This window comes from Microcoleus sp. S28C3, from assembly GCF_036700785.1.
Taxonomy (GTDB): domain Bacteria; phylum Cyanobacteriota; class Cyanobacteriia; order Cyanobacteriales; family Microcoleaceae; genus Microcoleus; species Microcoleus asticus.
In genome coordinates this window covers 20,441-67,842 of sequence record NZ_JAUBPO010000029.1, presented here as the reverse complement: position 1 = coordinate 67,842, position 47,402 = coordinate 20,441, and the positions used below count along the sequence as shown (strand labels likewise).

Below are 47,402 nucleotides of genomic sequence, written 5' to 3'. Positions count from 1 at the left end.
TCTACTGTCATATCACACTATGATAAACACTTCTCTCTAATAGTAACTTACTCGATCCTTTCCTTCAGGGCACTACCCCTCTTTCCTTCTTCCTTTTCTTCAGAATCGTAGCTAATTTGGTCGGAATGGTAAGCCGGCGGTTCAACGTGAATTAAGATGCGTACAGGGCTGAAACGTTGTTCCAAACGGGCTTCTACTTCTTCTGTAATCCCGTGAGCTGTTTCTACATCGACAGCATCTACAATCATGTGCATATCAATAAATACTTGACGCCCTACAACGCCACGGGAGGCGATCGAGTGACAATTAACAACGCCGGGCACATCCATTGCGATCGCGTGAATAACTTCCGGTGCGATCGCCATTTCATCCACCAACCAAGGCAGATTTTCCCTTAAAACCTTCCAACCGCTGCTAAATACCAAAACAGCCACAGGAAAAGACAAAAACACATCCAGGAATTTCAGTTGAGGTATATTCCAAACCTGCCCTTGCCAAACACCAATCAACCCGCCGATGACCATAATTGTCACCCAAACATCGCTCATCGTGTGCTGAGCGTCAGCCACTAAAATCGCGCTACCGAGACGTTTGCCAACTCTGCGCTCGTAAAAAGTGACAAAAATATTAATCCCCAGTACAATCAGCAAAATCCACAGTTCATTTGGCGATATTTTGACCACTGTGCCACCTTTGAGCAGCCTTTCGACAGCACCGCTGAGAATTTCAAAACAGGCAATTCCCAGAAAAGCAGCAATTCCCAGAGCTCCGAGAGCATCAAATTTTTGGTGTCCGTAGGGATGATCGCGATCGGGCTGCGGGTTGGCATAATGATTAGTTACCAATCCTAAAATATTATTAGCGCTGTCCGTGACACTGTGCAAAGCATCTGCCAGCAAACTGAGGGAACCAGTCAGCCATCCCACGGCTGCTTTAATTGCCATCACCAGCAAATTTAGCAATAAGGTAATTATTAAAACCTTGCGGACTTCGGAACGGTTATCGGCAACCATAAAATCTCCTCTATCTGCCGTCAAGTTTTCTGGTTTCTAGTTTAAAGCTTATCAAGTCATAACAGGTTAAAACTCTTGCGGAATCTAGCTTGCGACTAGATTTATATTCATTAATTTAGCCTAGCTTCTTGAGACAAATTTTAATTAATGCCAGTTTCGCAGTCCAATTGAGCTGGAATGTACTTCTTTTGGGTTACTATATTTTTTATCATTAACAATAGTATGTTAAATTTCATTGCCCATGTCTCTTTCTCCGCTGACACTGAATTTAGTCGAAGGTTCTGTCTCCTTTAGCTTTTCTCCGCAAGCCGCGCGGGATTTGCAAAGCGAAATTGCAGCTTTGATGGAAAGCTTGAAAGCTGTAGCAGCCAAAACCGCTGGCGCTAAAGCTTCTCCCCAAAAACAGATGGAATATCGGTATGCAGGAGATGTATTTTTGGAAGTTTTCTGCAACCCGAATATCTGGCCCACTCCTTTTGCGGCGAAAGTGCTGATTACGGTTAGGGACGATCGCGTGCGCGTGACCACCGAAGCCGAACTCAGCCGCCTGCGCGACGATCTCGCTCAGTATATCGAACAAGTCGGTTGAGATTCTCAACCTCGATCGTTTGTAGTTAATAGGTTGAATCTGAGTTCAGATACCATTCTCAAGAACAGGCTTTTCTGCCTGTTCGACAAACATTAAATTTTCTGTGGGGTGGGCTTCTAGCCCGCCCGTGAAAGGATTACTGACAAAGGATAGCTACCTGCCGGCGACGCCGACCATTCCCACATTGAACCTGCATAATTCTTAGCACAAAATCCCACATTTGTCAACACTGAAGTCAACCAGGCAGAGCGAATTCCCCCACTACAATAACTCACAATTTGAGTTGACTGCGAAACTCCTTTTTGCTGCAAAATAACGACAATTTCCCCACGACTCAGCAGTTTTCCTTGTTTGTCCATCAACTGTTTGTAGTAAAGGTGAACCGCACCGGGAATGTGGCCGCCCCGCTGTTCTCCGTAAGGCGTTTTACCTGCATATTCTCGCCGCTCTCTGGCGTCGATAACTACTAAATTATCATTGCCTAAAATAGCTTTCAATTCATCCCGCTGAATTTCCCAATTCGAGCGGCGAGATATTACAAAATCTCCTGTTTTTCGTGGATTGTTTGCAGCTTTTACTCGATTAATTCCCGCTTTGATTAAAGCCCTATATCCTCCATCGACAAAAACTGCTTTTTCGTGCCCCAAAGTCCGCAACATCCAAACAATTCGCCCGTCTTCGCCCCACCCTTTCACCGAATCGGCCACGACTATGACAGGTTTGTCTTGACAAATACCAATTGCTTGCAGTTTTTGAGTTAAAACTGTGTTATTTTCGATAATTTTTCCCTTGTGGGGAAAGTGCGATCGCGAAAATTCCTGCCAAGTTACGGGAATAGCTGGTGGGAGACGGCAAAACCACTTTAAAATAGGTGCGCGAGCATCTAGTAGAGTAGCTCCTCCTGACAGTAATTGCTTAGCTAAATCTGCGCTTATTATCCAATTATCTGCTAAATTATACAGTAAATTAGACATAATTTATTGAGTAACTTTTGCTGTATTAGTACCGCAGGCTAAAACCCCTTTGGTATTAGTTGGATTAGCTGGTTTAATTTTGCCATTAGCTGTATTTAGACACAAGATCGTTTGGGTCTTGTTTCCTACTAAAAATACTCCACCCACAAAACTTTTGAGATTAGCTTGCTTCGATACTCCGTAGTTAAATACAGCACCTTTTTTCACCATGCCGATCGAGTAGCTGTAATTGGCTGAGTTAGGTTTAACTTGGAGACCCATATAAACCAATAGATTGGACACAGAACTTGTAAAGCCTGCTTTTTCAGCATAGTAAACTTGCTGAGCTTTATTCATCGAACCCACAAATTTTTTCGCTTGTGATTCCTTAGCTTTAAGCGTTTGTGACACTTGAGCTTCCGAGACAGGACTGAAAACAACTGGCAGAGTTAGAGCTGCGATCGCAACTTTGATCTGCCAGTTGCTGCTGCTATAAATCCTGCTTAATTTCACAGATACCAGGTGGAATGAGCAGTTGAGAAACATATAATTAAACTAATTGTTTTGCCTGAAACTGTTTCAACGCCCCAGGAGCAACCGTGCCGTGTTCTGTGATTATTCCCGATATTAATTCCGCCGGAGTTACGTCAAAAGCGGGATTGTAAAATTCTACTCCCACAGGACAAATTCGCGTAGTTCCAACTTGATACATTTCAACTGGATCGCGTTGTTCAATAGGGATTTTGCTGCCGTCGGAAAGTTCAAAATCAATTGTAGATAGAGGCGCAGCGACAAAAAACGGGACGTTGTGAGCTTTGGCAACAATTGCTAAACTGTAAGTGCCAATTTTATTGGCAGCGTCGCCATTAGCAGCGATTCTATCTGCACCGACAACTACTGCATGAATCATGCCGAGTTTCATGCAGTGAGCGGCCATATTGTCGGCGATTAATGTCACGGGAATTCCTTCTTGCACGCATTCCCAAGTGGTCAGTTTGGCACCTTGGAGACGCGGCCGAGTTTCGTCTGCAAAAACTCTTCCGAGTCTTCCTTCTCGCCAAGCAGAACGAAATACACCTAAAGCAGTTCCGTAGCCGGCTGTTGCTAATGCACCTGCATTGCAGTGAGTTAATAAGTTCAATTTTTCGGGTGTAGCTGGCAGAACTTCTAAACCTTTGTCGCCGATATCTTTACAAGTTTGCAAGTCTTCTGCTTGAATGGTTTTAGCCATTTCTAACAAAGTTTTTTGCACTTGTTCGACAGAACCGCTAGTTTTCTCGGCTGTTTTGAGCATTCGCGATATTGCCCAAAACAAATTAACCGCAGTGGGACGAGTCGATCGCAATAAGTCCCCAACTTCTTCTAGTTTAGCGAGAAATTCGGTGCGATCGCCCGTTTCGATTTCCCTCGCACCCAAATACATCCCGTAAGCTGCGGCTACCCCGATCGCCGGAGCACCTCGGACTATCATAGTTTTAATCGCCTCAGCCATATCTTCGCAGCGGCTAATTTCAACTACACCGTATTCTTGGGGGAGTCGGTTTTGGTCAATTAGCACAACTCGGTCTTCTTTCCAAGTGATGGGGGAAACTGAAGGGTTTTGAGCGGTCATCAATTTCAATTATGTGAGGGACAAGTTTCTATGATGCCATGTTAGCGGCTATTCCTCTATGTTATGAGGGACACGCTGGATTTGCCAAAATCCCATTCCTGCGGTTTGAGATTTGAGATAGAAGAATTGCAGGATACTTACCACTCTTTCGGTTTGGAATTTGCGTAGAGTGGGATTCTTCTTCACAAAAGTGTACTTAGTAAAAAACATAACATTAAGTTGTGTAAATTATGTTGATGTTTTTTGAAAGATTTCCGGAATCGGGAACAAGCTAGTTGTACCAGCGGTCTGGTTTTTTTAAGTTGAGAATGAAAAAGTGCGAGAAAGCAAATTTCCAGCTCCAACAAATTTACAATAATCACAAAAATAGATGATTGTAAAGCTTTGTCTGTGCAACTTTTCCTGAGTTGAAGGCGGGTTTTGTGGTAGCCGTATTTGTGGTGGATTGAAGTAGGGCATATCATTGCACGGAAACAACATTTTGAAAACCTAATTAGGTGCCTGGGGGAACAGTAATTATGAAAAACCAACAAATAGTCTTCGTAGATTCAGCAGTTGAAGATTGGCAAAGTCTGGCAGCAGGAGTTAAAACGGGTACAGAAGTAATTTTAGTCGATCGGGCGCGCGACGGCATCGAACAAATTGCCGAAGCATTGCAGAGTCGCAAAGCTATAGAAAGCATTCACATTATTTCTCACGGGGAATCGGGAAGTTTGCAGCTAGGGCAAACTAGCCTGAATTCCGACAATTTAGAAACATATCGCGGCTGTTTGAAACGGTGGTTTTCGTCATCTGTCAACTCAATTCAAAATCGATTTGAAATTCTGCTATACGGATGTAACGTAGCAGCAGGTGAAAAAGGAGCAGCTTTTGTACAAAAGTTGAGCAAGTTAACAAAAGCTAAGATTGCTGCTTCTGCAGATATTACGGGGAGCGCCCAAAAAGGCGGAAACTGGGTACTTGAATACGCTACAGGAGCAATTAAAACAGGATTGGCGATTGAGCCAGAGGTAATGGCAAATTACCCGCATACTTTGGCTACTTTTACTGTTACTAATACTGCTGACGCTGGGGCTGGTTCGCTGCGAGATGCAATTACTCAAGCCAATGCCCTTGCTGGGGCGGATATTATTAACTTCAACATTCCCGCTGCAGGCGTTCAGACGATCGCGCTCCTCACTTCTTTGCCAATAATTACCGAGGCCGTAAGCATCGACGGCACCTCTCAGCCAGGATTCGCCGGCACCCCGCTGATCCAACTTGATGGAACCAATGCGGGGGCTACAACCAACGGCATACTAATCACCGGCAGTGGCAGCACTATTCGGGGACTGGCAATCAATCGCTTTCAGGGTTCTGGAATCTTCATTTTAGGTAATACCGCCACAGGCAACTCTGTACTCGGCAACTCTATCGGCACCGATTCCAACGGTACCGCAGACTTGGGCAACGGTGGCAGTGGCGTAGTAGTTGACAATGCACCGGGCAACACGATCGGCGGGACTGCTGCGGGCGATCGGAATATCATTTCCGGCAACGATGCTTTCGGCGTGTTAATCAATGCCGCAGGTGCCACAGGCAACCGAGTGCTGGGCAACATCATCGGCACAAACGCTGCTGGTACTGCTGCGTTACCCAATACCTTGACAGGCGTGCAAATATCGGGCGGCTCTAACAATATCGTTGGCGGAACCACAGTAGCCGAGCGCAACTTGATTTCTGGCAATGGCAGCGCTGGCGTGTTTATCGATGGTGCCACAGCCACAGGCAACACTGTGCTGGGCAACTTCATCGGCACCGACATCAACGGTACCGCAGACTTGGGCAACGTCGGTTTTGGCGTGGCTATTCAGAATGCGCCCAACAACACGATCGGCGGAAATACCGCAGGTGCGCGCAACATCATTTCCGGCAATAATGCTTTCGGTGTAGTCATTCAAAACGCCCCTGCTACCAGCAACGCTGCCACAGGCAACAGAGTCGTGGGCAACTTCATCGGCACCGATGTCAACGGCACTGCAGACTTGGGCAACACCTTGACTGGCGTGCTCGTACAGGATGCTTCCAGCAACACGATCGGCGGGACTGCTGCGGGCGATCGAAACATCATTTCCGGGAATGACGGTTTCGGCGTGCAAATTCTCAACGCCAATGCCACTCTCAACTCTGTACTCGGCAACTACATCGGCACCAACGCCGCAGGCACTGCTGCCTTGCCAAACACTATTGGTGTAGTTGTAGACAACGCAGGCAGCAACGTGATCGGCGGCACTACCGCAGGCGCTGGCAATATCATTTCCGGCAACAGCGGTCTCACCGCCGGTTTAGGCGTCCAGATTACAGGCGCCTCTGCCACAGGCAACTTTTTGCGCGGCAACTTCATCGGCGTCGCAGCTAACGGTACTAGCCCCTTAGGCAATAGCTCCCTAGGAGTACAGATTACCGCTGCGGCAAGCAACAATGTGATCGGCGGTACATTTGACGGTACAGTAGCAGGTGAAGGAAATATCATCGCCAACAATGGCAATATCGGCGTATCTGTTGCCTCCGGTACCGGCAACCGCATTCAAAACAACTCGATCTTTGCCAACCTCGGCATCGGCATCGACCTCGGTGAAAACGGCCCCACTGCCAACGATGCGGGCGACGCCGACACCGGTGCAAACAACCTCCTAAACACTCCCGTACTCACTACCGCTACCGCCAGTGCTGGCAGCGTCACCGTCGCGGGAACTTACAACAGCACTCCCAATAACTCTTTCATCCTGCAATTTTTCGCCAACAACTTCCCTGGCACCCAAGGTCAAACCTTAATCGCTTTGATCGCGGTAATAACTGATGCCGCCGGGAACGCTGCTTTCAATCAAACTTTCCCAGCAGCCGTCACCGCAGGGCAATTAATCACCGCGACAGCAACAGACATAGCCGGCAACACCTCGGAATTTTCCGCACAGCCTGTTCCCGTTGTCGTACCGCTGAGTACCATCACCGGGATTAAATTTAACGACATTGACGGCAACGGTACTCAAACTGCCGGAGAACTTGGCGTCCCCGGAGTTACAGTTTTTCTCGACACAAATGGTGACGGCATCCTCGGTGCCGGCGAAACTTCCACAACTACCGGCGCCAACGGTGACTTTACTTTCCCCAACTTGGCCGCAGGTACTTACAGCGTCCGGGAAGTTGTACCGGCCAGCAGCCAGCCAACAACTCCCAACCCGGTTTCGGTAACTCTGGCAGGAGGTCAAACTACTCCTGCTACAGTTAATTTTGGCAACCAAGCAATACCCACCGTACTGGGCAGCATCACCGGGATTAAATTTAACGACACCGACGGCAACGGCACTCAAGCAGCCGGAGAACTTGGCGTCCCCGGAGTTACAGTTTTCCTTGACACTGACGGTAACGGCATCCTCGGTGCGGGCGAAACTTCCGCAACTACCGCCGCTGACGGCAGCTTTACTTTCCCCAACTTGCCCGCAGCCACTTACAGCGTCCGGGAAGTTGTACCGGCTGGAAGCCAAACAACTACGGTTAACCCGGTTGCAGTGACGCTGGCTGCTGGTCAAACTACTCCTGCTACAGTTAATTTTGGCAACCAAGCAATACCCGCCGTACTCGGCAGCATCACCGGGATTAAATTTAACGACACCGACGGCAACGGTACTCAAGCTGCCGGAGAACTTGGTGTCCCCGGAGTTACGATTTTCCTCGACACCAACAACGACGGTCTTCTAGATACAGGTGAAACTTCGACAACCAGCGATACTAATGGCAGCTTTACTTTCCCCAACTTGCCCGCAGGTACTTACAGCGTCCGGGAAGTTTTGCCGGCAAACAGTCAGCCAACAACTCCCAACCCGGTTTCGGTGACGCTAGCAGCAGGTCAAACTACTCCTACTACAGTTAATTTTGGCAACCAAGCAATACCCGTACCGCTGGGCAGCATCACCGGGATTAAATTTAACGACACCGACGGCAACGGCACTCAAGCTGCCGGAGAACTTGGCGTCCCCGGAGTTACGATTTTCCTCGACACCAACAACGACAGCATTCTAGATACAGGTGAAACTTCCGTTACCACGGGTACTAATCCTAGTGGCAGTTTCACTTTCCCCAACTTGCCCGCAGGCACTTACAACGTCCGGGAAGTTGTACCGGCTGGAAGCCAAACAACTACGGCTAACCCGGTTGCCGTCACACTGACAGCCGGTCAAACTACTCCTGCTACTGTGAATTTCGGCAACCAAGCAATACCTATTCCGACTCCGACTCCGACTCCGCCTCCGACTCCGACACCGCCTCCGACTCCGACTCCGACACCGCCTCCAACTCCGACTCCCACTCCCGTGCAACAAGGCAGCATCAGCGGTCTTAAATTCAATGACGGCAACGGCAACGGCACTCAGGAGTCGGAGGAAACCGGTCTTTCGGGATGGCAAATTTTCCTCGACGCTAACGGGAACAACTCTTTAGATTCGGGCGAAACTGCTCTTAACAGTGACAGTTCTGGCAATTACAGCTTCAACAACCTCAACCCTGGCACTTACAACGTGCGGGAAGTGCAGCAGACTGGTTGGACGCAAACGACTACTAATCCCGCGCCGATTAATCTCGGTAGTGGCGAAAGTCAATCGAACGTTAATTTCGGCAATTTCCAAAATATTAGCATCTCTGGCAGCAAGTTTAATGACCTCAATAATAATGGGGTTTTGGACACTCAAGAACCGCTGTTGCCGAACTGGCAAATCTTCCTTGACGCTAACAGCAATGACTCTTTAGATGCTGGAGAAGTTAACACTTCAACTGATAGTTTGGGTCGCTACAGTTTCGCTAATTTAGGTCCGGGAACTTATCAAGTTCGGGAAGTAAATCAACCGGGTTGGACGCAAACTACTGCCAATCCTGCTGATATTATTGCTGTCAGCGGCACTAATGTTAGCAATATTAACTTTGGCAATTCCTTCGCCCAAGTGCAACCGCCACCGCAAGAAGGACAAGATGCTGAGTGCATTTGTGAACAAATTGTTTTGCCCAGCATTGGCAGTGTTCGCGGCCCGAGTTCTGTCACTAATACCCGCAACGGTACTAACGGCAGCGACACTATTCTCGCCACTAATAACGGTGACGAAATAAATGGTTTTGACGGCGATGATTTGTTGGCCGGGTTGCGGGGCAATGATAATGTTTACGGCGGACTTAACAGTGCTTTCCCGGTTGGCCCAGATATAGACCGCGACTTGGTGTTTGGCAATGAGGGTAATGATTACCTCAACGGGGTTGCTGGAGATGATTTAATCTTTGCGGGCAAGAACGACGATGTTGTTTACGGCGGCAAAGATGACGACATTATTTTTGGCGACCAAGAGAGCGATACTTTAATTGGCGACCAGGGTAACGATATTATCTACGGGGGAACTATTAACCCGTTCGACCCGGATTTGACTGGCAATGATTTGGTCTTCGGTTTGGCGGGCGATGACTTCCTCAGCGGGGAGAAAAATCAAGATACGATCGCAGGCGGTGACGGTGATGATACAGTGCGTGCGGGCAAGGGCGATGACTTAGTTTTCGGCCAATTGGGCAGCAATCTTCTATTTGGCGATGAAGGCAGCGATACTATCTGCGGTGGCGAGGGGGAAGATACAGTGTACGGGGATATTGGTAGTCCTCTTCCCATTGGTTCTGCTGGCGGACAAGACCAAATATGCGGCGGTTTGGGCAACGATTTGCTGTTTGGCAATGAAGGTCAGGATACCGTTAACGGGGAAACGGGGAACGATACTCTTTACGGCGGTAAGGATGAGGATAGTTTGCTTGGCAGTGCTGGGGACGATTTCTTGTTTGGAGATCAAGGGAATGATACTCTGATTGGAGGTACCGGGAACGATCGATTTATGTTGGGAATTGACCTCGGCAGCGAGACTATTGTAGACTTTCAATACGGTCTCGATTCGATCGGCTTAATTGGCGGTCTGAATTTCTCGCAACTGAGCATTGTTGCGGAAAATAGTTCTACTCTGATCCGAGTTACTGGTTCCGGTCAACTTTTGGCAACTCTCAACAATGTGCCTGCAAGCGCGATTACTGCCACAGATTTTGCTTTCCTGTAGTGCGATCGAGCTAATTAATTAGGTAAGAATATTGTAGGGACGATTTATTAATTGTCCCTACAACTTTAGGATGGTATTTATATTAAGTATCCGCGATCGCAACACCTGGGAGTCTGGGGGGTTGACGAATATGTGCACTGGGAATTCGAGTTTTGGGTAAACTCGTCCCTAAAGGATTCGGATGCTTTGGAACTATCGGCCTATATTGCGCTTCATGCGATCTAGTTCTTCGTCTGCTTCCCAGCGTTGAAACTTTTCTTCTAAAGGATCTGCAGCATTAAAACTGTTATAATTTGAACTCTGATTCCAACCCTTTGTATCCCAATTCTGCTCTGTTTTAGTGGTAGTGCGAGTTGCAGCTTCTGCTGCTTTTGCTCGGACTTCTTTGCGACGCAATTGAATTTGGCGGTACAGTTCTTTGGCTTTTTCAATCCGTTCTTTGCAGCCTTGCATTTGCCCCCAGCGCTGATTTCCCTGACGCAGCAAAGCGGCTTGCCGCTCTTGGGCAGCTTGAGCTAAATCGAGCCTTTGAGCCGCTTTAGCTTTGTTGATTCGATCGTTCCAGCGCTGAATTTCTTGGGCGGCGGAGAGAATTTCTGATTGCAGTTTTTTCTCTTGTTTCTGGATATCGAGAATCAGTCGCAGAGTGTCTTCTTCTTGTTCCTTCAGTTGTTCTTCTATTGCCTGCAATTCCAGATGGGGATTGCTGCGCAAAAATTCTTCTAATCGGGTTTCTAGAAAGCGGCTGAAATCGTCAAATAAGCCCATTTTTTTAAATAATTTTGAGTTTTGAGTTTTGGATTTTGCATGAATTATTTCGGGCAATTCAAAAGTTTTGCGTTTTGAATTTTGGCTGTGAATTACTCAACTTCTTTAACTCAAAACTCAAAACTCAAAACTCAAAATCATTTAAAATTTCTGCCCTACAAAAACCGATCGCACATCTCCTCCCTTGCGGATAACTGCTTCTTGATTTTTGATTTCTGCCAGCGTCCAACCGCTAGCGCCAATGCTTTCGCCGACATAAATTCTGCGGGCTACACCGTCTACTTCAAACAAAGCGGCCGATCGGTCGCCCAACTCCAAAATCCCTACCAGCGTGTGCGCGGAAGTCGGGGCGCTGCTGACGGCCGGTGCGGATTGCTCGGGCGCGGGCGCGGATTGCTGGGCAGCAGGCGCTGGTGCCGGTTCGGTTTCGCGAGCCAAAATCTTCGGCTGGGGAGACTCCGAGGAGGAAGGGGAAGCGGCGAGGGGACTTCGAGTGCCTGCAGCGGCGATCGCGCGACCGGAGGCTGGAGCCGCGGGCGATGGGGAAACTGCGGCGGTTTGAGGAGCAGCCGGAGCAGCAGCTACCGGAGCAGCCGGAGCAACAGTCACCTGAGCGGGGGGAGGGATGACTACGATTTGGGGTGCAGGTGCTCCAGGCTGCGCGCCGGCTTGTTCTAGGGCCTCAGCGATGCGGTTGACTGCTGTAGAAAGACCTGCGGTTGCGGGCGGCGCGCCGGAAATTTGAATGCTCGGCAGCGTCCCTGGGGTGGCAACTCCGGGAACTCCTGCAAGTTGCGGGTTGGGCTGGGGTGCTTTTTTTTGTTCGATCGCTTCTAGCGAGCGCTGCACGTATTCCACAAACGGGGTGTCTGGTGCTGTTTTGCCACTGGCTACCGGCCTCTCTGGTGCGGGGGCTGCGGGCAAGCGCACCAGTCCAGACCTGCTTGCGAGCCACAAGCCCATGACTAGCAGCAGCGACCCAAAGGCTGCTCCGAGCAGGATTCTGTCGAATGATTGTTTGGACTGCTGTTTTTTGGCTGTTTCTAGGGCGACTTGGCGGGCGATCGCTTCTACGTCTTTTTCGGCTCGCTGCGGCTGGGGCGCCAACGGCGACAAAACTATTTGAGGTACCGAGATCGACTTGAGCGCCACGAATTCTGGCGCTACCGGCTCGGCGGGCAGTCCGCCACTGCCGTCGAATGCTCGATCGACTCCTTCAAACAGTTCGTCCATCAACCGATCGGCGTATGACTCTACTGCCACTGCTTCGGGTGGCACTGTTTCCACCGTCGCCGTCACGGCGATCGGATCTGACGCTGATTCCAAAGACATCTGTTTGGCGATTACTTTTTGAGGCATAGTTTTCTGTTTGCTCCCGCTCCTCGACAACCCTGAGATTCTCAACTTCAGACTTCTACAGGATACTTGTGATGTTGACCAGTTCTTGGCTCAGAACAGGTCAATTGTATCTCACCCATCACCATATTTTTAGTCCTCGACCAACTTATCTTGGCCCGATCGACTTTTGTTTTACCTGTTTTGGGCTTTTTCGCCCTTGTTTTCTGCTGCCAGTCTTATTTGCTTACCCTGACTTTTACTGCATATTCTACTGCTTTTGTCAACCCCACCCTCGGGGCTTCCCAGTTTTTGACACACAGCTTTACTTGAGGCGATCGCAAAAAAAGCTGGTTTTTTGCCGCTGTTTCCGCTGGCATTGCTGCTTTGAAAAGGATTTCAGACTTTTAACCGTCTTAAGTTTGTTGGTCAGTTTGTTTGACAGTAGTAACAGGCGACCGATTTTATAACTTTAATAGTATCATAGCTTCATCACATTTAGGTAATAAATCGTCAAAGGTTGCCAAATCGTCGGCTAAATAAGCATTATTCCTAATATTTTTTTTACAACACTATTTGTAATATAAAAAGAAAAAAAATTGAAATTTGTCAATATATATTCGTTTCAGCATAAAAATTTTTCACTCATAATTTCTCTAGCTCCTGTCATTATTAACAGGAGCTAAACACAACACTCGGACAACCCAAATTAACCCACCCGTTCCGCCAATTCTAACCAGCGCTCAGTCGCCCGATCGATCTGCTGCGTCAACTGAGCCAAACGATCGGATAACTTCTTCACCTCCGCAAACCCGCTCGGAGCATTGTTAGACAACCTCTTCTCAATCTCTTGTTTCTCAGCTTCCATCTGCGGAATTTGACTTTCTAATTGTTCGTATTCCCGCTTATCATTGAAGGAAACTTTGGTAGATTTTTGAGTTGAACTTTGGGATTTTGAATTGTTAGATTCAGCGATGCGTGTAATTTTTTCTTTTTCTTTTTGTCCTTTGATTTCCTTGGCTTCTTCCGCTTTTTTGTAGTCTAAATACACCGAATAATTGCCGGGATACAAACGCAAATTGCCGCCCGGTTCCAAGGCGAAAACCATGTCGATCGTGCGATCGAGAAAATAGCGATCGTGGGACACCACAATCACGCAGCCGTTAAAATCTTCGAGATAATCCTCCAAAACCGCCAAAGTCTGCACGTCCAGGTCGTTTGTCGGTTCGTCCAAAATCAGCACGTTCGGCGCACTCATCAGCACTTTCAACAGAAATAACCGGCGCTTTTCTCCCCCCGAAAGTTTGCTAATTGGTGAATACTGTTGGTTCGGTGGAAACAGAAACTTTTCCAACATTTGAGAAGCGGTAATGATTTCCCCATCCGCCGTTTGCACCAATTCTGCCACACTTTTCAAGTATTCAATAACTCGCTGGTCTTCATTGGGCGTCAAATCCTCTGAATGCTGGTCAAAATAACCGATATGAATGGTTGTCCCAATTTCGACAGTACCAGAATCCGGCTGAATGCGTCCGGTGATGATATCCATCAGCGTCGATTTTCCCGCACCGTTGCTACCAATAATTCCAATCCGGTCTTCGGGAGTGAAATTGTAGGTAAAATCTTTAATTAAAGTGCGATCGCCGTAAGCTTTATTGATATGCAGTAACTCAATTACCTTCTTACCAATCCGGCGGCCCGCTGTCGCAATTTCGACTTTGCCGTTGGCTGTTTTGAATTCCTCTGCTCGCATATCTTTAATGCGATCGATCCTGGCTTTTTGCTTCGTACTGCGCGCCTTCGGCCCCTTCTTCAGCCATTCCAACTCGCGCCGCAATACTCCCGAGAATTTGCGCTGAGTGCTGGCGGCCGATTCTTCAGCTAGGGCTTTTTTCTCCAAGTAATAAGCGTAATTGCCAGCATAATTGTAAAGGTCGCCGCGATCGATCTCCAGGATGCGATTGGTAACGCGATCGAGAAAATAGCGATCGTGCGTAATCAGCAGCAAAGCACCCCGATAGCCGTTCAAATAGTTCTGCAACCACTCCACAGACAGCGCATCCAAGTGGTTTGTCGGTTCATCCATCAGCAACACATCGGGCTCCGACAACAAGGCCGTTGCTAAGGCAATTCGCTTGCGGTAGCCGCCGGACAAGTCGGCAATTTTCGCATCAAAATCCTCAATCCCCAACTTTGTCAAAATCAATTTTGCCTTGGTTTCCAAATCCCACGCATCCACCTCATCAATGCGTTCAGACACTGCAGACAGACGCGCCATCAACTTGTCTGTATCGCCTTTGCCGTGGGACAATTGATCGGAAATTTCCTCGTATTCGCGCACTAAAGCCATTTGTTCGCCACTGTCGGCAAATACTTGCTCTAAGACAGTGTGATTTTCGTCTAAATCCGGCTGTTGGGGGAGATAAACAATTGTAGACCCAGGATTGACCCAGCGATCGCCAGAGTCGATCGACTCCATACCCGCAATCATTTTCAGCAGGGTTGATTTCCCGGAACCGTTTGTGCCGATGAGTCCGACTTTATCGCCTTCATCGAGGCTGAAACTGGCATCTGTCAAGAGTTCCTTGATGCCGAAGTCTTTTTTGATCGATCGCAGAGTAAAAATAGTCATCTGTATATACAATTATTCACCTAACTTAGTGTAGCGCTGATGGTGATTTAAGCTTATTTATGCTATTGGCGATGATTTATGCGCTGATTGCTGCTGGGGAAACTGCTGCGGGTGAGGGAATTTGGGGCGGCGAGTAGAATTTGGGCTGTTGTCGGGTGCGCGTGGGATGAGGGTGCTAATGTCGATCGATTCCAATGTTGCGATGGGCGATCAAATTTTCAAAAGACTGAGTTATTGTTACAGGATAGCGGGTGTGCGATCGATTTGTGTCGAAAGGGCGATCGGCATGAGGATACTTGTCCTCCAGCGCTAAAGGCAGATACACCGAACACAATTTCAATCGTTGGGCGGTATTTGAGAAATTATCCGTGGCTCTTCAGTTTCTGTAATTTTTTGATTATCAGCTTCTTTTTTTCTTAGATCGTTGAACTTGCTGAGAAGCTCCTGATAGAGGTAGTCATCTTTGCCTCTAACACTACCTACAAACTCGATTTTCCCACGTAGAGAGTCTAGGAAATGTGCTACTTCCTTCTTGGGTAAAGTTACTTTCTTAGCATATTTAGATTCATAAGTTTCTGTAGCTGCCTGTAGTCCATACTTTTTCCAGGCATGAAGAGCACCGTCTATATTACGGACGTATTTACGACTTACATTAACAGTTTGATTGACAATTAGACCTGTAACTTCCTGCCTTTGTGTTTTGTTGTAAGATAGCCTCACTTTTGCATCGTTAATTCTAAACCCATTTCTCTCTATTATCCCTCGCAATTCATCTCCTAAAACAACCTTAGAAGAACCTTTTTCATAAGAGGAAACTAATGAAAGTGCTAGTTCATTCCTATTGCTAGATAAAGTAATGTCATCTGCATATCTTGTATGAAATAACCCATGATCTCTGGAAAATCTTTGTAATTCGCTATCCATTTTTGCACAAATAAGATTTGAGACTATTGGTGAAGTTGGTGCTCCTTGTGGTAGTTTATTATCGAAACAGCATATCTGAGCTAAGATAGTGGCGACTTTTTCGTCTAGTTCATACGGTTTTCCCATGAACAATCCCCTAACTCGACCAAAGTTAATAGAGTCAAAGAAATCCTTAATATCCAGGTTGAGAATAAACTTTTTTCCTACGTGAGCTTTAGCGTTAGTAATAATGCTACGCGAAGTCGCAAATCCGTGAACAGAAGGTCTTGGTCGATAGACAGCATATAAAACTTGGCTGAGCTTTCTTTGAACTATTCCTAACGAACCATTAGGGGAATGAATAGTTCTATAACCTCTAGATTTCTTGGGAACATGAAATTTTGTGTACCGAGAATCGTGAGGAGTTCGGTAAATATAGTATATAAGATATTCATAGGGAACTCTCAATAGTTGAGCAACATCATAAGGTGATTTAAGCTCTTTGAACTTTTGGGAAAGTTCTTCGCAACTCTCGTATAAAAATGGAGGAACATAAGTCTTATTTTTCACAACTATCCGCTCACACTCTTAAAATGAAGTACCTACTCTCTGAGCATTCACGCTTTTTGCATACGCAGCGCACACTGACACTGTTCAGTACCAGGAGCGTAAAGCTAAGTTGAGAGTCCTCCGTCGCAGTATCGCTCACGGAAATAAATACCCATTAAGTAGGTACTAAAGTAATTATACCACGATTTTATAAATTTCTCAATCTTATTAAAAGTCTTATGGTACTTTATAAATATTATTAATTCGTATTACCTCTTTTAAAAGCCTGATATGTTTTTTTCTTTTCATATTTTGCCAGTCTATAATTGGGGTTTTTTGAGAGTGCATAATTAAGAAATTTAATAGATTCACTATATTGGCATTTATGCCTTAAGATAACGCCAATTTGAGTAATGATAGTATAATCATCCGGCTTCATTTTAAGCAAATTTTGATAAAATAAAAGAGCTTCATCCCATCTGTCTAGCTCCTGAAGCATCAATCCTTTGTTGTTTAAAATAGAAAAGTCGTTGATATTGGATTTAAGTGCCTCATTGAGGATAGATAACGCGCCTTCTAGATCACCTATACTCTGATAAGCCGTGGCACATTCTATCCTTCTTTTTGGGCTTTTAGGATCTAGTTCAAGCAATTTCCGGAAAAATCGAGCCATATTATCAACATCACCCATATCTGTTGCAACTTCAGCTCTCTTGCTTAAAAGGTCACGATTATTAGGTTCTTTTTCTAGTCTTCTATCAAGTGCGTCAGCTTTTTTCCGCAAATATACCTGTGTGCGTCTCTCGATTTCTTTGGCAATTTCTTCACTGTTCAGTTTCATACAGGTCGATCCTTTCTTCAGGTACACACTTCCCCCTGAAGTTCTATAGAGACCGAGAGCTTTTTTATCTTCCGTCTTGACAACGTGTATTTGCACAATACACAAGTCTTCTATACGCTTCCGCTCCCAATTGAAAACATCATGAATATTCACATCATAATAGTGATGAGGAATAGCCGGATCAGTCCTTCTTAACTTATCAGGAATACTTCTACTAATCTCGTCTCTGTCATTTCGATTAAGAGTGACCCCCTGAATGATCCCGGAGTCATCTATGCCCAAATAGAGATATCCCTCTATTTGGGCATTCAGGAATCCAAGCACATACTCTTCAGCATGGTTGAGAATCGTATTGACTGGTCGCTTTGAAGTTATCTCCTTAAACTCAAAAGAATCTCCTTCTTCTTGATGAAAAGTTTCTCCTTGCACAAAGTTAATCGGCTGTGTCATATGTATTGGCATAAACTCTAGTTTCAATATTACAGCAATTTGCAATTTTGATCGCAATCTACTATAATTCAAATACCAACCTTTGTTGGAGTATTTTTTTATGTCCTTGCAAGAGCTTAAAGAAAAAGCCAGCCAACTATCAGTCAGCGATCGCCTTGCCCTGCTAGGTGCGATCGTTCAATCCCTTCAAAGTACACCAGAAATCGAGAATTGGCAATATTTAATTGCACGTCCTCATCCTTGGCGCAAACAACTTTACGTTAAGGGACGTAAATTACTGGCATCGACTATTTGGCGAGACATGACTGCCAATCAGATGTCACCCGAACAAGCTGCCGAAAATTGGGATTTACCCCTGTCTGCTATCTATGAGGCGATTCATTACTGTCAGAACAATCAAGAAATTTTAAAATTAGAAGCAGACGAGGAACGCTATCGATTGGAAATAAAAGGAGTCCAAGTTGAGCCTACGAATGCTGCTTGACGAAGATTCTCAAGCAAAGTATTTAGTCAATCTTCTTCAGGCAGCCGGTCACGATGTAGCCACAGTCAATACATTGGATTTAATGAATCATCCAGATTCAGTCGTGCTAGACGCTGCCAGAGAAAATGAGAGAGTGCTGCTTACACGCAATTGTGATGACTTTCAGCAATTGCATCAAGCGAACCCAGAACATTCAGGAATTTTGGCAGTTTATCAAGATTCTGAGGCTTCTAAAAATATGAGTTATCAGGCGATTGTGAAGGCAATTGATAATTTAGAAACAGCCGAATATGAACTAAATAATCAGTTCGTGGTTCTCAATCAATGGAGTTATTAACGAGAAATTTATGTAAAGATGCAAAATATAAGTCTCATTGTTAGCTGCTATTATACACTTTTGTCGAAATCTAGTTTCTGCTAGACAAAGGAGGCTGAATAAAAACCGCGATCGCCCTACCAATTGACCAAATCAACAAATTCTGGCTACAGTGGCAAATCATCGAACTCTCCCTCTTTGGTTCGATACTTCGTGACGACTTTCATGAAGACAGCGACATCGATATCCTAGTTGCTTTTGCCCCCACAGCCAACTGGGGTCTACTCGATCGCGCCCAAATGCAGGAAGAACTCGAAGCACTGCTAAGTAGACGAGTCGATCTAATCAGTAAACGGGCGATCGATCGCAGTTCCAACCCGATTCGCCGTCAAGAAATTCTCTCTACCGCTCAAACTATCTATGTCAAATAACCGCGATCGCGCTTCCTTAATCGATCGCTCTTTTTATTTCAACAACTGCTTCTCCCGTTTTACCCGTTGCGCGATCGGGTATTTATAAGAAGTCGTGCCGATCGACTGCTTAAACAGATCAGCGAAAAGTCCATTAAGGTTATCTGTTTTCAGCCGAGATTAGGTAAGCCAAATCGTTAGCTTGGTTGGTAAGTGCCAGCGATCGCCGATCTGAGTATAACACATCACTGGAACCGACCTTATGCTAAGTTATTGTTGGAATTAGAAGCGATCGGCAGCGCCAGCAGAAAAAGAGGATGTACAAAAATGGGTAAAGGTAGGTTAGAAGCGTTCAGCGATGGTGTAATCGCCATTCTCATCACCATTATGGTGCTGGAATTGAAAGTGCCCCATGAACCTGATTTAGCTGCGCTGCGTCCGCTAGTTCCAGTTTTTCTGAGCTATGTACTCAGTTTTATTTATCTGGGTATCTACTGGAACAACCACCATCACTTGTTACAGGCTGCTCGGCACGTCAATGGTAATGTTTTGTGGGCTAATTTGCATCTGCTGTTCTGGTTGTCACTTATTCCCTTTGTCACTGCCTGGACAGGCGAGAACCACTTCGCGGCCTGGCCAGTTGCGCTTTATGGCACAGTCCTGTTGTTGGCTGCGATCGCTTACTTCATTCTTACTCGTGTCCTTATTTCTTACCACGGTAAAGATTCCACTCTGGCAATTGCACTTGGGCGAGACTTTAAGGGAAAGATATCAGTAGTGATTTATGCCGTAGCAATCCTGCTTTCCTTTGTGAACTCGTTGTTTGCTTTCATGCTATATGTTTTAGTTGCGATCGTGTGGCTTATCCCCGATCGGCGTATTGAGAAAACTCTGAATTCGTGAAGAATGTTCCAGGAAAAGCCATCGCCAGCCAGCTAACACTTTGCTTTACCAATTACCAATTAACAATTAACAAATGACAATTCATCAAAACGGACTTTTTGTTGAACCCGGTCAAGGTCGTTCTTACTACCTTGGTCAAGACCTCTATACCTTCAAGGCAGTTGGTGAAGAGACAGGTCAAGCCTATGCGCTTTGTGAAGTAATTGTTGCACCTCAAGGCGGTTCCCCGCCCCATCGGCACCACCTAGAAGATGAATCATTTTATGTTCAAGACGGAGAGATTGAATTCCAACTTGACGATCGTACTTTCGTGGCGACGGCTGGAACATTCCTTCATTCACCGAAAGGGCAGCTTCACCGATTTACAAATACGACCGTTACATCGGCTACAATGCTGGTTTGGGTAACTCCTGCTGGCTTTGAGAAATTCATTGCCGAAGTTGGAAAGGCAGTAAATGGTCAGATTACCCTTGGAGCATCCTTGACTCCTGAAGACCTGAACAAAATTCTTACCGCGGCTCCCAAATACGGTATCGAGATCGTACCTCCACCATCCGAGTAGCGAGGGTGCGATTTCTTACCGTAAAAAAACAACAACGCAAAGAAGTAAAGAGATAGCTCATAAGCAGTCCAACTTGACTCTACGAATGCTGCTTGAGGAAAATTCTCAAGCAAACTATTTGGTCAATAAGTAAAGAGGCTGAATGAAAACCGCGATCGCCTGCCAATTGACCAAATCATCAAATTTTGCCAACATTGGCAAATCATCGAACTCTCTTTCTTTGGTTCTGTCCTTCGGGACGACTTTCATGCAGACAGTGACATCGATATCCTAGTTACCTTAGTTCTGACAGCCAATTGGAGTTTACTCGATCGCGCTCAAATGCAGGAATAACTCGAACCAATCCTCAGCAGACAAATTGAACTCCCATTCTGCTCATGGTAATACCAACATCATTGCAAACAACCGTTCTGCTACCTAGTCCGCAAAAATCTGTGTCATTAATACATTCCAGGACGCATCAAGACCTTCATAACCGAATTTTTTACCGAATCTGCTGGCTACAACAAAGCCTTTTGGTCAAAAAACCCGGTTTCTGACCACCCGGGCGTCAGCCCTAAAATCGTTACGATCTCGATCAGCAAATAAGAATCACTTGCATTAATATAGTAAAGCAATGACTGTAGATGGCTGTGGATGCACCATCCTGTCAATTACCAGATGAAAAAATCTATCATTATAAAACAATGAGCATTTCTCGGCGTATTTTTCTTGCCAGCGGTACAGCAATGGCTGCCGTGGCACTGGGGGAACTAAGCAAAAAAGCCCCTGTCGCAGCCCAAACCGGCACTCTCAACCTTTATTCAGCACGTCACTACGACACTGATAATCAGTTGTACCAAAGCTTCACGAAAAAAACTGGGATCAAAGTTAACCTCGTTGAGGCGGAGGCTGACCAACTAATTGAACGGATTAAAAGTGAAGGTGCAAATAGCCCTGCTGATGTTTTCATCACCGTTGATGGTGGGCGTTTGTGGCGGGCGAAACAAGCAGGTATCCTGCAACCTGTTTCTTCAGCAGTCCTGACATCCGCAATTCCAGCGAGTTTGCGAGATCCTCAAGGTTTCTGGTTTGGTCTATCGCGCAGGGCACGGGTGATTGTTTATAACAAAAGCAAGGTGAACCCTGCCCAATTGTCAACATATGAAGCGCTGACAGAACCTCGGTGGAAAGGCAAAATTTTAGTGCGATCGTCCACTAATATCTATAATCAGTCTCTTGTTGGAGCCATGTTAGCGACTCATGGGGCTCAAAAAACAGAAGCTTGGGCGCGAGGATTGGTGGCTAATTTTGCACGTCCTCCAGAAGGAAATGATACGGCGCAAATCAAGGCTGTTGCTGATGGGGTAGGCGATATTGCGCTGGTTAATACCTATTATGTAGCCCGCTTAATGAAATCGAAAGATCCAGCAGAACAAGCGATCGCGGCGAAGGTAGGTGTATTTTTCCCCAACCAGCGCGATCGCGGTACCCACGTGAATATTTGTGGTGCCGGTGTAGTCAAAACCTCCCGTAACAAAGCAGGCGCGACCAAATTCTTGGAACACCTAGCCAGTCGCGAAGCGCAACAAATTTTTGCTAGGGGTAATTACGAATACCCTGTGATTTCAGGTGTGGCGATCGATCCTGCAGTTGCAAGTTTTGGTACATTCAAATCTGACCCTCTCAACCCTGATGTGTTTGGGAAAAATAACCCCGACGCTTTAAAGATTGCCGATCGCGCAGGATGGAAATAGAGGCTTTTTGAACAAGAAGCTACTCTTTGTGATTCGGCGGTTGAAACCGCCGAATCACATCAACTTTAATTTTTAATTTTACCATCCGGCATTATAGCGCCTTTCAGGTTTGCCCCTTTCAGGTTTGCCCCTGTCAAATCAGCACTATTTAAGTCAGTTTCACTTAAATCGGCATTACTAAGATTGGCATTATTCAGTTTTGCCCCTCGCAAAAAAGCCCCTTTAAGATTTGCATTACTCAAATCAGCCTGTGTGAGATCGGCGGCAGATAAACCTGCTTTTTCCAGAGAAGCACCTTTTAAATTTGCACCTTTGAGATTGACGCTATCTAGTAAGGCTTCATTAAGTTTGACATTTTCTAGGACTGCACCTTCCAACTTAGCACCATTGAGATTAGCGCTTGTTAAATCTATCTTGCTTAACTTAGCGCCAGTCAGGTCGCATTCTGGACATTGCTTAGTTTTTTGTAATGTTTCGAGGGGGCTGGTCGCCTGTTTTTGGCATCCAAACGTGACCAAAGTAGTAAGTAGTAAGAACGAGATTGTGCCAGTAGTGCGAGTAAACATTGGTGAATTTTTATTAATAATCTTGATTTGTAAAGGGATAATGTTAACTGTTAACCGTTAACTCTGTTGAAGACTTGCGCGATCGCGCAATTTTCCAACTTAATAAAATAACCGGTAACATCCCCACTAAAACAATTGCGAGTGCAGGGCCAGAAGCTTCAGCTAATCGCTCATCGGAGGCAAGTTGATAAGTTCGCACAGCCAAAGTATCAAAGTTAAATGGTCTAATAATTATAGTAGCAGGTAACTCTTTCATTACATCAACGAATACTAACATCATGGCAGTTAGTAAACCTCCCGTCATCATTGGTGTATGAACGGTAACTAAAGTTTGCATCGGACTATAACCCAAACTTCTCGCCGCATCATCTAAATTAGGCTTAATTTTGCTCAAACTCGACTCCACAGCATTTAAAGAAACAGCTAGGAAGCGAACTATATAGGCAAATACCAAAGCTGCGATCGTACCGCTTAACAACAAGCCTGTAGAAATCCCCAAGTTTTGACGCATCCAACTATCAAATAGATTGTCAATTTTACCAATGGGAACCATAATCCCCACTGCAATGACAGAACCAGGTACAGCATAGCCCATTGCCGCAACTCTAGTGCCTAACTGCACTCCTAAATTAGGATATAACCGTAAGCCATAAGCCATAATCAAGGCAATAACTACGGCTAAAATTGCTGTCAGTGTTGCCAAAATTAAACTATGACGGGCAAAGATCCAAAAGCGTTCATCTAAGGTTACTTGCCAATTCGCTAATGTCAACTTGACTAAAAGACCTGCTGGCAATAAAAAACCGAAGAATAGCGGAATCAAACAAGCAATTACCGCTAAAATCTCCCGGATTCCTTTTAGTTGATAAGTTTGCAGTTGGCGATAGCGACTGCTAGCTTGATAATATTTAGTCCGACTGCGCGACCAGCGTTCTAGCAAGATTAAAGCCAGAACAAATAATAATAGCAAGGCAGCTAATTGATTTGCTGCAATTCGTTCTCCCATGCCAAACCAAGTCCGATAAATACCTGTGGTGAATGTATCAACTCCAAAATACTGAACAGTGCCATAATCGTTGAGAGTTTCCATCAAAGCCAGTGCTAAACCTGCAACAATTGCGGGTCTTGCCATTGGTAAGGCAACTGTAATAAAACTCCGCCAAGGACTACACCCCAGTATTCTACTAGCTTCTAGGGTACAAGTTGATTGCTCCAAAAATGCAACTCGTGTTAATAGGTACACGTAGGGATATAAAACTAAGATTAGCATTAAGATTGCTCCCGGGAGCGATCGCACGTTAGGAAACCAATAGTCTCCATAACTCCAGCCAAAAATATAACGCAAAGCAGTTTGAACTGGGCCTGAAAATTCTAAAAAGTCTGTATAAGTATAAGCTAACACATAAGCTGGGGCCGCTAAGGGTAACAGTAATGCCCATTCAAATAAGCGACTGGCCCGAAAGCGACACATTGTTACTAGCCACGCACATCCTACGCCAATCGCGACAACACCACAGCCGACACCGATCATTAACAATAAAGAGTTGACAATATAACGGGTTAAAACTGTATCAGTTAAATGTTGCCATGTATCTTTAGCTTCAAAAAAGATACTGGATAAGACACTAAGAACTGGTATGGCGATCGGCAATGCTAAAGCGATAATTGCAACTGTCCACCCACTAGCGGATAGACCGCGTAAGGTCGATCGCCATTCGATTGTCCTGATTGCTGTTTTTTGTAGTGACTGTTGGGAATTTTTCATCGCTAGTAAAATGTCTAGCTAGCCACCTTATCATTAGGTGTAAATATTTGTCAAGTCTTTATAACAATTTATCTCACTAAAGTGGTTTATTGTAGAATAGTAAGTTGTTGATTATTTATAGCAATAATGGCTCGACCTATAATTCTGCATTTAGATGGTGTAACAAAACAGTATTCCCAAGCAGCATCACCTGCGGTAGCATCTGTCACCCTGACATTACATCAAGGAGATATACTGGCGTTGTTGGGGCCATCGGGTTGTGGAAAAACAACTTTGCTGCGGTTAATTGCTGGTTTTGAACAGCTACAAGCAGGGACGATCACTTTAGCAGGAAAAACTGTAGCGAGTGTTAATATGTCAGTTCCGCCGGAACAGCGAGACATTGGTATGGTGTTTCAAGACTATGCACTTTTCCCCCATTTGACAGTCGCGAAAAATGTAGCTTTTGGCTTAACGCATCAAGGAAAAGAGTCAAAGCATAATATTCAGAAAGGCGTCGCTGAAGCATTAGCGTTGGTGGGATTAGAAGGATTGGAAAACCGTTATCCCCATGAATTATCCGGGGGTCAGCAACAGCGAGTAGCCCTGGCCCGTGCTTTAGCCCCTAGACCTGCGATTATTTTACTAGATGAACCGTTGAGTAATTTAGATGTACAAGTACGGTTAAGATTGCGTCAGGAAATCCGCGATATTCTCAAAGCAACGGAAACCTCTGGTGTATTTGTCACCCACGATCGCGAAGAAGCACTTTCGATTTCAGATTGGGTAGCGGTGATGCGTCGAGGTCAAGTAGAACAGTTTGGCACTCCAGAGGAAGTTTATCAAGAACCAGCATCTCGATTTGTAGCTGAGTTTGTGACGCAAGCTAATTTTGTGTCTGCATCGCTGAAGCAGGATTTTTGGGAAACAGAAGTAGGTTGTTTTGCTGTTAAACGAGATTCATCTTCACAAGTTCCCTGTGATGTTTCTACTGAAGGAGAGTTGATGATCCGGCAGGAAGACTTGAGTTTATACTTAGATGAAGATTCGCCTGTTGTGATTTGCGATCGCCAATTTTTAGGTAGAGAAAATCGTTATTGTTTAAAAACACCTTCGGGCGAAAAGTTATATGCACTCACAACCACAGGAAATGTTTTTCCCATTGGTTCTAAAGTTCGGTTATCTTGTGGTGAGAATTCTCCCTTAGCTTTCTTTGTCGGTAAGCCTAAGCCATAGCTAATGGCTAATCGGAAAAAAATCCTCCCCCTCTTCCCATATCCCAGTTTCCCCCTCTTCTTTCTTCCCTCTTCCTTCTTCCTTATACTGTCTGATACGTTTTCTCTCTATCACTGTTGTCAGGGAAGGAGCTAGTCACGATATGCTCTGCTTTTATACCCGCTGCAATCAGCGCTTGGCTTAGACCTTCCTCGAAGTTATCCTCTTCAATTACAACTTGATTATCGACTAAACGAGCATGAAACAGAATCGTGTCAATCCAGCGCTGTTTATCCCAGCCTGTAGCCAGAATCAGAAAGTGACCAGAATCGACATCACAGACGGGGTAAAGCTGGATCGCCTGTAAACGCGGTTGGGCGCGAGTTGCCTCTTGCAGGGTTTTTGTGAGGATGTCTGCATAGCTTAGTGAGTTATCCATTGGAGAATCACCTCTTGATTTGGTTCGTAAACTAATAAGTTGATTTTATTTCGCTGGACGGCTAACTGAAAAATCGGTTTTTGAAAGTGTTTAATGTAGATCGCTTGGCTCACGGCTAAAAACAACTGACGCTCCGGTTCTTGGCCTTCCAATGCCCATTGGTAAAGCTGAAGCTGTCCCATCGTTTTTTCCAGTTCGCTTATAACTGAGGGTGAATCGAAGTCTTTGATTTCAACAGCGATTTTATGCCCTTCTTTTTCCGCCGTAAAAAACTTTTCGGCTCCTAAGTCGGCTTTCAAAAGTGTCTGTTCTAACACTAAGACTAAAGGATCGTCTGTAATTGTCCACCCGTCTTTTTCGAGGGTACGACGTAGGGAGAAGTGTAAATTATCGCGTCTAGACATTCGACATTCGAGAATTGAGGTTAGGAAAGATAAGGAGGGACTTTTTGAACTCCTATGTCTTGCAGATATCGCTTATTATGATCTATGCTACCACATCTGCGATATAATTTAAGTTATACGTCATATAAAACTGGTATGGAGTTTAAATGGCAAGGCAACCAATTGTTCTCAATGGAATAGAGTTTAAATTCCAAAAAGATGCTATTGAACACTTCAAAAATATGTTGGAGCGCTATCGAAATGGTCAAAGCATAGCAGGTGATGATCGCGATATGTTACTGGCTCTTCTGGAGCGCCATCCTGAAGCAGATAAAAAGATTGGATGTGGTGTAAGACGTTTGTACAAAGATAGAACAGATATGCCGACAAGTTGCTTTTGGATAGAAAGAACAGATGGATCTCGAACGGATTTTTCTTATCGAACAGCGATTTCTGCTAAAGGAAAGTCTCTTTATCAAGAATTTTTAGAAGCCTGCCGTGTCGCTGTTCAAGATGATCTTCTGCTAGCTAAAAAAGAATACTTTGAAAAGTGGGGCGATCGGGATAAAAAAGTTAAATGCCATATTACTGGTGATAAGGTAGCTATCTATGAGAGCCATCTTGACCATAAAAAACCATTGACATTTGAGGTTCTTGTGTACACTTTTATTAGCGCTAATGATATTGAAATAAAACCTGAAATGTTGTTGATGTCCCAGGATGCCCAGTTTCAAACAACTATGATCGATCAAGAGTTAAAGGATAAGTTTCGGCTATATCATCATAAAACGGCGAAGCTTAGGGTTATTAAAGCGGAACAAAATCTTAGTCTTGGCGGCTCTGAGAGAATTCGGAAGATCCGTAATCCTGTATTGATTCCTAAGGAACTTTTAGGTGACTGACGTATCACATCTCTGTTGGAGTGGATGGACTCAGATTTCTGGTGCATTGCGAAGTTTTCTGGCAGCCGCTCAACCGGAAGGTTACATTTTTTTCCGACAGGTGAAATGCGATCGCCTGCAACTCCTTCCCATCGTTCGGGCTCTTTCCCTCTCCTCAAAAAATACAGCCACCACCAAGGCTCAAATCAGATCCGGATCGATCGCCTGCGAGCGCCAATATGCCACCAACCCCGTCAGCAACAAATTCCCCTCGCTATCCCACCAGCGCAACCATTGCTGAGTCTGATTTTGATAACTGCCTTCCCATAGGCCCAATTCTACTCCCATAAGTTCGATCGGCTAGTGAAGAAAACAATATTACAAAATAAAAGCCTTTCATCCCCGGACTAAAGTCACCGGGATGAAAGGCTTTTGCACGTTTTGACCAGCCATCAATCTTGTTGGTTTGACAGATTTAAGCTAACTTTATTCAAATCCAAGTATGTTAATTTTCGGACTTATGTCCTTGCGATTCTCGCACAGCAACTTCTGAATCCGGCTGATTCAGAGCCATTTCTAGAGATTTGGCCATCTCGACTGACTCGGGAGTGCGCTTAGAAAATCCCCACACAAACATCAAGACGATACTGGAAACTAGCAGCCATTGCGGAGGAACTAAATCCGGATTAATTACTTTCACCAACAACCGCATTCCTACGAACCCAACAGTGATGTAACCAGCACTTTCTAGGTGAACGAATTCATCCAGCCAGCGGATGAACAATCCGGCCATGAATCGCAGGGCAATAATTCCAATAGTAGCGCCTGTTACAACGATAAAAGTGTCGTCAGAAACAGCGATCGCAGTAGTAACGCTATCCAAAGAAAACGCTAAATCCGTAAAAGCAATCATGGGAATTGCTTGCCACACAGACGCAAATCTGGGCCCATGATGTTCTCCTTCGGAGTCTGTGTCTGAAGTAAAATGTTGAAAAACAAGCCACAGCAGGTAAAGTGCACCAAGCAGTTCAAACTGCCAGAACTGGATCACCCAAGTAGCCGTTAAAATTAGTGAGATCCGCAGTACAAAAGCAATTATCAAACCCAAGTTGAGAGCTTTTTGCTGATCCTGGGCATCTTCCAAACCTTTAGAAATAGACGCCAGGGCGATCGCGTTGTCAGCCGAAAGTACAGCCTCCAAAGCCACCAAAACCAACAATAATAAAAAGCCGTCAACTCCAAAATTGGGTGAAGCGTCGAGAAATTGATCTATCATTAACTATTTTGGGCACCTAAGATTGGCAAGGGTCGAGCGCAGCGCAAATTACCCGCTCTGTCTAAAATTAGTGTCACCTTCACTTAAATCTTAACCTAATGCGGTAATTCTGCACTACTCCGATCGTCGGAACGAAGTAAAGTTGGGCAACGGATTCGTTTGCTTCGGGTGTAACCGATGTAACTGATGTAACCGATGGATGTTGAGGTAAGAGGGCACAAAGAAGAGGGAAGAAGCAGGATTTTTCCCACTCTCCCACTGTCCCACTTTCCCCATCTCCGACTCCCCCACACCCACACTCTCCACTCTCCCACTCCTCGCCGAACCCACCAAATTTATTTCAAGTTGTAACAAATGATTCCCAAAAGCGCCAATTTGTCTGAAATTGGTGAAAGCTCGTGCCCGCGAAAAGGAGTTTTCCCAATATGTCTTTAACAGATACCCAAGTCTACGTAGCGCTCGTAATTGCTTTGATTCCCGGAATCATGGCTTTCCGGCTCGCAACTGAACTGTACAAGTAGTTTCCAGGCACCAGCCGCGAACCGCTCGATCGCCTGCCCTAGTAGTTAACTCTCTGGCATTACAGACAATTGCTGCCTCAGTGGAGTAAATTGTCTGTTGTCACCAAGACGAGACTGCAAGGGCAGGCATTTTTATTGGGAAATTCTGTCCTCAGGCGTCACCTCGCACCCCTGAATGCCCCCGCCACAGCGCAAGCTTGTTGCTAATAGAGGAATGGGTGACGAAGGAGGAGTCACACCCCGCTCGTCGATTTTGAGCTGAGTGAGAACAGACCACGGGTAGGCGACGACTCACTAATTAAGTCTATCATTGGGACGATTAATGGCATATTTGACAACTCCCCATGCCTCCCATAGGAAGGAATTCATAAGACCATAATTAAGTCTTACAGGTGATGACAAATCACCTCTACACGCTCAACAACCACTACCATTACGATTCGTATTGCAATTGCGCTTACTTTTATCTTGTTTTGCTTTCCGAGTCCATCACAACGCTTCTATTGGTAAGCTGCGTGTCCACCATTGCTTGTTTGCCCAGGCTTATGTCGTGCCGCTCCGACATAAATCAGGGGTTGCTCCTTAATAAAACACTTCAACGCTACGCCTGGTGATTCTTAGTCGCCGATTAGTTCTAGCATTTTGACAGCCGTTGAAACCGCAACCGCGTTCCTCCCATGTCGGTAGCCTTGGGCTTTCCGCTCGTTCTTCGCCGATCGAATATATGGTGTGGACATCTTGCAAAAGTCATGCTGAAAAGTTGAGTTCGTAATTACAGATGCCCGCAATCAAGTTGAAGTTTAAGCCAAATCTGCAGACTTCTTACAAGCATTCGCAAACTATCTTGAAATGCCTCTGCGTTCATCTGCGGTTTCCTTCTTGCATCAAAGATTGATGCAATCTTGTCTCATCATTCAGCAATCATGGGCGAGTAATGCGATTGTCGCCATTGAGGATTTGACCAAAATCCGAGAGCGGACTAATCAGATGTCCCGCACCAAAACAGAACGCAGACGTTCTAATAGTTGGGCGTTGTATCAGTTGCCACAATTCCTTGATTAGAAAGCTATTGATGCTAGGCTTGAAGTTCGCTATCAATCCCCGCTACACGAGTCAAACCTGCGATCGATGTCTGCACATCCATCCGGCTGGCGTGAATCCTATCGGATCGGAAAAAGCTTTAAAGGCGGACATTGTGGCTGGCATGGCGATGCTGATTTGAATGGTGCGAAGATGATTAAATTATTTGGGTTGTCTGTAAACCGACTTGAAGGCAACAAGCTATTCTTTAGCTTGAGGGCTGTTGAAAGCCGCCGCTAACGGCTAACCGCGGTTAGCGGTGGGTAGTTTACTCAGTCTCAAAAATCTTGGCTGTCAGCACCCTGACAAACCGGGGGGGTGTGCGTTAAGCTCAGAATTTTCTGTTTTCAGCTCTAAAACCTCAGTCTCAGGTATTTGAAAAAAAATTATGCAAGCGATTCAACCCACCGTTACTCCACTGCGACCTGTAAAAAACTCCCCTCGGGTTGCTCCTCGTCGCAGCAGCAGCCGCCAGCGTTCCTACCCTCACCAAACGCTCGGCGCCGAAACAGGAGTCAAGTTATCAGTCAACATCGTACTTTCAGTCTGTGCCGCTTCTGCTTTTATTCAGCTTTGGCCTCACTACCGGGCCGTGCAAGAAAAATTGCACGAAATCCAAGCTGAAGTCAATCTTACCCAAGGGCGAGTCGATCGATCGCGATCGGAGTTTAACCGCTACTTTGACCCCAGTCTTGCTAAAACTGTGATGCAAGAGCAAAGCAATCAAGCTGACCCCCAGCAGCGTCCGGTGATTTTGCAGGAACCCGAGGTACTAGAAGCCGACGAGGAATCAACCCCGCAACCTTAAGGGAAGGGGAGTTTTGGGTTTTGATATCGCGTCCGATAGGATCATTCTTGTATGTCATTGCTTCGTACAGCGAACAATGACAGATGAATCTGTCGGACGTGATATGACTTTTGAGTTAAAGAGTTTTTAGGATCGTTCTTGTCTGTCATTGCGACCGAAACTCAGACCTGTGTATTGACGCCATGCTGCAAGCTCAAAACTTCAAACTCCGGCTTATACTGACTTGGCCAGCACGGTTGTTTCTTTCAGTAGTTGCAGTGCAGCTTGATATTGCAAGTCTGCTGCGGTGCCGATTTGATCGCGCGCAATGGATTCCAAAGGCACGACCCGATCGGGCGAAATCCCCAGTTTGTTAATATCTGTGTGGTTCGGCGTCTCGTACTTAGCAACTGTCACGGCTAACCCGGAACCGTCAGACAAATCAAACAGCGACTGAATCAGCCCTTTACCAAAAGTCTTTTCTCCGACCAGTTGAGCTCTGCCGTTATCTTGCAGCGCACCAGCCAAAATTTCGCTAGCACTGGCACTTCCCTTGTTCACCAAAACAATCAGCGGATCGCCAGTCAAGGCCTGTCCTGAGGCTTCAAAACTGCCGAGAATGCCTTGTCGGTTAACCGTGTAGACGATCGTCCCAGAGTCGAGCCACAAGCGGGCAATTTCAATCCCTGCTTGCAACAGTCCGCCCGGGTTGTTTCGCAGGTCGAGAATGTAGGCGGCGGCTCCTTGTTTTTCCAAGCTGTCGATCGCGCGAGCGACTTCCTCAGTGGCGTTAGCGCTGAATTGACTGAGGCGAATGTAGCCCACCGGTAAATTGTCCGCCCCCGACTGCAATTCGGCGTAAACCGGATTCAGAGCAATGCGATCGCGCACTAGCTTAATTTCCTCAGCAGCATCCCTTCCCTCGCGCCCCAAGGTCAAGGTAACGGGAGTGCCGATGCGGCCGCGCATTCGAGTTGCGGCTTCGTCTAGGCTCAATTCTGAGGTAGGAGTGCCATCAATTTTCAGAATGCGATCGAGGGGTTGGATGCCGGCTTTATCCGCCGGTGAGCCGGCCAAAGGAGCCACCACTGTTAGGGTATTTGTCTGGGGGTCGATCGCAATTTGCAGCCCAACTCCCGTCAATTCTCCGGAAGTGTTGACCTGCAAACTGCGGTACTGTTCGGGTTTCAGCAGTCGAGTGAAGGGGTCGTCGAGATTCGCCAGCATCCCCTGAATAGCCGTGTAAGTCTGCTGTCTGTCGTTGAGCGGTTGCTTGACAGCTTTTTCGCGAATCGACCACCAGTTTTTAGAGTTGAATTTGTCATCCACATAAGAGCGATTGACAATTCGCCAAGCTTCGCTCAAAAGCTGCTGTTCTGGAGTTAGAGCCGCCGCAGGCCCGGCCCACGGGCCTAGAACCAGGGCGACTTGGAGGAAAAGTAAAATAGCAATCTGGAAAACTCGTCTGTGCATGATTTTTCTGTAAAAGATAGGCAAGTATTGCATCTCCTGTATTTTAAGTTTGTAGGCTTTTAAGCTTTTGCGCATTTAAATATCCCCAAAGGATTCGGCATTCGTCAAACCTCCGCCGCCAACAAAAAATTAGTTAAATGTAACATTTAATCGCAAAATTAGTGAAGTTTTATCATTAATATTAAAATTAACGCCCCAGCGACCCGCTGGCCGGCTCGGACTTTAGTCCTCCGCTCGGCTCTTGGCTGTATGCCAGCTTGGGGCGAATGTTGAGCTTGCAGAAAATGGTATTTGAGACTCGGCAAAAGCATCGCTCGCGTGAAATTTGCACAGCAATTATGTTACATTTTTTATCACAGTCTGGAATTCGATCGGGCAACGCCAGCGAGTAGGGACAAGCCACCGCTTAGTTTCCCAGGGCTTGCAGGCGATCGCACAATAGAGTTCCTTTCGTCAGCTCCAAATTTAAAAAATAGCCTCAGGCATTTGCTAGTAAAAGCAAGCTGCTCGGCGCGGGGCGACAAAAAACCTTGTGGCTGCTGCCCTGAACCTCAACCACAGCAATATTCTTTTAGGAATTCTGGCTCCATGTTTTCTAAACAAATCACCGACTCAAAAACCTACCAGTGGTTTGAGGAACGCCTGGAAATTCAGGCGCTCGCCGACGACATCACTACGAAGTACGTACCCCCGCACGTCAATATTTTCTACTGCTTGGGCGGAATTACTCTGGTTTGCTTTCTGATCCAGTTTGCCACCGGATTCGCCATGACCTTCTATTACCGTCCTACGGTAGCAGAAGCTTTTTCTTCAGTGCAATACCTGATGAATGAAGTCAACTTCGGCTGGCTGATCCGCTCCATCCACCGCTGGTCTGCCAGCATGATGGTACTGATGATGATTTTGCACACCTTCCGGGTTTACCTGACCGGCGGCTTCAAAAAGCCCCGCGAGTTAACCTGGGTGACAGGAGTAATCTTGGCAGTCATCACTGTTTCTTTCGGCGTGACCGGCTATTCGCTGCCTTGGGATCAAATTGGTTACTGGGCGGTTAAAATCGTTTCGGGCGTCCCCGAAGCCATCCCGTTTGTCGGCTCTTTGATGGTTGAACTGCTGCGTGGCGGTGTCAGCGTCGGTCAAGGCACTTTGACTCGCTACTACAGCTTGCACACTTTTGTGTTGCCTTGGCTGATTGTAGTATTCATGCTGGCTCACTTCTTGATGATTCGCAAGCAAGGTATCTCTGGCCCGTTGTAAGTTTTGAGTTGTGGGGGCGGTATTTTTTTGCCCCCCGCTGCATTTTGAGTGGAAAATTCAGAATTCATCACTCATGATATTTATTTACGGTCAATACTTCCTGCGATCGCGCCGCTGATTCAGACTAACGAATACAGCGGAATCCCAGGCCCGGGTAAAACTAAAAGGAGAACACTCTCACTATGTCTATTATCAAAAAACCAGATTTGAGCGATCCAGACCTCCGCGCTAAGCTCGCTAAGGGCATGGGTCACAACTATTACGGCGAACCAGCTTGGCCTAATGACTTGCTCTACGTTTTCCCTATAGTAATCATGGGAACGTTTGCTCTTTGCGTCGGTTTGGCTGTACTCGACCCGGCTTTGGTTGGAGAACCGGCTGATCCTTTTGCTACTCCGCTGGAAATTCTGCCGGAATGGTATTTGTGGCCTGTGTTCCAACTCCTGCGGGTTTTGCCTAACAAATTGTTGGGTATTGCTTGCATGGCTGCTGTTCCCCTTGGCTTGATTTTGATTCCGTTCATCGAAAGCGTTAACAAGTTTCAAAATCCGTTCCGCCGCCCTGTTGCTACTACTGTTTTCCTGTTGGGAACTGCGGTAACTCTATGGTTGGGTATTGGTGCTATTTTCCCGATCGACAAATCTTTCACGCTGGGTCTTTTCTAAGATTTAAGTTTGCTTGATTTTGACGCCTGCGGATTTTCTGTAAAGTGCTTTTGTACTGGTGGAAGACTTTAGCGGGCGTCATTAGATTTTAGATTTTAGATTTTAGATTTTAGATTGAAGAATTGGGAATTTTAGAATTGGGGATTTTAGAATTGGGGATTTTACATTGATCTTTCTAAAAGTTAATAATTATCAGTAATTAATTGTAAGCTGAGGCGCATCTAAATTTGACAATCAAATCCGAGCAAATTGTTGTGGGGTGGGGGTCCCGCCTGCCCAAAATACAATTTAGATGCGTAGCAGCTTAGGCGCAACGGCTGGTATGAAAGTGCCGATTATTGATCGACCCTCCAACGCCCTAGGGTCAAATTCCATTAATTTTTATTGCCAAATCTTGACAAACAGACCGAGAGTATGTAGCGTAAGCCGTGAGTATCTTTTGTATAACTTGAAGGACTTTAGACCTATAGAATAATAGCAACTGTCCCAGGTGCAAGCTATGTCCCCAGAGAAAGCATTAATTCTTGATTTTGCCCAGACAGACGCGATGAAATCGATTCTCCCCCATCCCGCAATCCTGTCGAGTCACGGGGCCAACTGGGAGGGAATTCATGTCGAATATCACCATCAGCCGCCAAGCGAATCCCCCGAACACTGTCTGCAACAGCACAGCATTGGCATGATACTCTCTTCAACTATCGGGGGAGCCAAACTGAACGGGAAACACTACGGTAGCGAACCCTGCCATAGTGGACAGATTTTTATCGCTGCTGCTGGTACTGATTACCACCCCTATGCAGTCGAAGACCATGAATTTATTGCGATCGCTCTTGAACCTACCGACTTCGACAATACAGTTTACGAATCGACAAATTCCAATCAGATTGAAATTATACCGCACTGGCAAATCCGCGATCCATTGATTATCGGAATTGGTTGGGCCCTCAAAACCGAACTCGCATCAGGTGGATTAAACGGTACTCTTTATGTCGATGCACTGAAAAACGCGCTTTCACTTCATATACTGCACCGCTATTGTGCACAAAAGACCAAGATGCGAGATTTTGAAGGCGGTTTTGACCCTCACAAATTACAAATAGTTATTAATTACATTAATGATTACATACAAAGAGATTTGCACTTAACTGAACTTGCTAATTTAGTGCAGATGAGTCCTTATTATTTCGGTCGTTTGTTTAAACAATCAATTGGAGTCACGCCCCATCAGTACGTGATTCAGTGCCGGATTGAAAAAGCTAAACAGTTGTTAAAAAGGCAAGATTTATCAATAACCTATATCTCGCAGCAAGTCGGGTTTCACGACCAAAGTCACTTTAGTAAAACTTTCTGCAAAATTGTCGGTTTGACTCCTAAGAAATATCGCGATCGACTTTAATATTAGCAAAAGTACACAACGCCGTCTTCTGTCCCTACATATAATATTTATTATCCATTCGTAGGGACACGGCAATGCCCTTTCCTTGACAATCTCGTGTTCCGCAACCACAGGACACAACGCCGTGTTGTGTCCCTACATATAATATTTATTATCCCATTTGTAGGGACACGGCACTGCCGTGTCCTTAACAAGGCTATGTCCTTTTGTATGAGATATTATACCGAGCCCGTAGGCGTTGTTACAATTTTTAATCAAAAACCGAGAAATTGCGCAAGAAAATTGTATTTTTCGCAAATTTTCCGCAAGAATTTACAATACAGCCGAGCTCGTAGTTTAGTAGACTTTCTGGCATAACATAAACCAGGGGTACCAGCTATGAATTCTCAAAATCAACAGGCATCTTACGGTCAAATTCCCTTAAGTTTTATTGCAAATGCTGGACAAACTGACCCTAATGTGAAATTCCAGGTGAAAGGTGCCGGTCACAGCATCTTTTTTACTCCAAACGAAATTTCTTTCGTCGCTTTCCAGCAACCCAATGAACCGGGCAACCCAGCCACAAATTCTTCAATTGTCCGCAGCAGCTTAGCCAACAGCAACCCGAATCCCACAATTTCCGGGCTGGAACAATTGCCTGGAGTTGCTAACTTTCTTTTAGGCGAAGATTCTAGTCAATGGCAGACTAATGTGCCTACTTTTAACGGGGTTGTTTATCAAAACGTCTATCAAGGAATTGACCGCGTTTTCAAAGGCACAGAAGGACAACTTAAGAGCGAGTTTCTAGTTGCACCTTTTGCCGATCCGAGTCAAATTAATATCAACTATAGTGGTGTTAACGACATCAGGCTGCGTGACGATGGAGCACTGATATTAGAGACACCGCTAGGCGAATTAATTGATAACGCACCGATAGTTTATCAAGATATCAACGGAGAGCGGGTGAATGTTCCCGCCGCTTACAATTTATTAGGAAACGGTCAAGTTAATTTTAGCTTGGGAGATTTTGACCGCACTCAACCCCTAGTTATTGACCCGGTTTTAGCTTACTCCACTTACCTAGGTGGCAGCGACAATGAGAATGCCAGCCGCATCGCTGTGGATAGCACAGGTGCGGCTTACATTATTGGCACTACGCATTCTAACAATTTTCCTACTACTCCCGGTGCGTACCAAACCACGCTAGTAGGTGGAATAAGTGACATATTAGTTACCAAAATTAACCCCGAAGGAACTGCCTTAGTTTACTCTACATTTATTGGCGGTCCCAACAATGATGAAGGTTTTGACATTGCCGTAGACAGTCAAGGAAATGCTTATTTAACCGGACCAGTCAATCAGGGTTATCCAACTACAGTGGGTTCTTTTCAACCTACAGCAAATATTACGAGTGCTGCTGTAACTAAACTCAATGCGGCTGGAAATTCGTTAGTTTATTCTACTTTTTTAGGCAGTAACTTTTTCGGCGATAATTTTTTCGGCGGTAGCGGGAGTAGCCTCGGCAACGGCATTAAAGTAGACAGTAACGGTAATGCTTATGTTGTCGGGCCGACATACGGCGGTTTTCCCACCACTGACACTGCCTCCCAGTTTAATTACGGAGGCGGACTGGATGGGTTTCTTGCTAAAGTTAATCCCACCGGCAGTGCTTTAGTTTACTCTACCTACTTGGGCGGTAGCGGTACCGATGATGCTAAAGCCATTGCACTAGACAATTCTGGTAATGTCTGGGCTACCGGAAATACCAATTCGACTGACTTCCCGGGGGCAAATTTAGGCTTTCAAAATGCCATTGCAGGTGGTTATGATAATTTTGTCAGTAAATTTGACGCGAATGGTGCGCGCGCTTATTCCACTTATTTAGGTGGCAGCGGCGATGACTATGGTGCTGATATCGCTGTAGATAGTGCTGGAAATGCCTATGTTGTAGGAAATACCACTTCAACTGATTTTCCTACAGTTAATCCGATTCAAGCAGCTAATGGAGGTGGTGCTAAAGATGCTTTTGTCACCAAGATAAGTGCTAATAACTCTTTGGCTTATTCAACTTATTTGGGCGGCAGCGGAGAGGAGAATGGCGATCGCATTACTGTAGACAGTGCGGGTAATGCTTATGTGACGGGAAACACTACTTCGACTAATTTCCCGACTAAGAATGCGATTCAAAGTATCAGCGGTGGCGGGCAAGATGCTTTTATTACGAAAATCGATTCATCTGGTTCTGCCTTAGTTGATTCTACTTATCTTGGCGGCAGCGGGAACGACTTCGGTGGTGGTATTGCGGTGGATGCTTCTGGTGCAGTTTATGTAGCGGGAGGTACTGCTTCTACTAACTTCCCAACAGCAACTCCTTTGCAAGCGGCGAATGCGGGAGGTGTTTCTGATGCTTTTATTACTAAAATCATTCCTGGCGGGCCGCAGGTGAAGATTGTTGAGTCGGGCGGCAGCACTACTGTAGCAGAAAGCGGCACGACGGATACTTATACAGTGGTGTTGACTAATCAGCCTACTGCAAATGTGGCGATCGCACTCAATACCGGCACTCAAATTCAACCTATTGCTGGCATTAGTTTTACTCCAACTAACTGGTTTTTACCGCAAACGGTGACAGTCAGTGCAGTTAATGATAGCCTAGCAGAAACTTCGCCGCACAGCGGCCCGATCGCTCACACTGCTATCAGTACCGATACTAATTATAACGGGACTACTGCAAGTTTTACCGTCAATGGCACTGCTGGCAATACCGTCAATGCTAATATTACCGATAACGACACCGCAGGCGTTACCATTACTCCTACTAACACGAGTGCGAAGGAAGGTGGTGCAACGGGAAGTTATAGCGTTAAATTAAATACTCAACCGACTGCACCTGTTACGATTAACTTGGCTACAGGCAGTCAAATTCAACCAATTACCGCAGTTACTTTTACCGCTACTAATTGGAATGTCGCTCAAACTGTGGCGGTGGCTGCTGTGGATGACAATGCAGTTGAAGGAAATCATGCAGGTGCGATCGCCCATACTGCTACCAGTACCGATACTAACTATAACAGCATCACAATTCCGGCTGTTAGCGTCGCCATTACCGATAATGACACGGCAGGTTTCAGCATTGCACCTACGAACATAACTGCTACAGAAGGCGGTGCAACTGGCAGTTACAAAGTCAAGCTAACTTCGCAACCGACGGCACCGGTTACTATCAGTTTCAATACTGGCGATCAACTTAATCCGATCGCCACACCTATTACTTTTGACAGCACTAACTGGAATGTTGAGAAAACTGTCACTGTCAGTGCGATCGACGACAATGTAGCACAAGGAACCCACAGCGGCACGATTTCTCACACAGTTACGAGTACCGATGCCAATTATAACGCGAAAGTCATTCCCAATGTGACGGCATCAATTACAGATAACGATAGTCCCGGTATTTCTATTGTCCAATCAGAAGGCGAGACAGCTATTGCTGAAGGCGGTGCAACCGATAGCTACGGCCTACTTCTGACTACCGCACCTACTGCAAACGTCACGATTAATTTTGACACGGGCAGTCAAATTAATGCGATCGCACCTATCACTTTCACGCCGAATAATTGGAATGTGGCGCAAAATGTCACTGTTACGGTGATCGATGACAGCATAGCCCAAGGAACCCGCAGCGGCACGATCTCTCACACCTCTGTCAGTACAGATACTAATTATAACAACCTGACGATTTCTCCTGTGACTGCCACGATTGCTGACAACGACACGACGGGTGTGAGTATTTCACCGGAGAGCACAACTGCTACAGAAGGCGGTGCCATAGGCAGCTATACACTCAAGTTAAATTCGCAGCCAACTGCACCAGTTACTATCAGTTTTGATGCGGGAAATCAAATAAATGCGATCGGTGCAATTACCTTCGACGCTACTGACTGGAATGTTGCCAAACCCGTGACAGTAACGGCTACAGACGATGCGGTTGTGGAAGGAAATCATGCGGGGGCGATCGGGCATACTTCTACCAGTACCGATGTTAAATATAACAGCATCACAATTTCCCCTGTTAATGTCGCCATTACTGATAACGACACTGCCCCAACGCCAACCCCAACACCTCCAACTCCAACACCTCCAACTCCAACACCTCCAACCCCAACACCTCCAACACCTCCAACACCTCCAACACCTCCAACCCCAACTCCAACACCTCCAACCCCAACTCCAACACCTCCAACCCCAACTCCAACACCTCCAACTCCAACACCTCCAACCCCAACACCTCCAACTCCAACACCTCCAACACCAACACCTCCAACTCCAACACCTCCAACTCCAACACCTCCAACCCCAACACCTCCAATACCTCCAACACCTCCAACACCTCCAACACCAACCCCAACCCCAACACCTGCTGGAATTACCGTTAATCCTGTAAGTGGATTAATCACGACAGAATCAGGCCAAACCGCAACATTTAACGTTCAACTAAACAGCTTAAACCTCCCACCTACTGGCGATGTCAAAATAGATTTAGCAAGTTCCAATACAGCAGAAGGAACTGTTTACCCGCAATCGCTTACATTCAACTCTACTAATTGGAATCAGCCGCAAACATTAACGGTAACAGGCGTTGACGACTTTGCTATTGACGGTGATAAAGCTTACACCATTGTTACTAGCCCTGCTGTCAGTACGGATAACAGATTTAACGGATTAAATGCGTCCGATGTCGCTGTCACCAATAACGATAATGACAGCAATATCCCAGCACAAGACTTAGCTGAAAACACATCAGCTACAGCCCGCGTACTAAATGTAAGTTCCGATCTCAGAAACTACAGTGATTCAGTCAGTAGTAACGATCCCGATTACTACAAATTCACGATCGGTGCTAGCAATGACTTCAACTTGTCAGTCAGCGGATTTACGGGAGATATTAATCTTGAATTGCTTGACAGCAATCAAAATGTCATCTCAACTGCACAAAGTTCGGGTGCTGGCTCAAAATTAATTAACCGCATTTTGGAACACGGGACTTACAGCATTCGAGTTTCTTCAGTTAATAGCGCTCAGACTCCATACAATTTGAATTTTTCGGCTGTACCTCGTCTTGCAGGTGTCACCACTACAGGATATGAAGGCCCTGCCGTCACAAATCCGCAGTCAAATTCACCTAGCAGCCGCATTTTGCGCGGCATCAACAACAATCTACTCACTAACAATCTATCCACTTCCCTGATTGATAGCAATTTCCTCGACTCAGTGTTGTTTAGTGGTATTGGTGGTAATACTAATGCTTCAAGTTTCGTTAATAACTTCCTCCCAGCAGACTTTTCTGGTGGTTTTGACGGCAGCGGCAACGACCCATTTCATGAGAAACCTGCTAGTGTATCCAGTGCGCAAATAAATCTGGACAAATTCCGCGCCACTCCGCGTTTTTCCGGTATTGACGGCAGTGGTTTCTCTGTAGCGGTATTAGAGACTGGCATCAACTTAAACCACCCATTCTTTGGCCCTGACAGCGACTCAAACGGCATCAGCGATCGCATCGTTTATAACTACGATTTTGCCGACGGCGACGCGGATGCTAGCGACAAAGACGGACACGGATCGAACATTGCCAGCATTATTGCTTCCCAAGACCCAACGTATACAGGGATGGCACCTGGGGCTAATATTATCGGTCTCAAAATCAGAAAGGATACTATACCTGCTGGTAGTTCAGACGAAATTAATAAGTTTCCGTATGTTGAACAAGCCTTGCAGTGGGTATTGCAAAATGCAGATGCTTACAACATTGCCAGCGTTTGTATGGCATTCGGCAGCGGTGAAAATTTCCCCACCAGTCAAACTTCACTCTACGGTATTGGAGATGAACTGGCAGCATTAGCGGCAAAGAATATAATTGTTGTCTCTTCATCAGGCAACCGTTACTTCCCGTATCAGGATAAGCCTCCAGGTGTAAACTACCCTTCAGCAGATCCGAATTCGCTGTCGGTTGGCGCGGTATATAATTCCGACATTGGTTCTTTCTCTTTGGGAGAATATTTTGCGAATAAGCCTGGTGAGACTGGGAAATTGGTAACAGCAAATACCACTGCTGCCGATCGCATTGCTCCTTTTTCTCAGCGTAACGGCACATTAACCACAGTTTTTGCACCAGGAGCACCCATCACCGGGGCTGGCAAAGATGGCGATATAAACGAGAGAAGCACCTATCACGGGGCTAGTCAAGCTACAGCCCACATTAGTGGCATTGCAGCATTAGCCCAACAGTTAGCACAGCAAGAATTAGGCCGCCGACTGACACCAACCGAGTTCGCCAAACTTTTGAAACAAACCGGTGTCACTATCAACGACGGCGACGATGAAAAGGATAACGTTAAGCATACCGGTCTTAATTTCAAGCGCGTCGATGTGCTGGCTTTGGGTGAAGCTATTGCTGGAGGAGGTGTTGTTCAGAACCGTCCGCCACAAGAGAAGATTCATTTAGCCTATTACTATAAGGAGTTTAATCAAGACATTCAAAATGTCTACACCGATCCGGATGGCGACTTAATCTCCTACCAATTAACTCTAGAGGATGGCAGTCCTTTAAACAGCACTCCCAACAGTAGTGGGCTGATATTCGATTTCGACTCTAACCAGAACACCATCAAACTTATTGTCACTCCCCGAACACGTTTTGTAACACCCTTTAAGGTGAAGTTAACCGCCACTGACCCTGCCGGTGCTAGCAGTTCTCAGATATTCAAGATAACGAAAGTTAACGGTCGCTGGGTAATTGATAATTACATTGCAGGTGCTCAGGTATTTTTGGATGCCAATAAAAATGGTGCTTTCGATGCTAATGAACCATCAACTAATACTGACGGTAACGGTGTATTTAATCTCGATTTTCCCTTTGAGACTTTCGACAAAAATCAAAATGGGGAAATTGACTCAAATGAAGGCAATTTAGTGGCTTTTGGCGGAATTGATACTGCTACGGGTTTGCCTTTAGAAACGCCTGTTACCGCACCTGCTGACGCTACTGTGGTCACGCTGTTAACTACTCTGATGGTGGACTTGATAGATAAGGGAATTGAGAGCGATCGGGCAGAATCTCTCATCAAATCTGCTCTTGCCATTCCTGCTGATGTTCCGATCGCAGATTTCGATCCGATCGCAGCCACCAACGACACCGAACCGGGCGGCGTCGCAACTTTGGCAGCAATGGTAAAAGTTCAAAACGTCATCACTCAAACTGCTGCTTTGATTGACGGTGCTTCCAGTGCAGCTACTAACGAAATTGTCAAGGCTGTTGTCAGTTCAATTACGAGTCAAATTCAATCGGGCACGGTTTTAAACCTCAGTAACGCAGCCGCTTTAGAAACAATAATTCAGCAAGCTGCCGCGAAAGTCCAGCAGATTGACCCCAATTTCAACAGTCAAAAAGTCACCTCAATTACTTCGCAAGCTGCGACTGTAATGGCAACAGGAAATCAGCGCATTGATTCTGCTGTCTCCAACCCAACAGGAACATCAATTCCTGAATCAGTAGCCCGCGTCCAACAAGTAACTTTGGGCCCAACTACTCAAGACTTCAAAGAAGTTGGTGCGGGAACTAAGACAATTTCCCAAGTAGTTACTGAGAATACTGGTGCTGCTTTAGATACCAAAATTCAAGCTGTGATATTACCTGCTGGGATTGCAACTCCTGTTGTCACCGGCGACGCAGATTTGGGCAGCAATTCCCCCGATAGAATTCTTGGTACAAATGGCGATGATACCCTGACTGGCGACAGTCCAAATAATGTTTTGCTGGGTCTGAGGGGCAATGATTCGCTAGACGGTGCGGTTGGGAATGACACTGTTTTCGGCGGCAAAGGTAACGATACTTTGCTAGGCGGTAGCGGTGATGATATCTTGTTTGGCAATCGCGGTGACGATTTGCTGAATGGCGGTTTGGGAAGTGATAGTTTGACGGGAGGGAATGGGGTAGATAAATTCTTGCTATCTACCAATTCCGGTACTGATACTATTACTGACTTTGAAGTTGGTAAAGACTTGTTAGTTTTGGGTAATGGTCTGACTTTCTCGCAATTGTCAATTACTCAAGAAAACAGTTCAACATTCATCCGCTTGTCAGCAACCGAAGAGATTTTAGCATCTCTGAATGGGGTGACGGCAAGTGCGATCGGTGTCGCAAATTTTGGCTCAATCTAATAGCAATAGGAATTGTGCATAAGTACCAAATAAACCGGGTTTTCTGCCCGGTTCAAGGGCTGTAACGAAGTTTGATCGTAACAAACCCGGTTTCTGACCACCCGTGCCTAAGTCCCGATCGAGTAGTAGTGTATCCATCCATGAGGTTTTTGATATGAACGAAAACTCACAACCCATCTTTTTTCCTGTTTCTCGGCTTAAGTTGTTCGTGATGTCCCTAGTAACCTTCGGACTCTATCAAATTTTTTGGTTTTACAAAAACTGGCAGCTATTCAAAGCCGCAACTGGAAGCAACATTAGCCCATTTTGGAGAGCTGTTTTCAACGGTATTTTTTGTTATTCATTGATTACAAAAATTAGAAATAGGGCTAAATTGCGCGGTATTGATGCCGACTTTAGTCCATTCTTGCTAACTCTTGCTTGGTTTGGGCTTGCGCTGTGTGCCCGACTCCCAAAACCATACTTGCTAGTGAGTTTTTTCTCTGTAATAGTTTTGCTTCCAGTTCAAGAGATTGTGAATGAACTGAACTGTTTAGCAGCACCCAACCACAATCCTAACAGTCGATTTTCGGTATGGAATATATTGACAATTGCTGTGGGAGGCAGCTTGACTGTACTTGCGATCGTCGGGATACTGAGGCCAGCTTAGGTGCGATTTGCATCAGTTTCACAACTCGAAACATCAAAGATTACTGTTGTTAACTAATAGGTAAATTAATCATGTCTACTTTCAGTACCGCAACCAACTTTCCTGTCGGCACAAACCCCAATTCCGTTGTTGTCGGAGACTTTAACAAAGACGGTAAGCCAGATATCGCCACATCGAACGGCAACTCTGGCAACATCTCCATTCTGTTGGGGAATGGTACAGGTGGCTTTGGCACTGCCACCAACTTTAATGCTAACTCTCCCGGAGCTCTGGCATTAGGGGACTTTAACGGCGACGGTAACCTGGATATAGTTACACTGCCACTTAGCGGCAGCGGAGGGGAGTTTCCCACTTACCGGGCAACCATCCTGTTGGGCACAGGTACTGGCAGCTTTGGGACTCCTACTCAATTATCTGGTGATCAGTACACAAAGCCAGTGTCTGTCGTCACGGGAGATTTTGATGCTGACGGCAAGCTAGACCTAGTTATAGCAAAGGGCAATAACGTATCGATTCAGTTTGGGAATGGTGCAGGCAGCTTTACTCAGGCTCCTGCTAACTTCGATCCGGGGCCGTTTATACCACCAGTTGGAGGTGGTTTTGGGGGTTCTTATACTAACACTTTTAAAAGTGATTTTAATGTGGGGACAAATCCGCAGTCTGTCGTCACGGGAGACTTTAATGCTGATGGTAAGCTAGACTTAGCTGTAGCAAACAGTGGATCTAACAACGTATCGATCCTGTTGGGGACAGGCACTGGCAGCTTTGGAGATGTTACTAACTTTAGTGCGGGGACAAGTCCCTATTCTGTTACAGTTGGAGACTTTAACAGCGATAACAAGTCAGACTTAGCTGTAGCAAACAGTGGATCTAACAACGTATCGATCCTGTTGGGGACAGGCACTGGCAGCTTTGGGACTCCTACTAACTTTAATGCGGGGACAAGTCCTTATTCTGTTACAGTTGGAGACTTTAACAGCGATAACAAGTCAGACTTAGCTGTAGCAAACAGCGGATCTAATAATGTATCAATCCTGTTGGGAAATGGTACGGGCAGTTTTGGGACTTCTACTAACTTTGGGGCGGGGACAACTCCGTATTCCGTTGCTGCGGGGGACTTTAACGCTGACGGCAAGACAGACTTAGCTACGGCAAACAACCAATCTAATAACGTCTCGGTTCTACTGAATCTGGTGGCAAATTTCGGTGCAGCTAACTATAGTGCAATCGAAGGAAGCACCGATACGGTAGTTAATGTACCCGTAACTCTTAATGCTACTCCTGCTGTCGATGTTACAATCCCGATCGCACTTAACCCCAGCAGTACAGCTACCCCAGATTCAGACTACACTTTTTCACCTGCCACTCTCACATTCAGTGCAGGTACCAACACCCTCACTCAGAATGTTGCTGTCACTGTCAAAGCTGACAATATCCCAGAGAACGCCGAAACAGCGGTGTTCAGCTTTGGTACGATTACTGATGGGATTGCAGGTACAACAAAAGAAACAACACTAACTATTGCGGCTAATGATGCTATAGATTACGCCATTGCTGCCGGTACTGCCAGCATCGCCGAAGGCAACAGCGGCACTACTCCCGTTACTTTTACCGTGACTCGCAGTGGCGGGATTGATACTGCCAGCAGTGTAACTTATGCAATTGGAGGAACTGCTACAAACAGCAGCGATTACAACAATATCGGCGGCACTTCTGGGGTAACTAGCATTACTGGTACGGTTAATTTTGCGGCGGGCGAGACATCGAAAACCATTACTTTAGATGTGTTGGGCGATGCCATAATTGAACCGGATGAAACTATTACTGTTACTCTGTCAAATCCGGTTGCGCCCGGCCCGACTCCGACTATTACCGCTGTTACCGCTACAACTACGATCGGTAATGATGACACTGCCGGAGTCACCATCAATCCTGCTAGCGGATTAGTGACGACAGAAGCAGGCGACAGCGCTACATTTACCGTTCAACTTAACAGTCAACCCAGTGCTAATGTTAGCCTTGGTTTGAGCAGTTCCAATCCCGCCGAAGCAACAGTTTCCAGCAACAGTTTAAGTTTCACTCCCGCTAACTGGAATCAACCGCAAACGGTAACGGTGACAGGTGTTGACGACAGCGCCGCTGATGGCAGTAAAACTTACAATATTGTCACTGCTGCGACTGTCAGTACCGACACTAATTACAGCAATCTCAATCCCGATGATGTCAGCGCCAGCAACAGCGATAATGAAACTCCTGGCCTTACGATTAATCCTACCAGCACGATTGCGACTGAAGGCGGCGCAACCGGAAGTTACAGGGTTCAGTTAAATACTCAACCAACAGCACCTGTTACCATTAACTTAGCTACAGGCAGTCAACTTCAACCAATTACTGCCCTTACTTTTACCGCGACTAATTGGAATGTCGCTCAAACTGTTGCGGTTGCTGCTGTAGACGACAATGCAGTTGAAGGAAATCATGCGGGTGCGATCGACCATACTGCTACCAGTAGCGATGTTAATTATAACAGCATCACAATTTCACCTGTTAGCGTCGCCATTACTGATAACGACAATACGCCGACACCAACCCCAACTCCTGCAACCCCAACCCCAACTCCAACTCCTGCAACCCCAACTCCAACTCCTGCAACCCCAACTCCAACTCCTGCAACCCCAACTCCAACTCCTGCAACCCCAACTCCA

38 protein-coding genes and 1 pseudogene are annotated in these 47,402 nt (G+C 45.9%); 22 read left to right on the top strand and 17 right to left on the bottom strand.

What is annotated here, in order from left to right; genetic code table 11:
• Positions 1–47: 47 nt before the first annotated feature.
• Positions 48–1,013: a cation diffusion facilitator family transporter gene (locus QUA13_RS11295; protein ID WP_333198407.1), complete on the bottom strand. Its 966-nt coding sequence runs from the start codon at positions 1,011–1,013 to the stop codon at positions 48–50.
• A gap of 241 nt (positions 1,014–1,254) precedes the next feature.
• Here QUA13_RS11295 and QUA13_RS11290 point away from each other — a divergent pair, with 241 nt between their 5' ends.
• Positions 1,255–1,602: a hypothetical protein gene (locus QUA13_RS11290; protein WP_333198405.1), complete on the top strand. Its 348-nt coding sequence runs from the start codon at positions 1,255–1,257 to the stop codon at positions 1,600–1,602.
• Positions 1,603–1,718: 116 nt separating this feature from the next.
• Here the strand turns inward: QUA13_RS11290 and QUA13_RS11285 are convergent, their stop codons facing one another.
• From QUA13_RS11285 to mtnA, 3 genes are read right to left on the bottom strand one after another with little or no spacing between them, the layout of a single operon-like run.
• Positions 1,719–2,576, bottom strand: a complete 858-nt coding sequence (locus QUA13_RS11285) for a rhodanese-like domain-containing protein (protein WP_333198403.1) — start codon at positions 2,574–2,576, stop codon at positions 1,719–1,721.
• Positions 2,577–2,579: 3 nt separating this feature from the next.
• Positions 2,580–3,068, bottom strand: a complete 489-nt coding sequence (locus tag QUA13_RS11280) for a type IV pilin-like G/H family protein (protein WP_333198401.1) — start codon at positions 3,066–3,068, stop codon at positions 2,580–2,582.
• 37 nt (positions 3,069–3,105) lie between these two features.
• Positions 3,106–4,167, bottom strand: coding sequence for an S-methyl-5-thioribose-1-phosphate isomerase (gene mtnA / locus QUA13_RS11275; protein WP_333198399.1), 1,062 nt, complete (start codon positions 4,165–4,167; stop codon positions 3,106–3,108).
• Positions 4,168–4,685: 518 nt separating this feature from the next.
• On the opposite strand from mtnA, the gene QUA13_RS11270 reads away from it, so the two are divergent.
• Complete coding sequence (locus tag QUA13_RS11270; protein WP_333198397.1) at positions 4,686–10,280, top strand: SdrD B-like domain-containing protein; 5,595 nt, start codon at positions 4,686–4,688, stop codon at positions 10,278–10,280.
• A 192-nt stretch (positions 10,281–10,472) separates the two neighbouring features.
• On the opposite strand, the gene QUA13_RS11265 is transcribed toward QUA13_RS11270, so the two are convergent.
• The 6 genes from QUA13_RS11265 to QUA13_RS11240 all read right to left on the bottom strand — a co-directional run bounded on the left by QUA13_RS11265 (position 10,473) and on the right by QUA13_RS11240 (position 17,758).
• A complete protein-coding gene (locus tag QUA13_RS11265; RefSeq protein WP_172190506.1) occupies positions 10,473–11,048 on the bottom strand; it encodes a TIGR04376 family protein in 576 nt (191 codons plus the stop codon).
• Positions 11,049–11,189: 141 nt separating this feature from the next.
• Entirely contained in the window at positions 11,190–12,407 is a 1,218-nt protein-coding gene (locus QUA13_RS11260) for a hypothetical protein (RefSeq protein ID WP_333198395.1), read from the bottom strand.
• A gap of 685 nt (positions 12,408–13,092) precedes the next feature.
• Positions 13,093–15,015: an ABC-F family ATP-binding cassette domain-containing protein gene (locus QUA13_RS11255; RefSeq protein WP_333198393.1), complete on the bottom strand. Its 1,923-nt coding sequence runs from the start codon at positions 15,013–15,015 to the stop codon at positions 13,093–13,095.
• A 175-nt stretch (positions 15,016–15,190) separates the two neighbouring features.
• Positions 15,191–15,355, bottom strand: a complete 165-nt coding sequence (locus QUA13_RS11250) for a hypothetical protein (protein ID WP_333198392.1) — start codon at positions 15,353–15,355, stop codon at positions 15,191–15,193.
• Positions 15,352–16,488: a reverse transcriptase domain-containing protein gene (locus QUA13_RS11245; protein ID WP_333198391.1), complete on the bottom strand. Its 1,137-nt coding sequence runs from the start codon at positions 16,486–16,488 to the stop codon at positions 15,352–15,354. Before QUA13_RS11245 ends, QUA13_RS11250 begins: the two co-directional genes overlap by 4 nt.
• Positions 16,489–16,726: 238 nt before the next feature.
• Positions 16,727–17,758 (bottom strand): RNA-binding domain-containing protein, encoded by a 1,032-nt coding sequence (locus tag QUA13_RS11240; RefSeq protein WP_333198389.1) that lies wholly within the window; start codon positions 17,756–17,758, stop codon positions 16,727–16,729.
• A 100-nt stretch (positions 17,759–17,858) separates the two neighbouring features.
• On the opposite strand from QUA13_RS11240, the gene QUA13_RS11235 reads away from it, so the two are divergent.
• The 7 genes from QUA13_RS11235 to QUA13_RS11210 all read left to right on the top strand — a co-directional run bounded on the left by QUA13_RS11235 (position 17,859) and on the right by QUA13_RS11210 (position 22,169).
• Positions 17,859–18,242, top strand: coding sequence for a hypothetical protein (locus QUA13_RS11235; RefSeq protein WP_333198387.1), 384 nt, complete (start codon positions 17,859–17,861; stop codon positions 18,240–18,242).
• Positions 18,232–18,579 (top strand): DUF5615 family PIN-like protein, encoded by a 348-nt coding sequence (locus QUA13_RS11230; protein ID WP_333198385.1) that lies wholly within the window; start codon positions 18,232–18,234, stop codon positions 18,577–18,579. Before QUA13_RS11235 ends, QUA13_RS11230 begins: the two co-directional genes overlap by 11 nt.
• A 98-nt stretch (positions 18,580–18,677) precedes the next feature.
• Entirely contained in the window at positions 18,678–18,989 is a 312-nt protein-coding gene (locus QUA13_RS11225) for a nucleotidyltransferase family protein (protein ID WP_333198409.1), read from the top strand.
• A 192-nt stretch (positions 18,990–19,181) separates the two neighbouring features.
• Positions 19,182–19,871, top strand: a complete 690-nt coding sequence (locus QUA13_RS11220; protein WP_333198383.1) for a TMEM175 family protein — start codon at positions 19,182–19,184, stop codon at positions 19,869–19,871.
• Positions 19,872–19,944: 73 nt separating this feature from the next.
• A complete protein-coding gene (locus QUA13_RS11215; RefSeq protein ID WP_333198381.1) occupies positions 19,945–20,433 on the top strand; it encodes a cupin domain-containing protein in 489 nt (162 codons plus the stop codon).
• 138 nt (positions 20,434–20,571) lie between these two features.
• On the top strand, positions 20,572–20,766 hold the full coding sequence (locus QUA13_RS32755) for a nucleotidyltransferase family protein (protein WP_445242705.1): 195 nt from the start codon (positions 20,572–20,574) through the stop codon (positions 20,764–20,766).
• 353 nt (positions 20,767–21,119) lie between these two features.
• A complete protein-coding gene (locus QUA13_RS11210; RefSeq protein ID WP_333198379.1) occupies positions 21,120–22,169 on the top strand; it encodes a Fe(3+) ABC transporter substrate-binding protein in 1,050 nt (349 codons plus the stop codon).
• Positions 22,170–22,234: 65 nt separating this feature from the next.
• On the opposite strand, the gene QUA13_RS11205 is transcribed toward QUA13_RS11210, so the two are convergent.
• Positions 22,235–22,735 (bottom strand): pentapeptide repeat-containing protein, encoded by a 501-nt coding sequence (locus tag QUA13_RS11205; protein WP_333198377.1) that lies wholly within the window; start codon positions 22,733–22,735, stop codon positions 22,235–22,237.
• Positions 22,736–22,778: 43 nt separating this feature from the next.
• Positions 22,779–24,500, bottom strand: coding sequence for an iron ABC transporter permease (locus QUA13_RS11200; RefSeq protein WP_333198375.1), 1,722 nt, complete (start codon positions 24,498–24,500; stop codon positions 22,779–22,781).
• 126 nt (positions 24,501–24,626) lie between these two features.
• Between QUA13_RS11200 and QUA13_RS11195 the strand changes: the two genes are divergently transcribed.
• Positions 24,627–25,715, top strand: coding sequence for an ABC transporter ATP-binding protein (locus QUA13_RS11195; protein ID WP_333198373.1), 1,089 nt, complete (start codon positions 24,627–24,629; stop codon positions 25,713–25,715).
• Between the two features lie 82 nt (positions 25,716–25,797).
• On the opposite strand, the gene QUA13_RS11190 is transcribed toward QUA13_RS11195, so the two are convergent.
• A complete protein-coding gene (locus tag QUA13_RS11190) occupies positions 25,798–26,133 on the bottom strand; it encodes an element excision factor XisI family protein (RefSeq protein WP_333198371.1) in 336 nt (111 codons plus the stop codon).
• Positions 26,118–26,537 carry a XisH family protein gene (locus tag QUA13_RS11185; RefSeq protein ID WP_333198369.1) on the bottom strand — a complete coding sequence of 140 codons (420 nt, stop codon included), beginning with the start codon at positions 26,535–26,537 and terminating at the stop codon, positions 26,118–26,120. The genes QUA13_RS11190 and QUA13_RS11185 overlap by 16 nt, the downstream gene beginning before the upstream one ends.
• A gap of 146 nt (positions 26,538–26,683) precedes the next feature.
• Here QUA13_RS11185 and QUA13_RS11180 point away from each other — a divergent pair, with 146 nt between their 5' ends.
• A complete protein-coding gene (locus QUA13_RS11180; RefSeq protein WP_333198367.1) occupies positions 26,684–27,418 on the top strand; it encodes a DCL family protein in 735 nt (244 codons plus the stop codon).
• Positions 27,411–27,698, top strand: coding sequence for a hypothetical protein (locus QUA13_RS11175; RefSeq protein WP_333198365.1), 288 nt, complete (start codon positions 27,411–27,413; stop codon positions 27,696–27,698). Before QUA13_RS11180 ends, QUA13_RS11175 begins: the two co-directional genes overlap by 8 nt.
• Here QUA13_RS11175 and QUA13_RS32750 read toward each other — a convergent pair.
• Both QUA13_RS32750 and QUA13_RS11170 read right to left on the bottom strand, forming a co-directional pair.
• Positions 27,647–27,757 (bottom strand): annotated as a pseudogene (locus QUA13_RS32750) (Uma2 family endonuclease); the annotation flags it as partial. The gene QUA13_RS11175 and the pseudogene QUA13_RS32750 sit on opposite strands and share 52 nt — an antisense overlap.
• A gap of 145 nt (positions 27,758–27,902) precedes the next feature.
• Positions 27,903–28,673, bottom strand: coding sequence for a TerC family protein (locus QUA13_RS11170; RefSeq protein ID WP_333198363.1), 771 nt, complete (start codon positions 28,671–28,673; stop codon positions 27,903–27,905).
• A 425-nt stretch (positions 28,674–29,098) separates the two neighbouring features.
• Here QUA13_RS11170 and psaM point away from each other — a divergent pair, with 425 nt between their 5' ends.
• The 4 genes from psaM (at position 29,099) to QUA13_RS11150 (ending at position 31,082) form a co-directional block, all read left to right on the top strand.
• On the top strand, positions 29,099–29,194 hold the full coding sequence (gene psaM, locus QUA13_RS11165; RefSeq protein ID WP_006633247.1) for a photosystem I reaction center subunit XII: 96 nt from the start codon (positions 29,099–29,101) through the stop codon (positions 29,192–29,194).
• 849 nt (positions 29,195–30,043) lie between these two features.
• Positions 30,044–30,256 carry a hypothetical protein gene (locus QUA13_RS11160; protein ID WP_333198361.1) on the top strand — a complete coding sequence of 71 codons (213 nt, stop codon included), beginning with the start codon at positions 30,044–30,046 and terminating at the stop codon, positions 30,254–30,256.
• 10 nt (positions 30,257–30,266) lie between these two features.
• The gene (locus QUA13_RS11155; RefSeq protein WP_333198359.1) at positions 30,267–30,416 is read left to right on the top strand and encodes a hypothetical protein; all 150 of its coding nucleotides are present in this window, start codon (positions 30,267–30,269) and stop codon (positions 30,414–30,416) included.
• A 246-nt stretch (positions 30,417–30,662) separates the two neighbouring features.
• On the top strand, positions 30,663–31,082 hold the full coding sequence (locus tag QUA13_RS11150) for a slr1601 family putative cell division protein (RefSeq protein ID WP_333198358.1): 420 nt from the start codon (positions 30,663–30,665) through the stop codon (positions 31,080–31,082).
• A gap of 213 nt (positions 31,083–31,295) precedes the next feature.
• Here QUA13_RS11150 and ctpA read toward each other — a convergent pair whose 3' ends face one another.
• Complete coding sequence (gene ctpA / locus QUA13_RS11145; RefSeq protein ID WP_333198357.1) at positions 31,296–32,534, bottom strand: carboxyl-terminal processing protease CtpA; 1,239 nt, start codon at positions 32,532–32,534, stop codon at positions 31,296–31,298.
• A 588-nt stretch (positions 32,535–33,122) separates the two neighbouring features.
• Here ctpA and petB point away from each other — a divergent pair.
• The 6 genes from petB to QUA13_RS11115 all read left to right on the top strand — a co-directional run.
• On the top strand, positions 33,123–33,791 hold the full coding sequence (gene petB, locus QUA13_RS11140; protein WP_172190423.1) for a cytochrome b6: 669 nt from the start codon (positions 33,123–33,125) through the stop codon (positions 33,789–33,791).
• Between the two features lie 182 nt (positions 33,792–33,973).
• On the top strand, positions 33,974–34,456 hold the full coding sequence (petD, locus tag QUA13_RS11135) for a cytochrome b6-f complex subunit IV (protein WP_172190422.1): 483 nt from the start codon (positions 33,974–33,976) through the stop codon (positions 34,454–34,456).
• Between the two features lie 499 nt (positions 34,457–34,955).
• Positions 34,956–35,852, top strand: coding sequence for a helix-turn-helix transcriptional regulator (locus QUA13_RS11130; protein ID WP_333198356.1), 897 nt, complete (start codon positions 34,956–34,958; stop codon positions 35,850–35,852).
• Positions 35,853–36,230: 378 nt separating this feature from the next.
• Positions 36,231–44,048 carry a DUF7948 domain-containing protein gene (locus QUA13_RS11125; protein WP_333198355.1) on the top strand — a complete coding sequence of 2,606 codons (7,818 nt, stop codon included), beginning with the start codon at positions 36,231–36,233 and terminating at the stop codon, positions 44,046–44,048.
• Between the two features lie 154 nt (positions 44,049–44,202).
• A complete protein-coding gene (locus tag QUA13_RS11120; protein WP_333198354.1) occupies positions 44,203–44,697 on the top strand; it encodes a hypothetical protein in 495 nt (164 codons plus the stop codon).
• A 71-nt stretch (positions 44,698–44,768) separates the two neighbouring features.
• A partial coding sequence (locus QUA13_RS11115) for an FG-GAP-like repeat-containing protein (protein WP_333198353.1) occupies positions 44,769–47,402 on the top strand: 2,634 nt, incomplete at its 3' end.

Coding starts and splice junctions, on each gene's coding strand:
- QUA13_RS11295 (WP_333198407.1), bottom strand. CDS start 1,013: ATGGTTGCCGATAACCGTTCCGAAGTCCGCAAGGTTTTAATAATTACC.
- QUA13_RS11290 (WP_333198405.1), top strand. CDS start 1,255: ATGTCTCTTTCTCCGCTGACACTGAATTTAGTCGAAGGTTCTGTCTCC.
- QUA13_RS11285 (WP_333198403.1), bottom strand. CDS start 2,576: ATGTCTAATTTACTGTATAATTTAGCAGATAATTGGATAATAAGCGCA.
- mtnA (WP_333198399.1), bottom strand. CDS start 4,167: ATGACCGCTCAAAACCCTTCAGTTTCCCCCATCACTTGGAAAGAAGAC.
- QUA13_RS11270 (WP_333198397.1), top strand. CDS start 4,686: ATGAAAAACCAACAAATAGTCTTCGTAGATTCAGCAGTTGAAGATTGG.
- QUA13_RS11265 (WP_172190506.1), bottom strand. CDS start 11,048: ATGGGCTTATTTGACGATTTCAGCCGCTTTCTAGAAACCCGATTAGAA.
- QUA13_RS11260 (WP_333198395.1), bottom strand. CDS start 12,407: ATGCCTCAAAAAGTAATCGCCAAACAGATGTCTTTGGAATCAGCGTCA.
- QUA13_RS11255 (WP_333198393.1), bottom strand. CDS start 15,015: ATGACTATTTTTACTCTGCGATCGATCAAAAAAGACTTCGGCATCAAG.
- QUA13_RS11240 (WP_333198389.1), bottom strand. CDS start 17,758: ATGACACAGCCGATTAACTTTGTGCAAGGAGAAACTTTTCATCAAGAA.
- QUA13_RS11235 (WP_333198387.1), top strand. CDS start 17,859: ATGTCCTTGCAAGAGCTTAAAGAAAAAGCCAGCCAACTATCAGTCAGC.
- QUA13_RS11230 (WP_333198385.1), top strand. CDS start 18,232: ATGCTGCTTGACGAAGATTCTCAAGCAAAGTATTTAGTCAATCTTCTT.
- QUA13_RS11215 (WP_333198381.1), top strand. CDS start 19,945: ATGACAATTCATCAAAACGGACTTTTTGTTGAACCCGGTCAAGGTCGT.
- QUA13_RS11210 (WP_333198379.1), top strand. CDS start 21,120: ATGAGCATTTCTCGGCGTATTTTTCTTGCCAGCGGTACAGCAATGGCT.
- QUA13_RS11205 (WP_333198377.1), bottom strand. CDS start 22,735: ATGTTTACTCGCACTACTGGCACAATCTCGTTCTTACTACTTACTACT.
- QUA13_RS11200 (WP_333198375.1), bottom strand. CDS start 24,500: ATGAAAAATTCCCAACAGTCACTACAAAAAACAGCAATCAGGACAATC.
- QUA13_RS11195 (WP_333198373.1), top strand. CDS start 24,627: ATGGCTCGACCTATAATTCTGCATTTAGATGGTGTAACAAAACAGTAT.
- QUA13_RS11190 (WP_333198371.1), bottom strand. CDS start 26,133: ATGGATAACTCACTAAGCTATGCAGACATCCTCACAAAAACCCTGCAA.
- QUA13_RS11185 (WP_333198369.1), bottom strand. CDS start 26,537: ATGTCTAGACGCGATAATTTACACTTCTCCCTACGTCGTACCCTCGAA.
- QUA13_RS11180 (WP_333198367.1), top strand. CDS start 26,684: ATGGCAAGGCAACCAATTGTTCTCAATGGAATAGAGTTTAAATTCCAA.
- QUA13_RS11170 (WP_333198363.1), bottom strand. CDS start 28,673: ATGATAGATCAATTTCTCGACGCTTCACCCAATTTTGGAGTTGACGGC.
- psaM (WP_006633247.1), top strand. CDS start 29,099: ATGTCTTTAACAGATACCCAAGTCTACGTAGCGCTCGTAATTGCTTTG.
- QUA13_RS11160 (WP_333198361.1), top strand. CDS start 30,044: ATGCCTCTGCGTTCATCTGCGGTTTCCTTCTTGCATCAAAGATTGATG.
- QUA13_RS11155 (WP_333198359.1), top strand. CDS start 30,267: ATGCTAGGCTTGAAGTTCGCTATCAATCCCCGCTACACGAGTCAAACC.
- QUA13_RS11150 (WP_333198358.1), top strand. CDS start 30,663: ATGCAAGCGATTCAACCCACCGTTACTCCACTGCGACCTGTAAAAAAC.
- ctpA (WP_333198357.1), bottom strand. CDS start 32,534: ATGCACAGACGAGTTTTCCAGATTGCTATTTTACTTTTCCTCCAAGTC.
- petB (WP_172190423.1), top strand. CDS start 33,123: ATGTTTTCTAAACAAATCACCGACTCAAAAACCTACCAGTGGTTTGAG.
- petD (WP_172190422.1), top strand. CDS start 33,974: ATGTCTATTATCAAAAAACCAGATTTGAGCGATCCAGACCTCCGCGCT.
- QUA13_RS11130 (WP_333198356.1), top strand. CDS start 34,956: ATGTCCCCAGAGAAAGCATTAATTCTTGATTTTGCCCAGACAGACGCG.
- QUA13_RS11125 (WP_333198355.1), top strand. CDS start 36,231: ATGAATTCTCAAAATCAACAGGCATCTTACGGTCAAATTCCCTTAAGT.
- QUA13_RS11120 (WP_333198354.1), top strand. CDS start 44,203: ATGAACGAAAACTCACAACCCATCTTTTTTCCTGTTTCTCGGCTTAAG.